Origin of the sequence: Citricoccus sp. NPDC079358 (assembly GCF_040702545.1) — a bacterium.
Taxonomy (GTDB): Bacteria; Actinomycetota; Actinomycetes; order Actinomycetales; family Micrococcaceae; genus Citricoccus.
This window is the reverse complement of the sequence record NZ_JBFBLI010000008.1, coordinates 1-56,805: the sequence shown is the minus strand read 5'-3', so window position 1 is coordinate 56,805 and position 56,805 is coordinate 1. Positions and strand designations below refer to the sequence as shown.

Below are 56,805 nucleotides of genomic sequence, written 5' to 3'. Positions count from 1 at the left end.
GGGCCTGGGCGACCGGGTCCCGGTGGCCCTGGGCCTGCGGACGGTCCGCTTGGTGGAGGGCCGCCATGACGGGATCGATGCGGTCTACGCCCTGTCCTCGGTGCTGGAGCGGCTGGCCCGCATGTCGACCACGGGATCCACCGCCTTCACGCTGCCTCCCGTGCCCGAGAGCGCCCCGTGGACGGCCGTGACCCCGCCGCGGGGCGGTTGGACCCCGGTGGCCACCGTGGAGGACGGCGAACTCCAGCAGATCGCCCGGGACGGGATCCGCGAGCTGGCCGACGCACTGCCCCAGGATCCGGGGGCCTCCATGGTCGCCCAGGCCCGCGCCGCGGTCTGGGGACGACTGTTGGGCGGCACTGCGGAGGAGGCCGGTGACGGCTTCCTGCCGGCCGGGGCGGCCTTCGCGGCCCACGGCCTGGGCTTCCTCAGCCCGCAGGGCACGACGGCGGTCCACACCTCGGGCCCCTGGGTGCGCCTCTCGAACGCGGCCGGGTACGTGCTCTGCCGCCAGCCGATGCTGCTCTAGGCCGAATTCACCATGGAATGGGCGGCCCGTTCCAGGTAGTCCCACAGGGTCTCGTCCAGCAGCGGGGGCAGCTCGAGGGCGTCCACGGCTGCCCGCATGTGCCGTAGCCAGGTGTCCCGGGCCGCGAAGTCCACGGTGTAGGGCGCGTGCCGCATCCGCAGCCGCGGGTGGCCGCGTTGCTCGCTGTACGTCTTCGGCCCGCCCCAGTACTGCTCCAGGAACATGCGTAGCCGTTCCTCCGCCGGGCCGAGGTCCGCCTCCGGGTATATGGCCCGGAACTCGGGGTCCGCCGCCACCTGCTCGTAGAACACCCGGGCCAGCTTCACGAAGGTCTCGTGCCCGCCGACCTGGTCGTAGAAGCTCGCGTTCTCCGGCTGGGCCGCCGGAGCAGCAGCAGCATCGGCACGTGCCCTGGCACCAGCGTCGGCAGGGGCGCCGGACGCGGGCGTCATCACCTGCGGCGGTCGCTGGCCGGTCGACGCGGTGGGCCGGTCCTGCAGGCCGGTCACCTGGCTGGGTGCCTTGCCCTGGCGCGGCTTCAGCACCGCGATGGGCGCGCCCAGGCGGCTGCCGAACTCCGGCAGGTTCTGGTTCTGATGGCGGCGCACCTGCTGCGGCCTGATGGTGACGGGGAAGCTGACGGAGCGGGCGATGAAGCACTGCTCATGGGCCTTCGCGTGCAGTCCGTCAGCGGTGCCCCGCTGCTCTTCGTCGGCGAGCCAGATCTCCGGGACCAGGGTCGCGGAGGTGATCCGGCCGCCGTCGTGGTCATGGGTCAGCACACACTCCGCGCGCACGGAGGCGCCGGTGACGACCACCCCGGCCTGCGTGGCGGCCTGGAGATAGGACAGCAGGTGGCACTCGGCGAGGGCCGCGAGCAGGAGCTGTTCGGGGTTCCACCGGGAGTCGCTCCCGTGGAAGGCCCGCGCGGCGGAGCCGTTGAGTTCGCCGGGGCCCTCGGCGCGGACCACGAGCTCACGGCCGTAGTCCTTGTATCCGGAGGTGCCGGAGCCCCGGTTTCCGGTCCATTCGGCATGCAGGGAGAAGGAGTGTTCCACGTTCTCTACGGTACCGCCCGCGGCGTCGCAGCCGTGCTTCGGCTCCGCCACGCTCCACATGGGTGGTGCCGCTGGGTGGTGACTGGGGTGGCGCCGCTGGCCGGACCGCCCCAGTCACCCTAGACTCGAGTCACGCTGGGAGGTTTGATGCCACACATCCACATCTTGACCGTCTCCGACCGGGCCCATGCGGGTCAGGCTCCGGATACGGCCGGACCGCGCGCCCTCGAACTGGCAGCCCAGTACCTGAGCGAGTGGACGGCGGACGGGGCCATCGTGGCGGACGGGGTCGAGTCCGTCCGGTCCGGGGTCCGTGCGGCACAGGGCAATGGGGCCGACGTGGTGGTCACCCTCGGCGGGACCGGGGTGTCCCCGCGGGACGTGACGCCCGAGGCCATGGACGGGCTCATCGGCAGGGAGTTGCCCGGCATCGCTGAGATGCTGCGCCGGGAGGGTGCCGCGCAGACCCCCACCGCCGCCCTGGGACGCGGACGCGCCGGGATCATCGGCCGGACCGTGGTCGTGAACCTCCCCGGCTCCCTGCGTGCCACGGACCAGGGCATTCCCCTACTGGCGCCCTTGCTGGCGCACCTGGTCGAGCAACTCGGCGGAGGTGGCGACCATGCCCGCCACTGAGGATGCAGCCACCCTGCGGCCCGTCTCGACAACGCCCCGCCCGGCCGCACCGGTCCACACCGGGGTGACCGACGAGCCCCTGGACCCGATGGTCTTGGAGTCCTCGGTCGTGACCTCTGCCTGCGGGGCAGCCCTGACGTTCACTGGCATCGTCCGGAACCATGATCCGGAAGCCACCGGCACGGTGACCTCGCTGGACTATTCGGCGCATCCGGATGCGGGCGCTGTGCTGGCCGGGATCGTGGCGCGTCACGTCCGCGTCCCCGGGGACCCGCGCGGGGAGGTTCGGGTCGCGGCGGCGCACCGGATCGGACACCTCGACGTCGGCGACCTCGCCCTGGTGGTCTCCGTGGCCTCCGCGCACCGGGCCGAAGCCTTCGAGGTGTGCCGGAGCGTGGTGGAGGACATCAAGGCCGAGGTCCCGATCTGGAAGAAGCAACAGACCGCCTCCGGCGAGGCTCACTGGGTGGGACTGCCATGACCTCAGTGCCGATCACCCTGACCACCCGGACCGCGACCGGGCCGGGCGCACGCCCCGCCGGCGCCGCGGACACCGCGCCAGCAGCGGCACCCGGCCCCGAAGCCAGGAGGCTGCTGCCCACCCCGGCCGAGCTGGCCGGCGTCGGGCCCCATGAGGGGACCGACCGGTCCCTGACGGACGGATTCGGGCGCGTCCACCGGGACCTGCGCGTCTCGCTGACGGACAAGTGCTCGCTGCGCTGCACGTATTGCATGCCCGAGGACGCCGGCCCGTTCATGCCGAAGGACCAGTTGCTCTCGGCCGCCGAGATTGAACGCTTGGTACGGATCGCGGTGGACCACGGCATCACCGGGGTGCGGTTGACCGGCGGCGAACCGCTGCTGCGCCAGGACCTCGAGGACATCGTGGCCCGGCTCGCCGGAATCGAGCTGCCCGATGCTGCCGGGGGTGGGCGCCTGCCGGTGGCCATGACCACCAACGGGATCACCCTGGACCGGCGGCTGCCCGCCCTGCACGAGGCCGGACTCTCCCGCGTGAACATCTCCATCGACACCCTTCAGCCGGAGAAGTTTCGCCAGCTGACGCGCCGTGACCGGCACGCCGACGTCCTGGCCGGGATCGCCGCCGCCCGGGACGTCGGGCTGCGCCCGCTCAAGCTCAACGCCGTCGCCATGCGCGGGGTCAACGACGACGAGCTGGCGGACCTCGTGGCCTTCGCCGTATCCCAGGACGCGCAGATGCGGTTCATCGAGCAGATGCCCCTGGACGCCGGGCACACCTGGAAGCGGGACAACCTGGTCTCCGGCGAGGAGATCCTCGCCCGGCTCGCCGAGCGCTTCGACCTCGCGGAGGTCCCCGGCCGCGGTTCCTCCCCGGCTGCGCTCTACACGGTCGACGGCGGCCCCCACACCGTGGGCGTCATCGCCTCGGTGTCGAAGCCCTTCTGCGGCGACTGTGACCGCCTGCGACTCACCGCTGACGGGCAGATGCGCAACTGCCTGTTCGCCCGGGAGGAGACCGATCTGCGGACCCTGCTGTGGGATTCAGCGTCGGACGTGGACCTGGCGGCGGCCATGAAGATCTCGGTCGGGGCCAAGAAGGCCGGTCACGGCATCGACGATCCGGACTTCGTCCAGCCCGGCCGCGGCATGAACGCCATCGGCGGCTGACGACCCGCCCCTTGACGGCCTGTCACTTGACGCCGGCCCGTCTGCTGGAAGCTAGCCGCCGGCGAAGGGCGGCAGGACGTCCACGAGGGAGTCCGCCTGGACCGGGTGGTCGTCCTCGGCCGCGCGCACGCCGTCGACCATCAGGGAGCAACGGGAGACGACCTGCTCGGCGCTGGTCCCGTGGCCGACCACCAGGAGCCGGCGCAGTTCGCCCGCGGTGGCGGCCTCGACGGTGAGTTCTGAGGCGCCCAGGATGTCAGCGGCGCCCGCGAAGAGACGGATCCGGGCCATCAGCCCTCACCCCCTGTCGGATCATAGCCGAGGGCCAGATCCTGGACCCGTGCCGAGAGCCTGTCCACCAGGTCGGCGATCTCCTCCGGTGTTCGCTCCTGACCGGCCAGCTGCAGCCCGGTCGCGACGCCGATCAGGTAGGTCGAGGTTGGGGCCCCGGGTCTCAGGACCCCGTGGGCCACGTCTCGGGCCACGTCCAGCAGGGGACCGGGGAGCACGACGGAGGCCGGCAGGCCCAGTTCTCCGGCGACGGCGTCCAGCCAGTCCGCCAGTCCGGGAATGTCCTGCTGGATGTCGCGGTGGGTGCCGGGGCGTGTGCCGGGCGAGACCTCGCCGGCGTGGGGTTCGGTGGTGCTGTTCTCAGGCACGGGAGCTCCTGGTGGTGTCGTGGCGGATCCTGCCGGGTGGGGCTGGTGGCGTTGCAGATCCTCGGGGGTGTCCATATCGTCCCAGAGACCGGGGCGGCTTGCCGGTTCGGGAACCTCGAGCAGGTCCAGGCCGGCGACCCGCTCCCGCACGCGGGTGACGCGGGTGCCACCGTCCGTGGTGGGACGTGCGGCGTGCTGACGCAGGGCTGGAAGCTGGAAGAGGGCCGTCAGGTGCTGGCGGCGACCGGTGGAGTCCACGGCGACGACGCCGTCGTGGCCGCCGTCGTCCAGGGCCCCATCCACGAGGCCGTCCGGGACCCCAGCCAGGGTGCGGTCGAAGGCCCGGACGAGCTCACGGGCGGCCGCCACCGGATCGGCCAGGTCGCAGGGCAGCACTAGGACGCGATCTGCCTCGAGGGCGGTCAGGGCGGTCAGTGCCGCGTCCAGGGCGGCGACCGGGCCGGACCGCGGTGGGTCCTCCCGCACGAACCGGACGGCCGGCGAGTCCAGGATGGAGCCTTCTGGACCCGTCGAGCCTGTGGGGGAAGACGCCGGCACGGTCTGCACGGCCTGCACCGTGGGCGCAGCACGCACCGGCCGGTCACCGGCCACGACGATGGTGGTGGCGCCGGCCGACAGGGCGGCCTGGACGGTGCGCTCGAGCAGGGTGGCTCCCTCGGCAGGATCCACCACGATCGAGCCCTTGTCCCGGCCCATGCGAGTGGACCCCCCTCCCGCCAGGACGATCGCCGCCAGCGTCTCAGCCACGGGCGACCGGGGCATCCGGGGCACCTGATGCCTCTGAGGCTTCCGGCGCTGCCGGGTGACCCGCGTCGTCACGGCGCCACGTGCCGGAGCGGCCGCCGGTCTTCTCCAGCAGCCGGACTCCGGTCAGCTCGACGGCTCGGTCCAGGCCCTTGACCATGTCCACCATGGCCAGCCCGGCCACGGAGGCGGCGGTCATGGCCTCCATCTCCACCCCGGTCCGGTCGGCGGTCCGGGTGGTGGCGATGATGCGGATGCGATCGGGGCCGACCTCGAAGTCCACCGTGGCGCCGTGGACGCCGATCACATGGGCGAGGGGCAGGAGCTCGGCGCACTTCTTGGCGCCCTGGATGCCGGCGATCCGGGCCACGGCCCAGACATCACCCTTGGGCACGGTGCCCCCGGTCAGGGCCTCGAGGACCTCCGCGGCCACGAGCACGGTGGCCTCGGCGGTGGCGCTGCGGATCGTGGGCGTCTTGGCCGTGACATCGACCATGCGGGCCGAGCCGTCACCGGCGAGGTGGGTGAAGCCCTCGGCTCCGGCGTCGATGGAGCCGGCAGCAGTGGGTGGGACGGCAGGGAATTCGGTCATCAGGCCTCCAGGGCTCGGTAGAGGACGGTGTCTCCGGCGGACACCGCGTCGGTGGTGGCGGGCACGCGGGCCAGTCCGGTGGCGCGGGCCATCCGGCCGGCCAGATGGGATCCGGAGCCCCGTTCGGTGGCCTGGGCGATTCGCAGCGGTTCCCCGGGGCCGGAGACCACCCGTGCCGGCACGAACTGCTCCCGCCCGGGCGGTGATCGCCAGCCCTCCTCCGTGATCACCGGGTACCAGGGGGCCACCGGCGTATCGCGGCCCTGCATGGCCAGCAGCCCCGGCTCCACGAACAGCAGGTAGGACACCCACGCGCTGACCGGGTTGCCCGGCAGCGACCACACGGCCCGCCCGTCCGGCAGCAGGCCGAAGCCCTGGGGCTTGCCCGGCTGGACCGCGACCCGGTCGAAGCGCACGGTGGGATCCTCGGGGGCCGGGGCGCCGCCGTCGTGCGTAAAGGGTTGCATGGAGTGCACGGTGCCGCCCGGTGAGTCCGGCGCCAGGACGAGCCGGGCGACGTCATGGGCCCCCACGCTGGCTCCTCCGGTGAGGATCACGGCGTCAGAGGCGCCCTGGGTGGATCGCAGCACGGCTTGCAGTTCGGCGGGGTCGTCGGAGACCCGGCCCCGGTGGGCCACGTGCCCGCCGCTGGCCGCCGCCAGGGACGCCAGCAGGAGGCTATTGGAGTCGGGGATCTGGCCGCGGCGGACCGATTCGCCGGGGGCCACCAACTCTGAACCGGTGCTGACGACCACGACCCGTGGCCGGCGCCGGACCCGCACCTCGGCGATACCGGCGGCGGCGAGCGCGGACAGCCGGTGCGGTGTCAACGGCCGGCCGGCGGGGGAGACGAGGTCTCCGGCGAGCACGTCCTCCCCACGTCGCCGCAGATGGCGTCCCCCCATCACAGGGTGGTGGAGCTCCACGTGAGCGGGGGTCTCGGTGCCGGCGGTGGGCGCGGCCGGGTCCCAGCCCACGGCATCCTCCAGGGGCACGACGGCGTCCGCGTCCGTGGGCATCGGCGCGCCGGTCATGATGCGGGCCGCCTGGCCGGGGGCCAGCGCCGGGTCGGCCTCCGTGCCGGCGGGAAGTTCCGCGATGAGGTCCAGGCGGACCGGTGCCTGCGCGGAGGCTCGCGTGGTGTCCTCCGACCGGACGGCGTATCCGTCCATGGCGGAGTTGTCCCACGGGGGCAGGTCCAGGGTGGCGGTGGCGTCGGCGGCCAGCGTGAGCCCGGTGGCCTCGGCCAGGGGCAGGGTGTCTGCGGGCAGGAGGGGAGCCAGGGCGAGGATCCGGCGCTGGTGGTCCTCGACGGTGCTGCGGTAGCGGGCCTCAGCCACGGGGGTCTCCTGGGGGCTCGGTGATTGCTGGGGGAAGTCCGCCGTCCAGGTACCCCTGGACGGGCCAGCCGAGGCGCGCCAGGTGACGGGCCGCCGTCGCGCTCCGTGGGCCGGCCGCGCAGAAGGGGAGCAATGTCGGTCCAGCCGGCGAACTGGCGATGGAATCGGGGCGCAGGGCGGCCTGGACGGTTGCCAGCGGATGATCGGGAGGCAAGGGCAACTCAGGGCCGCCCTGCAGACGCAGGAGCCGGTCGAGGGGCAGCTCGACCGTACCGGGCGGGCCGGGGCGCTTGCGGGATTCCTCCGGCCTCCGGACGTCGAGCCAGACGGCAGCCGGATCCACGTCAGAGCGAGCGATCGGGACCACGCGGGCGGTATCTCCGGCTGATGCGGCGGCGGAAGCGGCAAGGCCAGACGGTGCGGACTGGGAGGCCGGCGTGGAAGGCGAAGCCGGCCCGGACGGGTTGGGCGGGGCGGACGGCGCGAGGGGGATGTCCGTGGTGGTGCCGGAGAGCCCGTCGATCAGCATCATCCGTCCCAACAGCGGCGTGCCGGTGCCGAGGACGAGTTTGATCGCCTCCAGGGCCATCAGGGAGCCGGTGATCCCGACGACGGCGCCCAGGACCCCGGCCTCGGCGCAGCCGGGTGCGGCATGGGTGGAGGCATTGTCCGGGAAGACATCGGTGAGGACGACGGCGGGAAGGCCGGAGGCCGCGGGGGGATCGGACCAGAAGACGGTGACCTGGGCGCTCCATTGCATGAGGGCGCCGAAGACCACCGGTGTGCCGAGGGCCGTGGCGGCCCGGTGGACGATGAAGCGGGTGGTGAAGGAGTCGCTGCCGTCCATGATCAGGTCCGCGCCGGCGAGCAGGTCCGCTGCGTTGGCGTCCGTCAGGCGGACGGTGTGCGGGATGACCGTGGTCTCGGGGGAGAGGCGCCGGGCAGCGGACACCGCGCCGTCCGTCTTGAGTCCGCCGAGGGTGTCCACGCCGTGCAGGGTCTGGCGGTTGAGGTTGCTCAGCTCCACATGGTCGTCGTCGATGACGTGCAGGGTGCCGACGCCGGCGGCCGCGAGGTAGCTGATGACGGGCGAGCCGAGCCCTCCGGCGCCGACGACGGCGATGGAGGCCTGTGACAGGAGATCCTGTCCGGAATCGCCGATCTGGGGCAGCGTCCGTTGGCGGAGCGTCCGTTCTGCGGTGTGCGCGTGGCGGTCCTGGGGCATGGAGCCAGCCTAGTCCGCGGCGTCATCACTAGACCGCGGCGCACTCACCTCCGCGTTTTCAGTCGACTTCGTGGGGGTGTCGGGCGTCGAGACCCACCCGAAGTCGACGGAAAGCGGGCCGGGGGCGAAGATGGAGTCATGGCACGAAGTGAATCGCGAGTCCGCGTGGTCAGGGTCAAGGCCGGGGAGCGTGACGCCCGGGCGGACGTGCTGGCGGCCGAGGAGCCTCTGGAGATCCGGGTGAACGGCCGGCGGCTGGCGGTGACCATGCGCACGCCCACGGAGGACTTCTCCCTGGCCGTGGGCTTCCTGCTCAGCGAGGGGCTGATCGGGGCCGCCGACGAGGTGCATTCCGTCCGGTACTGCGGCCGTGACTTCGGCCCCGGTGCGGAGGAGGCCGACAACACCGTGGACGTGGTCCTGCGGCCCGGAGTCCAGGCCCCGGCCCCGGAGATGGAACGCCAGGTGCTCATGTCCAGCGCCTGCGGTCTGTGCGGGCGGACCAGCATCGAGAACGTCCGCACCCAGTCCCGGTTCCCTGTGGACGGTGACCCGATGCAGGTCACCGAGGCCTTCGTCCTGCAGATGCCCGAGGTGCTGCGCGAGCGGCAGAAGGTCTTCGACCGCACCGGCGGGCTGCACGCCGCCGGCTTGTTCAACACCGCCACGGGCGAGCTGGTGACGGTGCGTGAGGACGTAGGCCGCCACAACGCCGTGGACAAGGTCCTCGGCTGGGCCCTGCTGGAGGGAAGGCTGCCCCTGTCCGGGCATGCCCTGATGGTCTCCGGGAGGGCCAGCTTCGAACTCACCCAGAAGGCCATGATGGCCGGGGTGCCGATGCTCGCCTCCGTCTCCGCGCCGTCGTCGCTGGCGGTGGATCTGGCCCGGGAGGCCGGGATGACGTTGGCCGGCTTCGTCCGCGGCGACCGCTTCGTCATCTACGCCGGGGAACAGCGGATCCTCCCCGACTCCACAGGACAACTGGAGGCCGAGAGCGCACCCGAGACGCCGGCGGCACGCCGGTAGCGTGGGGCGCTTCCGACCTCCAGTTGCCAGGGGTGGGTCAGCCGGCGGCGTCTGCCTGTCGAGCGGCCAGGGCGCGGACCATCTCGTCGCGGGACTCGGCCACCGTGCGGGACAGGGCGGCCTGCGTGCCCCGCGAGCGCCCCACCAGGGCGTTCGCGGCATTGATGGTCTCCTGGGAGACCTGGGCACCCGGGAACAGCCCGATCGCTGCTGACTCCGCCATCTCGTGCGAACGCGAGGCCCACAGCTCCTCCACACCCGCGAAGAACTCGGCGGCGAACGGGGCCAACAGGGCCGGATCGTGCACGCGGTTGAAGCCGAGCAGCACGTTGCGTTGGGTCATGTTGGACAGTTCCCCGCTCACCACCTGGTCCCACGCCGTGCGCTTGGCCTCGATGGTGGGCACCGCGGCGCGAGCCTGCGAGGCCGCCAGGGCACCGGTGGCGGTGGCATCGGCGGCCTCGGCGGCAGCGATCTCCGCCTCGCCGGCGCGGCCTCCGGCCACGAGCCCGGTGAGCATCTCCCACTTCAGGTCCGTGTTCAGGTCCAGCCCGTCCAGGGACTCGGTCCCGGCATGCAGGGCGGCCAGCGTGTCCAGCTGCCCCTCCGAGCGGGCCGCGGCCGCGAACGCCTTGGTGAACTGGAGCTGGTTGTCCGAGCCCGCCTCCGCGTTCCGGGCCAGGTCCAGGAGTCGGTCCGCTGTGGAGATGCGCAGCTGCACGGCGTGCTCCTGCGCCGCGTACTGGGACAGCGTGGTGGCCAGCTGACGCAGTAGGGTCTGCACCACGGAGGAATCCCGCTCCTCGCCGATGTTGGACAGCACCAGGTCGGTGAACCATCCGGCTGTGGCCTCGGCATCACGGACGGTGTCCCAGGCGGCACCCCACAGCAGAGTGCGCGGCAGGGACTCGGCCACATCCTTCAGGTGGGTGGCCACGAAGGACCAGGAGGCGTCGTCCAGGCGGATCTTGGCGTAGGCCAGGTCGTCATCGTTCGGCAGGATCAGGTCCGGGCGCGCCAAGCCGGCGGCTTCCATGACCTCGGTGACCTCTCCGGCCACATCGAGTTCGAACCGGTGGGTGCGCACCAGCCGTCCGGAGTCGTCCGCGGAGTAGAAGCCCACGGCCATGCGGTGCGGTCGCAGCACGGCGTCCCCGGGCTGCTGGTCTTCCGGCGCTGACTGGTGCAGGCGCAGGGAGGTGATGGCGCCGGCGTCGGGAGTTCCGCCGTCAGTGGTGCCGGAGCTGGATGCCCCGGCGGTCTCGACCTCCACGGACAGGGTGTTCACCCCCGAGGTCTCCAGCCACAACCGGGTCCATTCGGTCAGGTTGCGGCCGGAGGAGGCCTCAAGCTCACGCATCAGGTCCGGCAGCTCGGTGTTGGACCAGGCGTGCTTGCCGAAGTAGGCGCGGACTCCGGCCATGAAGTTCTCCTGGCCCACCCAGGCCACGAGCTGGCGCAGCACGGACGCGCCCTTGGCGTAGGTGATGCCGTCGAAGTTGACCAGGACGTCGTCCAGGTCCCGGATCTCGGCCTTGATCGGGTGCGTGGTGCTCAGCTGGTCCTGCTTGTAGGCCCAGTTCTTCTCCATGGCGGAGAACGTGGTCCAGGCCCCGGTGTAGCGGGTGTTCTCCGCGGCGGAGAGCGTGGACATGAATTCGGCGAAGGACTCATTGAGCCAGAGGTCGTTCCACCACTTCATGGTCACCAGGTCGCCGAACCACATGTGGGCCAGCTCGTGCAGGATCGTGATGGCGCGGCGCTCCACCATGGCCTCGGTGACGGTGGAGCGGAAGACGTAGTTCTCCAGGAAGGTCACGGCGCCGGCGTTCTCCATGGCCCCGGCATTGAACTCCGGCACGAAGAGCTGGTCGTACTTGGCGAACGGGTACGGGGTGCCGAACTGGGCCTCATAGAACTCGAAGCCCTGGCGGGTCAGCTCGAAGATGTTCTCGGCATCAAGGTACTCGAACAGCGAGGCGCGGCAGTAGGCGCCCAGCGGGATCGTCCGGCCGTCCGAGCTGGTCAGCTCCGAATGGGTGGACCGGTAGGGGCCGGCGATCAGCGCGGTGATGTAGGAGGAGATCCGCAGGGTGGGCTCGAAGGTCCACGTGGAAGCCCCGTCCCGTGCGCCCTCGGCGGGGGCCGGCTGCGGGGTGGGGGAGTTGGAGACCACGGCCCAGTGATCGGGGGCGGTGATGGTGAAGGCGAACGTGGCCTTGAGGTCCGGTTGCTCGAAGACCGAGAACATGCGGCGGGAATCCGGGACCTCGAACTGCGAGTACAGGTAGGTCTCCCCGTCCACCGGGTCCACGAAGCGGTGCAGGCCCTCACCGGTGTTCATGTAGTCGGCCAGCCCGTCCACCACCAGCACGTTCTCGGCCGCCAGCGGTCCGATGGCGATGCGGGTGCCGTCGAAGGCCTCCGCCGGCAGGACATCTCCGTTGAGGGTGACGGTCGGCGCCTGGGTGGAGACGAAGTCGATGAACGTGCTGGTGCCCACGGCCGCCTCCGCCGCGGAGAAGGTGACGGTGGTCGCCGAACGGAAGTGGTCGCCGTCGACCGTGAGGTCCAGGTCGACCTCGTAGGAGGCGACCCTCAGGGCTGCGGCACGCTCGGCGGCCTCGGTGCGGGTGATGTTCAGAGTGGGCACGTGGCCTCCGGTCGATCGGGAACGGACAGAAACGGATAGAGCTGATGGCGCACAGGAGCCATCGGGCGGACAGGACCAGCAGGCACCTTGGTGTGAAGCGAATGCTGGATAACTGGTTCACGGAATATTGTGCCACCGGACACACCCCTGCGGGTAGGGGATGCGCCCCGGTAGGCTGGTCGCTGGTCCCGACCGTATCCCACCCCATCGCCACGGCCGGACGAGAACCCGCCAGATGCCGACAGCAGGAGCAGACCCATGCGCGTGCACATCGCCACCGACCATGCCGGCCTCGAGCTGAGCGCCCACCTCATCGAGCACCTGACGGCCGCCGGCTACGAGATGGTCGACCACGGACCCCAGTCCTATGACCCGCAGGACGACTACCCGGCGTTCTGCATCAACGCGGCCGCCGCCGTGGTGGTGGACCAGCAGTCCGGGGTGGAGGCGCTCGGAATCGTCCTGGGCGGTTCCGGCAACGGTGAGCAGATCGCCGCCAACAAGGTCCGCGGCATCCGCGCAGCCCTGGCCTGGAACCTGGACACCGCCCGGCTCGCCCGTGAGCACAACGACGCCAACGTCATCGCCGTCGGCGGCCGGCAGCACTCCCTCGAGGAGGCCACCGCCCTCATCGAGGCCTTCCTGGCGGAGCCCTTCTCCGGCGACGCCCGCCACGTGCGCCGCATCGGCAAGATCGCGCACTACGAGCAGACCCGCGAGATCGTCAGCTGACGGTGGCCTGACCCATGCCCGAGGGCCATTCGATCCACCGCCTCGCCCGGCAGTTCTCCGACGTCTTCGCCGGTGAGCGCCTGCAGGTGATCTCCCCGCAGGGCCGCTTCGCCGCCGGTGCCCGCCTGATCGACGGAGCCACGCTGACCGCGGCGCGGGCCCACGGCAAACACCTGTTCCTCGACTTCGGCCAGGACACCGGCACCGCACTCGTCCTCCGCGTCCACCTCGGCCTGTACGGCGCCTGGAGCTTCGGCGGCGATGAGACGTTCCGCGGTGCCTCCAGCATCGGCGCACCGCGCAGGATGGGGGAGACGGACACCTTCGACGCGCCGGCGGCGCCTGCAGACACGGCAGCGGACACCCCAGCGCACGACGCCGGCGCCGCACCCGGGTACGCCGGCCCGCCGGCACCGGTGGGCCAGGTCCGCGTCCGGCTGGTCTCCGCCCACGGGTGGGCGGATCTGCGCGGCCCGAGTGCGTGCGAGGTGATTACGCCGCCCGAGGCGGCCGCCGTCGTCGACCGCCTGGGACCGGACCCGCTCGTGCCCGGAACCGGGCCGGAGGAGTTCCTGCGGCGGGTGTCCGGCCGCGGGGTGGCGCTCGGGCAGCTGCTGATGGATCAGAACGTTTTGGCCGGGGTGGGAAACATCTACCGCGCCGAGTCCCTGTTCCGGCAGGGGATCGACCCGTACCTGCCGGGGCGGGCGCTGGGGCGGGAGGCCGGCAGCGCCCTCTGGCAGGATCTCGTGGCGCTGATGAACGACGGCGTCCGGGACGGCAAGATCATCACCACGCGCCCCGAGCACCGTGCCACGAAGGCTGGGCCGGATGGGCTGGATGGGTGCGGTCAGTTGGCACCGGTGTGGCCGGACAACGCGTACTACGTGTATCAGCGGGACGGGATGGACTGCCGGGTCTGTGGGACCACGGTCCGGCTGGCCGAGATGCAGGCCCGGAAGCTCTTCTGGTGCCCGGGCTGTCAGCTCACGGGGTGACCGACGGGGTGAAGCCCCGCGATTCCCGGTGATCATGAGCATTCCCCATGATGATCAACGGGACTCTTCACGATCGTCGGGAGTCCTGGAGCGGTTGCGGGCGACCAGCTCTGCGCCGCGGCGGTACAACGCCTCCCGTACTGCCGGTGGCTCCTGTACCTCGACGCCTGGAACCTGCAGGAGCTGTGCCACGGTGATGTCCTGGTGCTCCATGAGCAGGCCCAGCTCCAGCCGGTCACCTTCATGGCGCGCCGACGCCACGGCCGACTCGGTTCCCCGTCCCGGGACCGCGTTCTGCAGGGCTTCGCGAGAGGTCATGGGGAGGGACAGGCGGACCGGAAGGCTCCGGACGGAGGCCTCGAAGGCCGTCCTGCTGGCCTCCCAGTAGGCCGCCAGGGAGAAGTCCTCCGGCCGCCACTCCAAGCTGGTGCAGTGCCGTCAGGTCCCGTTGGATGGTGCGGGGGGAGACCCCATGGTGGTCGGCGAGCTGCCGGACGGACGTCTGCTGACGGCGTGACAGGTCCATCATGATCTCCAACAGCCGGGTGGTGCGCACGAAACACCCTAACCAATTGATGACATGAGGTGTCATGAATGGGCGCCACCATGGGGAGCACAGACATTGATCGAACACGAGAACCGGAGTGGACGCAGTCATGGCGATGGAACCAACGGAAGAAACCGAATCCGCCGGACCAACGGCAGCAACGAAGCCGGCCGGTCAACGCCCACGGGCCCTGGAGGGAAGGATCGCCCTGGTGGCCGGAGCCACCCGCGGTGCCGGCCGGGCCATTGCCCGGGAACTGGGCCGAGCTGGGGCGGTCGTCTACTGCACGGGCCGCTCCACGGCGGGCCACCCCTCGGACTACGGGCGGCCGGAAACGGTCGAGGAGACCGCCGGCCTGATCCGGGCCGAGGGCGGGACAGCCCATGCCGTGATCGTGGACCACCTCGAGGTGAGCGCCGTCCGTGAACTCGTGGAGCGGATCGACCGGGAACAGGGCCGGCTGGACATCCTCATCAACGACATCGGGGGAGAGGCCTACGTGGAGTTCGGCATCCCGCTGTGGGAGTACGACCTCGACGACGGCATGCGGCTCTTCGACGCCGGCTTCCGCACCCACCTGCTGACCAGCCACGCAGCCTTGGGCCTGCTGATCCGCCACCCCGGGGGCCTGGTGGTGGAGACCACCGACGGGACCCGGGACTACAACCAGGGCCACTTCCGGGAGACCGTGTTCCTGGACCTCGCGAAGACCGCCGTGGACCGTTTGGCCTTCGCCGAGGGACACGAGCTGAAGGCCCACGGGGGCACGGCGGTCTCCGTCTCACCCGGATGGCTGCGCTCGGAGATGATGCTGGATGCCTTCGGCGTCACCGAGCAGACGTGGCGCGAGTCGGCGGCAGCCAACCGCGGGAAGACCGACGTGGTCCCGCCCTACGAGTTCGTGATCTCGGAGACCCCCGCCCTGCTCGCCCGCGGCATCGTGGAGCTGGCGGCCGATCCGCAGCGGGCCCAGTGGAACACCCGGTCCGTCAGTTCCTTCGAACTGGCCCGGCACTACGGCGTGACCGACGTGGATGGCTCCCGGCCGGACGCCTGGGGGTTCATCACTGCGATGGACACGACGCCGTCCGCGGACCTGGCCGTGGAGGACTTCCGGTGAGCTGCGGGTAGGGCCGAGCCACCCCGGGGCTGGACAGCCCCGGGGTGCGGGATCAGGCGTCCGACCCGGTATAGAAGCCATAGGTGGCGTCCGCCGCGCGGGCCGCCACCGTGGGATCCGCGCCGGCGGCCGCGTGGGCGGCCGCCCAACCGTCTGCGGCTCCGCGGTAGAACCGCTTGCCCTCCTCGGTGAAGGCCCAGGCTTCGGCTTCCTGGGGTGAGAGGGAGCCTTCGACGGCGCCGAGGTGCAATCCCAGGCCCAGCAGGCCGCCGTCCCAGCCCACTCCGGTGGCGCCGGGGCCGTAGGTGTCCCACATCCCCTCCGGGAGGTCTGCAGCGCGGGCGACGTGTTCGAGGATGAATCGCGTCGAGTCGCCCTCGGCGGCCAGGCGCACGGTCACCCAGGAGACGCCCCCGCCGAATTCCCAGGTGATCCGGTAGCGTGCCGTGCCGTCCGCGGGAGGGGTGCATTCCAGCACGGTTCCGCCGGCATTGCCCTCGAGCTGGTACTGGCCGTCGAGGCCAAGGTCGCCGCTGACCGGCAGGAACCAGCGGGCGATGCGATCGGCTGTCGTGACCGCCTCCCAGACATCCTCGAGCCCTGCCGGGTAGGTCTGCTCGAGGGTCTGGACGTGTGAGGGTTCGCCGTCCCGGTCCTCGAGTGAGAGGCCGCGTGTGACAGCGGAGAGTTGGTTCTGGATATCGACCATGTCATGACTCCTGTTGGGAAGGATGGTGGTGTTCGGTGTTGTCCACGGTGGGCTCCACTGCTGCACGCTCAGCCGCCAGTCTCCGCTGGCGTTTGCCCCGGGCCAGTTCGGTCCCCAGTGCATCCAGCCTCGGCCGCCAGAACTGCTCGAACGGACTGAGCCAGTCGCTGGCCTCCCGGGGCCCCTGGGGATCAACCGCGTAGAGCCGCCGCGTGCCCTCGGGCCGCACGGTGGCGAAGCCGTGATCGCGAAGGACCTTCAGCTGCTGCGAGACCGCCGGCTGGCTGATCCCGAACTCGGCCTGCACCTGAGTGCCGACTTCTCCGGCGCTGAGTTCGCCCCCGGCCAGCATCTCCAGGATGCGGCGCCGGACGGGGTCACCCAGGACGTCGAGAGCGTGCATGGATCCATGATTGCATCGAGTCTTATATAAGGCAAGAGTTATGCTGTGACGTGTGGGTATTAAACACGTAGGCCCCGGACGGATCCGGGGCCTTCGTGATGCAGCGGAGGGGATGACGGGAATCGAACCCGCGTAGCCAGTTTGGAAGACTGGGGCTCTACCATTGAGCTACATCCCCACGGCGTCGGTTGGGATGTGTGTCCTTTTTGGGGGCATCTACCGAACGCAGCGAAGACGATCGTATCAAGCAGGCCGTGTGAGCAGCAAAACAGCCCCACGTCGGCGCGGCGCAGAGGTGCGGCCCGGGCTTGAACGCCGCAGAAATGCGGAGTATGGGGCCGTCATGCGTACACTGGTCTCTGGCCAGAAATGGCCAGGGCCGTCTGCGGGGTGTAGCTCAGCTTGGTAGAGCGCGCGCTTTGGGAGCGTGAGGCCGCAGGTTCAAATCCTGTCACCCCGACGTCATGGTCGCCCCGCTTGCCGGGGCGGCCTGATTCACCGGATGCCCGACGGCCGGGCCCATCCGCGCCATATAGACGAGACGATCAATCCACACAGGAGTCCCACGTGGTCAAGAGCACCGCAGAAAACCTCAGCCCGACCCGGGTCAAGCTGGACGTCGAGGTCCCCTTCGAGGACCTCAAGCCGCGCCTGGACCAGGCCTACAAGACGGTGGCGAACCAGATCCAGGTCCCCGGCTTCCGCAAGGGCAAGGTTCCTGCGCGCCTCATCGACCAGCGGGTCGGCCGTGGCTACGTGGTGGAGACGGCCGTCAACGAGGGCCTGAACGACTACTACCAGGAAGCCCTGACGCAGACCGAGACCACCCCGATGGCACGTCCCGAGGTCGAGGTCACCTCCATGCCCGGCGTTGACGGCGAAGCCGAGGGCCCGCTGAAGTTCAGCGTCGAGGTGGACATCCGTCCCGAGGTCGAGCTGCCCGACTACAAGGGACTCAAGGTCACCGTCGAGCCGGCCGCCGCGTCCGAGGAGGACGAGCAGAAGGCCCTCGACGAGCTGCGTTCCCGCTTCGGCACCCTCAAGACCGTGGAGCGCCCCGCCGCCAAGGACGACTTCGTCACCATCACCCTGACCGCCACGGTCGGGGACGAGCAGGTCGACCACGCCGAGGATCTGTCCTACCAGGTCGGAGCCGGCACCATGCTCGACGGCATGGATGAGGCCCTCGAAGGCCTGTCCGCCGGTGAAGACGCGGTCTTCGAGACCGTCCTGGCCGGCGGCGACCACTCCGGCGAGAAGGCCACCGTCAAGGTCACCCTCGGTGGCGTCAAGGAGCGCGAGCTGCCCGAGGCTGACGACGACTTCGCCCAGCTGGCCTCCGAATTCGACACCATCGACGAGCTCAAGGCCGACCTGAAGGAGAAGGCTGCCGAGGGCGCCGTCACCGGCCAGGGCGTCGAGGCCCGTGACAAGGTCCTCGAGGAACTCGTGAAGCTCGTCGAGGTGCCGGTCCCGGACTCCGTGGTCAACGAGCAGATCGAACAGCACTTCTCCCAGCAGGGTCACTCCGAGGGTGACGACCACGACACCGCGGAGCACCGCGCCGAGGTCGAGTCGAACGCCCGCGAGGCCTTCCGCAACGAGATCATCCTCGACAAGGTTGCCGACGCCGAAGAGGTCGGCGTGGACCAGGGCGAGCTGATCGAGTACATCATCTCCACCTCCCAGCAGTACGGCATGGACCCGAACCAGTTCGCCCAGATGCTGGACCAGGCCGGCCAGGTGCCGATGATCATGGGTGAGGTCCGCCGCCGCAAGGCCCTCGCCAAGGTCCTCGAGTACGCCGTGGTCACCGACACCGCCGGCAAGGCCGTCGACCTGACCGCCTTCGTCACGCCGGGTGGCGAAGACAGCGCTGCCTCGGCCGATTCCGCGGATTCTGCCGACTCCGCCGATTCTGCTGATTCCGCCCCCTCGGCCGATTCCCCGGCCGAGGCGGAGAAGGCCCCCGCGAAGAAGGCTCCTGCGAAGAAGGCCCCGGCAAAGAAGGCTCCGGCCAAGACGGCCGCTGCCGCGAAGTCTGAGGCAGAGGGCTCGGCGGACGCCGAGGAGGCTACGGCCAAGAAGGCCCCCGCCAAGAAGGCCCCGGCGAAGAAGGCCCCCGCCAAGACGGCCGCTGCGAAGTCGGCCACCACCAAGGCCCCGGCCAAGACCGCCGCCGCCCAGAAGGCCGAAGCTGAGGCCGACGGCGGGGAGAAGGCCCCCGCCAAGAAGGCCCCGGCGAAGAAGGCCCCCGCCAAGGCGGCTGCCGCCAAGAAGGCTCCGGCCACGTCCGCTGACAAGGCCGCAGACACGGCCGAGTGATCGCCGAACCACCGGCCGCCCGCAGACACTGATCCCCGCCGGATCGGTGGCAGCGGGAGGCGAACGCCCGGGCCGACCATGCACCATGCATGGTCGGCCCGGGCGTTTTGGCGTCCGGATCAGGGAGGTGGTCGCCGTCGTCGCCCATCCACGCCAACAGCGAACAGCCGGGTCAGGAGGGCCCGGGTGGCACCGTTGGACAGTAGTCTCGATCCAAGACCAATGCCGGACGTGTACCACCAGGTGCCGTCGTCGCATGTGAAGTCCATCTGAAGGAAGGCAGGGCGCCATGTCCGCATCGTCCACTGCTCCCCGTATGGCGTCGGTTGATCCGGCGGCCCGCGAGGACTACATCTACAACCGTCTGCTCAAGGAACGCATCATCTGGCTGGGTTCCGAGGTGAGGGATGACAATGCCAACGTGATCTGCTCCCAATTGCTCCTGCTCTCCGCCGAGGACCCGGAGAAGGACATCTACCTATACATCAACTCCCCGGGTGGTTCCGTCACGGCCGGCATGGCGATCTACGACACGATGAAGTACATCCCGAACGACGTCGTCACCGTCGCGACCGGCTTGGCCGCTTCCATGGGACAGTTCCTCTTGTCCTCGGGCACGCCGGGCAAGCGCTACGCCACCCCCCACGCCCGCATCCTGATGCACCAGCCCTCCGGCGGCATCGGCGGCACCGAGTCGGACATCCGCATCCAGGCGCAGCTGATCCTGCACATGAAGCAGGTCATGGCCGAGTTGACCGCGGAGCAGACCGGCCAGACCGTGGACACCATCCTGAAGGACAACGAGCGGGACAAGTGGTTCACCGCCACGGAGGGCCTGGAATACGGGTTCTTTGACCGCATCGCCGAACGTGCCGGCTCCGTGTCCGGCGGCGGTGGCGTGGACAGCAACGCCTGATCCGGCCCCGGCCGCCCAGACACGTCCACACGACCGACCAGACCCTTTGCCCAGGAGAAACCAGACATGAACCAGTTCCCCGTCGGAATGCCTTCCGGTGCCGGTCAGCCGGCTCCGAGCAGCCGCTACGTCCTGCCCCAGTTCGAGGAGCGCACGCCCTACGGCTTCAAGCGCAACGATCCCTACGCCAAGCTGTTTGAGGACCGCATCGTGTTCCTCGGCTCGCAGGTGGATGACGTCTCCGCGGATGACATCATGGCCCAGCTGCTTGTGCTCGAGTCCATGGATTCGGAGCGGGACATCACCCTGTACATCAACTCCCCGGGTGGCTCGTTCACCGCGATGACCGCGATCTACGACACCATGCAGTTCGTGCGTCCCGAGATCCAGACCGTGTGCCTCGGCCAGGCTGCCTCGGCGGCGGCGGTGTTGTTGGCCGCCGGGGCGCCGGGCAAGCGCCTGGCCCTGCCGAACGCCCGCGTGCTGATCCACCAGCCGTCCATGGGTGGGGACCAGGGCACCGCCACGGACCTGCAGATCCACGCCGAGGAGCTGCTCCGGATCCGCACCTGGATGGAGGAGACGCTCGCCCTGCACACCAATAAGACGGCCGAGCAGATCCGCCAGGATATCGACCGGGACAAGTTCCTCTCGGCTCAGGGCGCCAAGGACTACGGTCTGGTGGACGAAGTCCTGGAGTCCCGGAAGATCACCCGTCCGCAGCTCTCCAACTGATCCGGTCCGCTGGCGGGCCCGCGGCCGTACGCGCAGCGGCAGGGCCCGCCGGGGGCCAGGGATCGCCCGACGGCGGCCCGCACCGGGACGTGCTTCGTCACGTCCGGTGTGGGCCGCCGTTGCAATCCACCGTCCTAACGTGTCCACCCCCTAAGCTGTAATGGCAGTACCCCGGGCAGCTTCGTCTGGAGGCCCGACCCAATCGAGGAGATTCCCGCATGGCCCGCATCGGTGAAAGCGCCGACCTGCTGAAGTGCTCATTCTGTGGAAAGAGCCAGAAGCAGGTCCGGAAACTGATCGCCGGACCCGGCGTCTACATCTGCGACGAGTGCATCGAGCTGTGCAACGAGATCATCGAGGAGGAGCTCTCCGAGGTCGCGGAGACCGCCGAGGTCGAGCTGCCCAAGCCCCGGGAGATCTACGACTTCCTCGAGGAGTACGTGATCGGCCAGCCCGATGCCAAGCGGTCCCTCGCCGTCGCCGTGTACAACCATTACAAGCGCATCCGCTCCGGCCAGCAGTCCGCGCAGACCAAGAGCGACTCGTTCGCCGACCGCTCGGCCGAGGAAGTCGACGAGCTGGCGGACGTGGAGGTCGGCAAGTCCAACATCCTGCTCGTGGGCCCCACCGGCTCCGGGAAGACCTACCTGGCCCAGACCCTGGCCAAGAAGCTCAACGTGCCGTTCGCCGTGGCGGATGCCACCTCGTTGACGGAGGCGGGCTATGTGGGCGAGGACGTCGAGAACATCCTGCTCAAGCTCATCCAGGCCGCTGACTATGACGTCAAGAAGGCCGAGCAGGGCATCATCTACATCGACGAGATCGACAAGATCTCGCGCAAGTCCGAGAACCCCTCCATCACGCGGGACGTCTCCGGCGAGGGGGTCCAGCAGGCCCTGCTGAAGATCCTGGAGGGCACCACGGCCGCTGTGCCGCCGCAGGGGGGCCGCAAGCACCCGCACCAGGAGTTCCTGCAGATCGACACGTCGAACGTGCTGTTCATTGTGGCCGGGGCCTTCGCCGGTCTGGACGAGATCATCTCCTCGCGGGCCGGGTCCAAGGGCATCGGGTTCGGCGCGCCGATCAACACCATCGGCAAGCGGGACGTGTCCTACTCCGACGTCCGCCCGGAGGACCTGCTGAAGTTCGGCCTGATCCCCGAGTTCATCGGTCGTCTGCCCGTGATCACCACCGTGGACAACCTGGACCACGAGCAACTCGTCAACATCCTGACCAAACCCCGGAACGCCCTGGTGAAGCAGTACCAGAAGATGTTCCTGATGGACGGCGTCGAGCTGCAGTTCGAGGACGAGGCGCTGGACGCGGTGGTCGAGCAGGCCGAGGAGCGGGGGACCGGCGCCCGCGGACTCCGCTCCATCCTGGAGGAGGTCCTCAAGCCGGTCATGTTCGACCTGCCCTCCCGTGATGACATCGCCACCGTGGTCATCACCGGTGACGTGGTCCGCGAGGGCACCGAGCCCACGCTGATCTCCCGTGAGGTGCAGCGCAAGCGTCGCAACAAGTCGGCCTGACGGAATATCCCGGGCCACACCAAGAACCCACTGCGGACCGTTCCAGATCCACCCAGACGTATGCCAGGAGGCACCATGACCGAGACCATTACAGCAACCAACACCGCCACCGAGGCGGGGACGCAGACCGTCGACTTCTGGTTCGACTCCGTCTGCCCGTTCGTCTGGATTACCTCACGCTGGATGCTGGAGGTCGAGAAGGTCCGCCCGATCACGGTGAACTGGCACATCATGTCCCTGTCCGTCCTCAACGAGCATCAGGACCTGGACGAGGGCTACCGGTCCATGCTCGATCGGGCCTGGCTGCCGGCCCGCGCCGCCACCCAGATCCAGGAGCGCCACGGCAACGAGGCCATCGGTGCGTTCTACACCGCCGTCGGCACCCGCATCCACAATGAAGGGCAGAAGGACTTCGAGGCCGCCGTCCGCGGGGCGCTGGAGGATCTCGGTCTGGAGACCGAGGAGATCCTCGAGGCGGCCCGCACCGATGTGCTGGACGAGACGCTGCGGGCCTCCCACGCGGAAGGAATCGAGAAGGTCGGGGACGACGTCGGCACCCCGGTGGTCTCCTTCAACGGCACCGCCTTCTTCGGTCCGGTGATGACCCGCATCCCGCGTGGTGAGGAGGCTGGCAGCATCTTCGATGCCGCCGTCACCCTCGCCGGATTCCCCTACTTCTACGAGATCAAGCGTTCCCGCACGACCAGCCCGCAGTTCGACTGACCCTCGTCCGATTCAACGGGCCTGAATCTGGTCTGATTCTGGCCTCACTCCCGCCCCGCTGCGGTCGCCCCGCTGCGGTGCGCGGCGGGCGTGTTTAGCGCCCGCGGGCAATGCGCCCCGCGGCCCGAATCATCGGGATCTGCAGGGGCAGCCGCGCGAGCGTGATTGCCCTGGTTCTCGGCGAGGCGTTCCGGGCACGCCAGGCGTGGTAGAAATTCCCCGGCCAGACGGCCAGGAAGAGCACCTGAGCGGCCCGGCCCCCCGCGCGTCGGGTAGCCGGTACGGCCAACAGCCCGGCGACCGCCAGTTCCGCCACGCCCGAACCGTAGGTCCAGGCACGGGCCGAGCCCGGCAGGGCGCGGGGGATGAGTCCATCGAAACCCCGAGGTTGCGCGAAGTGCAGAACGCCCATGCCCGCCAGGGCGGCGGCCATGGCTACGGCTCGTCCTGGGCCCTCATCTCGCGTCAGATCAGTCCGTGCCATGGCCTGGCTCCGTCGCGTGCGTCGGGCGGTACAGGCGCCACACGTTCGTGGCACCGTCGCGTTCGAAATCGAGGCTGACGAGGGCACGAATCAAGGCCAGCCCGCGTCCCGACTCCGCCAGGGCATCGGCCATGACACCTCCGCACGGCACGGTGCCCAGCGGAGCGTTCGGCGCCGCCGATGCGGCACCGAACTCGACGATGGTCGCCCGCAGCTCGGCGGGGGAGGCCACGAGTTCCATCCCCAGCTCAACCGGTCCCGGGTCGCCCACACCGTGTCGGATGGTGTTGCCGACCGTTTCGATGACGGCGGTGTCGAAGGCCATCCGGTCCAGGGCCGGAACATGGCCGGCCGCCGCCCACAGATCTTCCAGGTGGTCGTGGACGGTCTCGAGGGTCCCCGGTTCTGCCGGAAGACGGTCGGCGCAGAGCAGGATTGGCTCAGGCACGGGAGAATGCCGAGGCGGAGTCGGGGTAGGGGGTCAGCACGCGGTCCATGCTAGTCAGTTGTAGCACCATCAGCACCTGCGGCGGCACCTGGGAGATGCGCAGGTCTCCGCCGGCCTGGCGAGCCATTTTGAGACAGCCGATGAGGGCTCCCAGGCCGGAGGAGTCCATGAACTCGGTGGCGCTGAGGTCCACCACGATCTGCCGCGAGCCCGCACTGATCTCGCTGGAGATCACGTCCTTGAGCTTGGGAGCGGCGGCCATGTTCAGGCGGCCCTCGCCCCTCACCTCTGTGTAGGTGTCATGTCTTTCTACGGTGACCTGCATTAGCGGTGGTCCTTTCCTGGGACATCGGGATGACGGTGGACGACGACGGCGGTGACGTCATCGTGTTCGGGATCGTCCTGGGCGAGCCGGGCGAGATGGTCCGCCACGTCCTGGACGGTGCGGTGGGCGAGGACGGCCTGTGACATGGCCGTAAAGGTCCCCTCGAGGTCGCCGACGGCATCGAGCACGCCGTCGCTGACGAGGATCAGTGATTCTCCGGGGTTCAGGTCGGCCCGCTGGGCCACCCAGGGGACCTCGACCCAGAGGCCCACCGGCGGTCCGCCCGGCTCCAGGCGCCTCGTGCTGCCGTCGGGGCCCACGATGGCCGCGATTCCATGGCCGGCATCCACGTAGGAGAAGCGGCCGTTGGCGGGATTGAGGCGGACTTTGAAGACCGTGGCATAGGAATCGGAGCTTTCCAGGGCGCCCCCCAGTGACTGGGCGGCGTGGTTGAAGGCCGAGGTCAGTCCCGGCATGTTCCCCACGGTCCGGAAGGCAGACCGCACGGCTGCGGCGATCATCGCCGCGCCCATGCCCTTGCCCATGACATCCGCGAGGATCACGTGCAACTGGCCGGAGGAGACATGCCAGTCGTAGAGGTCGCCCCCGACCGCCTGGGAGGGACGGAAGCTCGCCGCCACCTCGTAGCCCGGCAGATCCGGAGAGGCCTCCGGCAGGAGACCACGCTGAACTTCGACGGCGCGTTCCAGTTCCGTCGAGTCCGTCACCAAGTCGCGGGGCCGCCGGAACAAGGCAGCTACGCGTGCCCTCAGCTCCCGGGTGCTGAACGGCTTGCTGAGGTAGTCATCGGCGCCGGCCTCCAGCCCGGCCAGCTTGTCGATCTCCGTTGAGCGCGCGGAGATCATCACCACATAGGCGTTGGAGTACTCGCGCAATTGGCGGCAGACCTCCAGCCCATCGAGGCCGGGGAGCTGCACGTCCAGGGTGATCAATTCGGGATCAAGGGTTTGGACCAGTTCCACGGCCCGGGTGCCGCTGGGGGCTTCGGATACGGTGAAGCCCTCCCGGTTCAGGGTGTGGACCAGCAGACTGCGAATGTCATCATCGTCCTCGACCACGAGGGCATGACGAGTTGAGGATGGTGGCGCCATGAGAAGACCAACTCCCGTCGGAAGATACGGAGATCGTGCGGGTCAATGACGGGCGTCCTGGGGATAGAACGCGGGTCATCCGGTGATCCATATATCAGCACGGCTGCCAGACTTTTTTACCCTGGCCCGAGATTATTAATCCCCTGGTCCAGCATCATGGAGCAGATCCGTCACGCCTGACGGCCATACCTATCCGGCGGTGGCTTCCGAGACGTCCGGTGTGGCCAGCTCCACCTGGGAGACCTCGATGTCGGCATCCCCGTCCGGACTGCCGGCCACCAGCGTGAGTTCGCGGACGTTGCCCGCGGCCTTGAGATCGGCGAGTCCGCCGCGCAGGGAACCGAAGCGGTTCTCCGGGGCGGTCACGACGGCGGCGAGCACCTCGGTGCGTTGCTTCACCTTCGCCTCGGACTTGGCCCTCCGGATGCCGCCGAGGGCCAGGGCGACCGCGGCGAGCACGTCAGCGGTGGCGCCAGAAGAGGCGGCCTCGATGCCGGCGATCTCCTCAGGCCGGCCCGGCCACGGGGCGCGGTGCACGGAGCCGTTCCGCCACCAGCCCCAGACCTCATCCGTGGCAAAAGGCTGGAAGGGGGCCAGCAAGCGCAGCAGGGCGTCCAGCGTGGTCGCCAGGGTGGCCAGCACGGAGGCCTGCTCGGCCTCGCCGTGGCCGCCGTAGGCGCGGTCCTTGATGAGCTCCACGTAGTCGTCCGTGAACTGCCAGAAGAAGGACTCCGTCAGGTTCAGCGCCCGGGCGTAGTCGTACGTCTCGAAGGCCCGCGAGGACTGCTGCACGGTGTCGTACAGACGGACCATCAGGGCCTTGTCCAGCGGGTTGGTGATGACCGCGGCATCGTCGGCCGGTCGCACGACGTTGTCCACCGAGGCGCCGAGGTTCAGGGCGAACTTCGAGGCGTTGAGGAGCTTGATCGCCAGCCGTCGGCCGATCTTCATCTGCGCCACCTCATAGGCGGTGTCCGCACCGAGCTTGGCGGAGGCCGCCCAGTAGCGGACCGCGTCCGAGCCGTACTCGTCCAGCACGTCGGTCGGGACCACCACGTTGCCCTTGGACTTGGACATCTTCTTCCGATCCGGATCCAGGATCCAACCGGACAGGGCGGTGTGGTTCCACGGCACCGAGTCGTTCAGCGCCTCGGCGCGGACCACGGTGGAGAACAGCCACGTGCGGATGATGTCGTGGCCCTGGGGGCGCAGGTCGAACGGGAAGACCTTGCCGAAGAACTCTTCGTCCCGGCTCCAGCGGCCCACGATCTGCGGGGTCAGCGAGGAGGTGGCCCAGGTGTCCAGGACGTCCGGGTCTCCGGTGAAGCCACCGGGCACGTCGCGCTGGGACTCGTCGTAGCCGGGAGCCGCCTCGGCCACGGGGTCCACCGGCAACTGGTCCTCGGCGGGCACGATCGGGTGCTCGTAGTCCGGTTCGCCGGAGGCGTCCAGCGGGTACCAGACCGGGATCGGCACACCGAAGAACCGCTGACGGGACACCAGCCAGTCGCCATTGAGGCCCTCCACCCAGTTCTCGTAGCGGGAGCGCATGAACTCCGGGTGCCAGGACAGCTGGCGGCCCCGGGCGAGGAGCTTCTCGCGGCGTTCGGCGTCCCGGCCGCCGTTGCGGATGTACCACTGGCGGGAGGAGATCACCTCGAGCGGCTTGTCACCCTTCTCGTAGAAGTTCACCGGGTGGGTGATCTTCTTCGGCTCGCCGTCCACCAGCCCGGCCTCGGTCAACGCGGTCACCACGGTCTCCTTGGCGGAGAACACGGTCTTACCGGCCAGCGTCTCGTACTCGGCGCGGCCCGACTCGCTGGTGATCCATTCGGGGGTCTCGGCGTGGAAGCGGCCGTCGCGGCCCACCACGGTGCGGGTCGGCAGGTTCAGTTCGCGCCACCACGTGACGTCGGTGAGGTCGCCGAAGGTGCAGACCATGGCGATGCCGGAGCCCTTGTCCGGCTTGGCGAGCCCGTGGGCGCGGACCTCGACCTCGACTCCGAACAGCGGAGAGGTCACGGTCTGGCCGAACAGTGGCTGGTACCGCTCGTCATCGGGGTGGGCCACGAGGGCCGAGCAGGCCGGCAGCAGCTCGGGACGGGTGGTCTCGATGACGACCTTCTCCCCGGCAGCGGTGAAGAACGGGATGCGGTGATAGGCGCCGGGCACCTCACGGTCCTCGAGCTCCGCCTGGGCCACGGCGGTGCGGAAGGTGACGTCCCACAGGGTGGGGGCCTCGGCCATGTAGGCGTCACCGGAGGCCAGGTTGCGCAGGAAGCCGCGCTGGGACACGGCGCGGGAGGTGTCATCGATCGTCCGGTAGGTCAGGGACCAGTCCACGGACAGGCCGAGCCGCGTGAACAGGTTCTCGAAGACCTTCTCGTCCTCGACGGCCAGTTCCTCGCACAGCTCGATGAAGTTGCGGCGGGAGACCACGTCCCAGTCCCGCTGGTTCTTCGCGGGCTTCTCCGGCGGCTGGTACCCGGGGAGGTAGGGCTTGGTGGGATCGCAGCGGACGCCGTAGTAGTTCTGGACGCGGCGCTCCGTGGGCAGGCCGTTGTCATCCCAGCCCATGGGGTAGAAGACGTTCTTGCCGTTCATGCGCTGGTAGCGGGCCAACACGTCGGTCTGCGTGTAGGAGAACATGTGCCCCACGTGCAGCGATCCGGAGGCAGTCGGCGGCGGGGTGTCGATCGAGTAGACCTGCTCCCGCGTGGTGTCGGCCTCGAAGGCATAGGTGCCCTCGGCCCTCCACCGGGCGGAGAGCTTGTCCTCCAGCCCCTCGAGGGCGGGGCGGTCCGGAACAGTCACGGCAGGACTGGTGGACGCGGTCGTGGAAACGGGCGTGTCTGTGCCCGGAATCTGTTCAGCCATGATCCCGATTGTCCCACGCCCCCTGAGGCTCTCCGAACCGGGTCACTCGGGACGGTGTGATGGCGGGATGCGGGATCCCGGCCTACCGTGGGGCTATGTCCACCTCGCGCAGCAAAGCCGGAAGCAAGGCCGGCGGCCAACATGGCAGCCAGCGCGGCAACACCCCGCCGCAGATCCGCCTCCGCCGTGTCTACGAGGCCCCGGACGGCGGTTACCGGGTCCTGGTCGACCGGATCTGGCCGCGGGGGATCGCCAAGGCAGACCTCGAGCTGGACGAGTGGTGCAAGTCCGTCGCCCCCTCCAGCCTGGCCCGCAAGGACTTCCACCACGATCCTGACCGCTTCGCGGACTTCACCCGGCGCTATGAAGCCGAGCTGGACGCCTCGGGACGCCCTGGAAACCATGGAGAGCCCGACGACGGCGGCGAGCCGGCCGTCGACGCGCTCCTGGAACGCTGGGAGGACTCCTGCAAGGACGGCACAAAAGATCTCGTGCTCCTGTATGCGGCCAAGGACCCGGAGGTCAACCATGCGGTGGTGCTGCGCCGGTTCCTTCAGAGCAAGAGCGGCGGTCAGGGCAAGAGTGACGGTCAGGACAAGGGCGGCGGCACACACCATCAGCGGCATCAACGCCGTCAGTCCCACGAGAAGGACCCGTCATCATGAATCCCTCCAGCACCAGTACCAGTACCGGCCTCGGTGACAGCATGACCGGCACCGCGCCGGTCGCGGCAGAGCGCACTGACCCGGTGGAGCTGGCGAGCCTGGCGAACCGAGTAGTCAACGAGTTGGGGCCCGAGCTCACCCCGGGCGCCGTCAGCGTCGAGCCGGGCGTCGTGGCGGGCCACGCCGCGGACCAGGCACCCTTCGGCGCGGTGGGCGATGCGCTGGCCCTGGTACGGGCCCGCACCGTCCAGGACGTCCAGGCGACGCTGCGGTTCGCGTCCCGGCTCGGCATCCCGGTGGTGCCCCAGGGCACCCGCACCGGCATCTCCGGTGGTGCGAACGCCGTTGACGGGTGCATCCTGCTCTCCGTCGAGCAGATGGACTCGATCCTGGAGATCAACACCGGCGAGCAGACGGTGACCGTGGAACCCGGGGTCATCAACCAGAACCTCAAGGAGGCCCTCGTGCCCCACGGCCTGGCGTACCCGCCGGATCCCGGCTCGGTGGCGATCTGCTCCATCGGCGGGAACGTGGCCACGAACGCCGGCGGTCTGTGCTGCGTGAAGTACGGGGTGACACGGGACTACGTCCGGGAACTCAAGGTGGTGCTGGCTGATGGCACGCTGACCCGGCTGGGCCATCGGACGGCCAAGGGAGTGGCCGGACTGGACCTCGTCGGCCTGTTCGTCGGCTCGGAGGGGACCCTGGGCGTCGTCGTGGAGGTGACGTTGCGGCTGGTGCCCCTGCTGCCGCCTCCGTTGACGGCCGTGGCGGCCTTCGCCACGGAACGCGCGGCCGCCTCCGCCGTGGCCGCGTTCATGGCCACGGGCGCCCGCCCCTCGATGCTGGAGTCCCTGGACCGCCATGCCATCGCGCTCCTCAACGAGTTCGGGGACTTCGGACTCGACGCGGAGGCCGGAGCCCTGCTGCTGATGCAGTCCAACGGGGACGGCCACCGGGAGGCCGCCGAACAGGAGGTGGCCGCCTTCGCGGCGACGGCCGAACACCACGGCGCCCTGGACGTCGCGTTCAGCACGGATCCGGAGGACAGCGATGCCCTGGTGGCCACGCGGCGGATGGCCCAGCCGGCCTTCGAACGCCATGCGCAGACCCACGGCGGCGGGCAGCTGCTGGACGACGTCTGCCTGCCACGGATGGCATTGCCCGAGTTCTACGACCGTCTGGAGACCATCCGCGCACGGACCGGCCTGATGATCGCCGTGGTCGCCCATGCCGGTGACGGCAACGTCCACCCCTCCGTGTTCTTCGACGCCCAGGACCCGGAATCGACCCGTCAGGCCCATGAGGCGTTCGAGGAGATCATGGACATCGGCCTGCAGCTGGGCGGCACCATCACCGGCGAGCACGGGGTGGGCTCGCTGAAGCGTGCCTGGCTGCCCCGGGAACTGGACGAGGGGAGCCGGCGGCTGCACCGGTCGATCAAGGACGCGGTGGACCCCCGGGGCATCCTCAATCCCGGCAAACAACTCGCCGAACTCTGACCGGGTGTCCGGCTGTGAAGGCCTCTGACCGCGAAGAGTCCTGACCGTGAATAGAGTGGTGCCATGACTGGTGAGAAGAACACCCGACCGAATCGCGCCGCCGTCGTGACCGGGGCCTCCTCCGGCATCGGCCGAGCCACGGCCGCGCAACTCGCGGCCGAGGGCTGGACCGTCTACGCCGTGGCCCGCCGCGCCGAGAGACTCCAGTCCCTCGCCGAGGCGGTGCCCGCCGGCACCGGAACCATCGTCCCGGTGCCCGCCGACGTCACGGACGCCGAGCAGATGGCCAGGGCCCGCCAGGTCGTCGAGGACGCCGGGGGAGTGGACACCGTGCTGTGCATCGCCGGCGGCGCCCAGGGCACCGACCGGGTGGCGGACGGCCGGGCCAGGGACTGGGACTGGATGTACCGCGTCAACGTGCAGGGCACCCTGAACACCACCCAGGCGTTCCTGCCCCTGCTCCGCGCCACCGGGCACGGCACCGTGCTGGTGCTGACCTCGACAGCGGCGCTCGCCAGCTATGAGGGCGGCGGCGGGTACAACGCGGCGAAGATGGCCCAGCACGGACTCGTCGGCGCCTTGCGCCTCGAGGAGGTGGACCACAACATCCGGGTGGTCGAGGTGCTGCCGGGACTGGTGCACACCGAGGAGTTCACGCTGAACCGTCTCGGCGGCGACCAGGAGGCGGCGGACCGCGTCTACGCGGGGGTGGAGAAGCCCCTCACCGCCGAGGACGTCGCGGACGTCTGTACGTATGCCGTCTCGGTGCCCCACCACGTCAACCTGGACCAGATCGTGCTGCGGCCCGTGGCCCAGGCGGCCAACTTCAAGATGATCAGAACAACGTAGGACTGCAGGACTAAGCTTGTTGTTTAACCTGTGACTCGCCGGTTGTCGACTTCCTCGGCGTGTCGATGGGCGCAGTGCAGCCGCCGTCTTTGATGCTTCTGGTTACCAGACCAAGAGGCGATCGAAACGGCGGCTGCGTCATGATTATTGACGACCTGACACTTTCTGCGCTACCCCGGGACGGGGCGGGGTTTCTGGACCGGTTCCGCACCGGCCTGTACTCGTGCCTGTGCCGTCGAGGGGATGCGCTGTTCGAGCTGACCGACGCGGTGTCGTGCGCACCGTCGAAGGTCACCGATCTGGCCCGGCTCTCCCTGGAGGCAGAACACCGGCGGGGCCACGGTGCCCTGTATGACGGGCTCAACGCCGGGATGGTCGATACCGGCCGGCTGCGCTCCCTGGTCTGTGCCGGGCCGCTGCCGAAGGTCATCGGCCCCGATGGGCGGGAGCGGATGGTGCTGGCCGTGGACGTGTCGAACTGGCTGCGGCCCGATGCGGGCACCAGCCCGGCCCGGTCGTTCTGCCACACCTACGCCCGCGGCCGCGGGCAGGCGCAGATGATCCCGGGCTGGCCCTACTCCTTCGTCGCCGCCCTCGAAGCCGGAGCCTCGTCCTGGACGGCCGTGCTGGACGCGGCCCGCCTGCATCCCGACGACGACGCGACAGTCGTGACGGCCGCCCAACTTCGCACCGTCGTCGACGAACTCACGAAGTCCGGGCACTACCGGTTCGGGGACCCGAACATCCTGGTGGTCATGGATGCCGGCTACGACGTGGTCCGCCTGGCCTTCCTCCTCGGGGACCTGCCGGTGACGCTGGTCGGCAGGCTCCGCTCGGACCGGGTGTTCCACGCCCCGGCCGGGGCACGCCAGGGCCCCACGAAGGGCCGGGCGCCCAGGCACGGAGCCAGACTGGTGCTGGCCGATACGGTCACCCACCCCGGTCCCACGGTCGCCACCGATAACAACACTGCCAGGTACGGGCGTGCCGAGACGACTGCGTTCGCCCGGATGCACCCCAGGCTCGAGTCCCGAGGCGGATGGAAAGACCATGTGGGGCCGCTGCCCATCATCGCCGGCACCGTCGTGGGTCTGCGAGTGGAGCGCCTGCCCGGTAATCGTGATCCGAAACCGGTGTGGCTGTGGGTGTCGAAGCCGGTCCCGGACAGCGGTGCCGAAGTTGATCACTGGTGGTCGATGTTCATCCGCCGCTTCGATCTGGAGCACACTTTCCGCTTCCTCAAGCAGTCCCTGGGCTGGGCACGGCCCCATCTCCGTGACCCGGCAGCGGCCGATCGGTGGACCTGGCTCATCGTAGCCGCCCACACCCAGCTGCGGCTCGCCAGGGCACTGGTCGCCGACCACCGGCTGCCCTGGCAGAGACCACTGGCCCCGACGCGGCTCACGCCCGCACGGGTGCGGGCAGGCTATCGCCACATCCACCGGACCCTGGCCCGTCCCGCCACTCCGCCGAAACGCTCACGCCCCGGCCCGGGACGGCCAAAGGACCGCAGAAACCGCAAGAAAGCACCGATCCAGCCGGTCGGAAAGTCACATTAGGGGTTAAACAACAAGCTAAGAGATTGCGCGGATAGGGGCTCATCGCCATTGGTAGGGCTTGACAGGGCGGTCATCCCACCGGAACTGGGTCCAGGATTCTTTGAGGAGTCGGCGGAGCACGATGATGGCGTTGGCCAGGTGGGTCCAGGCCTGCTGTGCCTTCTCGCTGCGGTCCAGGACGACTTGGAGGAGTCCGAATCCGCGGGTGTGCCAGGCGTTGGTGCGCTCGATCATCCAGCGCCGGGTGTGATTGATCTTGATGTAGGTGCCCTTCGGCGAGATCTTCCAGTCGCACCCTAGCTCGGCAAGCAACTCCCGGGTCACGCCGGAGTCGTAGCCGGCATCGAGATCGACCCTGATCCTCTCGGGCAGGTCGAACCCGAACCGGGACAACCGTTCCAGGGTCGGGCGCAGCAAGGGCGAGTCGTGTCGGTTGGCTCCGTCCAGCACGACGCCGATCGGCAGGCCGTGACCTTCGCAGAGCACGGAGCGCTTCTGTCCGGATTTGCCGCGGTCGGTTGGGTTGCGGCCGGTGTTGTCCCCACCGCAGGGTGCCTTCACGCAGCACCCGTCGACGCTCAGGTGCTCGAGGTCCAGGCCGATGAGCCAGTCGAAGGCCTCCAGCACGGCCTGTTCCAGGTTGGCGAACACGTCGGCTGCTGTCCATTCGTCGCGTCGGGTGCGCAGGGTCGTGGCCGAGACCTGTTGGTCGGACTCTTCTATGTCTGTCAAGCCGCGTTCGGGACTGCGGTTGAGGCGTTGAGGGTCCGGTAGACACGGCGGGCGAGGTAGCGTTTGATGCAGCGGCGGATCTCTTTGTCGGTTTTGTGTTCTGCCCGTCGTTTTTCCACGTATTCACGGGTCTCGGCGTCGTGGGTCATCTTGGTGATCGCGACCATGTGCAGGGCGCTGTTCAGCGCCCTGTCTCCGCCTCGGTTCAGTCGGTGCCGGACCGTGTTCCCGGACGAGGCCGGGATGGGATTCACCCCCGCCAGGGAGGCGAAGGCTGCCTCGTTGCGGACCCTTCCCTGGTGGGACCAGGCGGTGAGGCACTTCGCGGCGCTGATCGCCCGGAATCCCTTCTCGGCCAGCAGGGGCGCGGCCTCGCTGGCCTTCACCAGCTCATCCAGCTGCTTCTCGTTGGCCTGGAGCTGCTCATCCAGCTCCAGGACGTGTTTGGCCAGCCGGACGGACTCCGCGCGGGCGATCGACAGGGATAGCTCTTCCTCGCGGGCCCGCCAGCGGGAAACTTCGGCGATCTGGGTGGCGGTGAGTTTCTTGCGGGCATCGATGCCCAGGTCGTTGGCCCGGGCCAGGGCGGTCAGCGCGTTGACCGATCGGGTGCGGTCCTTACTCATGGATTCCCGGGCGGTGATCAGGATCCGCACGCTTTGGCGGACCCCGTCATTCAACCGGGGGCGTCGTAGCTTCTGCACCGGTAGCCCCAGCGTGGCGGCGGCGATCTGGTGGGCATCCATAGCATCGGACTTACCCACGCCGCGACGGTTCTTGGCGTCCATGCGCGGGGCCTCCGCGACCGGGTAGCCGTGGGCGGCCACGGTGCCGGCCAGGATCGCCCCGTAGGAAGCGGCGCCTTCAATCACCCACAAGGTGTCGGCATCGGCGTCGGTGCGGCGGGCAACCCAGGCCATGGCCCTCTTGATCCCTGCCGCGGTGGTGGGAAACTCCCGGGTCTCCAACAGGGCCCCGGTTGCCGGGGCGAGAATTGCGTAGACGTGGTTACGGGCGTGGGTGTCAACACCCACGACAAAGGGGTGAGAATGCGCGACGATAGACATGACGGTCACGACACCTTTCCAACGTGATGGACATGGTTTCAACGGCCGTCACCGGCCGGTACCAGTCCGGGATGAGATCACGTCGGAACAGCACTGTGATGAGTCACACCCGCGGGTGGACAATCTTCTGATCAAGCTACCGAGGTGGGCCGGACGGGTGCCGGCCGACCACCCCTATGAACAGACAAGTCCGACAAAAGACACCCGAAGGTCAGCGTGCTTGTGAGTCACATCCATAGGGTGGAACGGCCAGCAACCATCCTGCCAGCCAGTCCCAGACCAGCCACTATCAATACTCACAGCGTGCTTGGTGTAGGCCCCGCCCAATACGAGCCGGGAGACGAGCTTGTCGAACACGACTCGGTCTGGGACGCGTGGCCGATGGCAGCCCAGTGGATGGACATCGTGTCGTGCCGGTAGGAGTGCTTCGAACTGGATCCAGAGGGGTTCGATGATTGAGGATGGAAGTGCTGGCACGGGCAAGGGTCCTTCGCCTCGAACGGATAGGTCGCACTTCCATCGAAACGAAGGCCCTCCCGTGTCGGCCCGCACCGACACGCCGTCTACGGGTTACGAGTCAGGCCCGCCTATCCGCGCAATCTCTAAGTGAGGAATCCCAGCATGGCAGGACAGCACCGAGACCAGCCGTCCGACGAGGGCCGGGACGGCAGCAAGGGCAGCGGCGCGGACAGCAGCACGGACACCGACCGCCCTGGCGTGGACGTCCAGCGACTCCGGCGGGCTCTCGGCCTGGGCGCCGTCACCGGGATCGCCTCCGCCTTCCCCCTGTGGAAGATCCCCCGCAAGCCCCTGGCCCTGTGGTCCGGCGGCATCGCTGCCGCAGTGGCGACCGGCGCCCTGATCCTGAAGCGGGACCAGTTCAAGCGTGAGGCCGAGGTGCAGGGTGAAGCCCCGGCCGAAGTGTCCCGGGCCCGGCGCCTCGGCGCCCCCGTGGCCACGGGGGCCCTCTTCGGCGGCCTCATGGCCGGCTCCATGTGGCTGACCTCGGTCACCGACGAGTGGTCCGAGAAGCTGATCGCCCGGCTCGGTGCTAAACGGCCCCGTGCCACCTACGCCGTCCTCGCTGGGGTGGGGACCGCGCTGATCGACTACTTCGACGATTCGCCGAGAAAGAGCGGGCAGGACGGGAAAGTCGCCCCGGGCGAGATGAGCGAGAAAAGGGCGTAGAATCAACGCCAGCAACAGCAACAGCACTGACCCGGCCATCACCGGCGAGCTTCCGGAAGAACGGGCACGGCACACGCCGGCCCCAGTAGACCCGGACGGGTAAGCCCGTCACAGCAGTCATGAGCGGCCGATCTCGCCTCACGGGACCACCGGGGAGCGGGACGGCAAGCAGGGTGGTACCGCGCCGCCGTCGCCCTTGATCTCCACGCCGGAGCTCGAGGACAACGTCAGGCGTCCTTGCAGGAAGACCAGACAGCACCACAGTCGACCCCTGCAAGGATGGCAACGCCCGTGTACCCCCTCGCCAGCTCGGATCCGAACGCCCAGTCCGGCACCCCCTCCTCCCCGCGATTCCCGGAGATCGAGGAGCGCATCCTGAAGTACTGGGACGAGGACGGCACCTTCCAGGCCTCCATCGACGCGCGGCCGGCCACCCACGAGGACGGCTCCGGCAACGAGTTCGTCTTCTATGACGGCCCGCCCTTCGCGAACGGCCTGCCCCACTACGGCCACCTGCTGACCGGCTACGTCAAGGACCTCGTGGCCCGCTACCAGACGCAGCAGGGCCGCCGGGTGGAGCGCCGCTTCGGCTGGGACACGCACGGACTGCCCGCCGAACTCGAGGCCATGAAGCAGCTGGGCATGACGGACAAGGCCCAGATCGAGGCCATGGGGATCGACAAGTTCAACGACGCCTGCCGCGCCTCCGTGCTCAAGTACACGGACCAGTGGAAGGACTACGTCAACCGGCAGGCCCGCTGGGTCGACTTCGAGAACGACTACAAGACCCTGAACCCCGAGTTCATGGAGTCCGTGCTCTGGGCGTTCAAGGACCTGCACTCCAAGGACCTCACCTACCGCGGCTTCAGGGTCCTGCCCTACTGCTGGAAGGACGAGACCCCGCTGTCCAACCACGAACTCCGCATGGACGAGGACGTCTACCAGTCCCGCCAGGACCCCTCGGTCACCGTGGCCTTCCCGATCACCGGCCTGGCCGCGGCCGCGGCACGTGGTTCGGACGGTGCAGGCTCGGACGGCGCAGGCTCGGTCGGCGCCGATGCGGCCCTGGCTGCCGAGCTCACCGGGGTGCGCGTGCTCGCCTGGACCACCACCCCCTGGACCCTGCCGACCAACCAGGCACTCGTCGTCGGACCGGAGATCACCTACGCGGTGGTCCCGGCCGGGCCGGAGGCGGCGGAGGACATCGCCGGATCCTCGTATCTGCTGGCCCAGGACCTGCTGGGGGCGCACGCCAAGGAGCTGGGCTATCCCGACGCCGGCGCAGCCACCGAGGCGGTCCAGCGAACCTACCTGGGCTCCCGGCTGGGCGGACTGGCCTATGAGCCGCTGTTCACCTACTTCACGGATGCGGAGGCCTATGGCACCGAGAACGCGTGGCAGATCCTCGTGGACGACTACGTCACCACCGAGGACGGCACCGGCGTGGTCCACCAGGCACCGGCCTACGGTGAGGACGATCAGCGGATCTGTGAGGCCCACGGCATCCCGGTGATCCTCTCCGTGGACGAAGGCGCGCGCTTCCTGTCCCTGTTCGGGGACGTGAATCGGGGCGGTGGAGTGCTCCAGGACATCGCGGGCGTGCAGGCCTTCGAGGCCAACCGGACCATCATCCGGGCGCTGAAGGCGGCCGGGAAGCTGCTCAAGGAGGCCTCCTACGAGCACTCCTACCCGCACTGCTGGCGCTGCCGGACGCCGCTGATCTACCGCGCCATCACCAGCTGGTACGTCTCCGTCACCGCGTTCAAGGACCGCATGGTCGAGCTGAACGAGGACATCAACTGGATCCCGTCCAACGTCAAGCACGGGCAGTTCGGCAAATGGCTCGAGAACGCCCGGGACTGGTCCATCTCCCGTAACCGCTACTGGGGCTCACCCATCCCGGTGTGGGAGTCGGACCATCCGGAGTACCCGCTCCAGGAGGTCTACGGCTCGCTGACCGAGATCGAGGAGGCCTTCGGGCGGTTGCCGCGCAACGATCGGGGCGAGGTGGACCTGCACCGTCCCTGGATCGACGATCTCACCCGGCCGCACCCCGACCCGGAGGCCGCCGCCGCCGGGGCCGTGATGCGCCGCGTGGAGGACGTGCTGGATGTCTGGTTCGACTCCGGCTCCATGCCGTACGCCCAGGTGCACTACCCCTTCGACTCGAAGGAGTGGTTCGAGACCCACAACCCGGCCGACTTCATCGTGGAGTACATCGGTCAGACCCGCGGCTGGTTCTACACCATGCACGTGCTGGCCACCGCCCTGTTCGACCGCCCGGCGTTCTCCAACGTCATCAGCCACGGGATCGTCCTGGGCTCGGACGGGCAGAAGATGTCCAAGTCCCTGAAGAACTATCCGGACGTCTCCGAGGTCCTGGACCGGGACGGCTCGGACGCCATGCGCTGGTTCCTGATGGCCTCGCCCATCCTGCGCGGCGGGAACCTGGTGGTCACCGAGGAGGGCATCCGGGAGGCGACCCGCCAGGTGCTGCTGCCGGCCTGGAACGTGTGGCATTTCTTCAGCCTCTACGCGAACTCGGCGCGCGGCCGGTCCACGGACGGCACAGAACGCCCGGAGGGCTACCGGGCCTCGTTCCGCTACGAGTCCTCGGACCCGCTGGACCAGTACATCCTGGCCGCCACCGGGCGCATGCTTCGCGAGGTCAAGGCAGGCCTCGACTCCTATGAGGTCTCCGACGCCACCGACGCTCTGCGCGCCTACATGGACACCATGACCAACTGGTACGTCCGCCGCTCCCGCCAGCGGTTCTTCGACGAGGACACCCAGGCCCTGGACGTGCTGTACACGTCCCTGGAGGCCTTCTGCCGGGCCGCGGCGCCGTTGATGCCGTTGGTGGCCGAGGAGATCTGGCGCGGACTGACCGGCGGCCGGTCGGTGCACCTGACCGACTACCCGGATGCCGCGCCGTTCTTCGCCGGCTTCGCCTCGGAGACGGAGGCGGAGGCCCTGGTCGAACGCATGGAGACCGTCCGCCGCATCGCCTCGGCCGGCTCCTCGTTGCGCAAGGGGGCCAAGCGCCGCGTGCGGCTGCCCTTGCAGTCCCTGACCGTGGTGGTGCCGGATGCCGCCGGCCTGGCCGGCGCCTACACGGACATCATCATGGACGAGCTGAACCTGAAGTCCGTGGACCTGCAGGACGCCGCCGAGGTGTCCGCCACCGACTTCGGCATCAGCCAGTCCCTGGCCGTCAACGCCCGAGTTGCCGGCCCCCGCCTGGGCAAGCAGGTCCAGGTCGCCATCAAGGGTGCCAAGTCCGGTGACTGGTCCGTGGCGGAGGACGGGACGGTCGTCGCGGGCGGCATCGCGCTCGTCGAGGGGGAGTACTCCCTCGAGACCACCGTCGGTGCGGCCGGTGCCGCGGCTGACGGCAACCAGGACCACGACGCCGGCGCCGCGGCTGCATCGCGCGCGGTCACCGTGGTGCCCGGCGGCTTCCTGGTGCTGGACACCTCGGTTCCGGCGGACATGGCCGCCGAGGGCACGGCGCGCGACGTGATCCGGGCCGTCCAGGCCGCCCGCAAGGACGCCGGGCTGGAGGTCTCGGACCGGGTGCGGACCGTGATCACGGGACCGGCCGCCGTCGTGCAGGCCATTGATGTGCACCGGGACCTCGTCGCCGGGGAGACCCTGACGGTGGAGTTGGTGCTGGAGGACTCCGGGGCCGCGGATCCGCGCCAGGACCCCGCCGACGATGCGACCAAGACCGTGCAGGTGGCCGTGGCCAAGGCCGCCGCCGCATCCGTCTCGACCGGGAGTGACGCGTGAGCAAGAAGAAGAACAAGAACCAGAACGTCAAGAAGAACAAGAACCAGAACGAGAAGAAGAACAAGAACGAGAACCAGCAGTTGCCGGGTGGGTCGTCTGAGACATCCGGGGCGCCCGAGACGGTCGAGGCCGTCTACCGTGACCTGCTCGCGCGGGCCCCGGAGAACAAGATGGAACCACGCATGGAACCGATGTTCCGGGCGATGGAGCTGCTCGGCGAACCGCAGCGGGCGGCGCCGGTCATCCACCTGACGGGGACGAACGGCAAGACCTCCACGGCGCGGATGATCGAGTCGGTGCTGCGGGCCTACGGCCTGCGCACCGGCCGGTACACCTCGCCGCACCTGAGCTCGGTGACCGAGCGCATCAGCATCGACGGGGCTCCCGTGGACCGCGGTACCTTCGTGCGGATCTGGAACGAGATCCTGCCGGTGGTCCAGGTGGTCGACGCCGAGCTGGAGTCGGCCGGGGAGAACCGGCTGACCTACTTCGAGGCCATCACCGTGCTCGGCTTCGCCGTCTTCGCGGATGAGCCGGTGGACGTGGTGGTGCTCGAGGTCGGCCTCGGCGGAATCACGGACGCCACCAATGTGGCCGACGCGGCCGTGTCCGTGGTGAGCCCGATCTCGCTGGACCACAGCGACCTGCTCGGGGACACCGTGGCCGAGATCGCCGCGGAGAAGGCCGGGATCATCAAGCCCGGCGGCTTCCTCGTCTCGGCCGCCCAGGAGCCGGACGCTGCGCAGGTGCTGCTGGACGTGGCCCGTGCGGTGGACGCGGGCTTCCGGTTCGGTGGCGTCGACTTCGGTGTGGAGTCCCGGTCCGTGGCCGTGGGCGGACAGCAGGTGTCCGTGCAGGGGATCGCGGGCCGCTACCCCGAGCTCACGCTGCCGCTGCACGGCGGGCACCAGGCCGAGAACCTGGCCCTGGCCGTGGCCGCCTTGGAGGCGTTCTTCGGGGGCGAGAAGCCGCTGGAGTTCGACCTGCTGCAGCAGGGCATCGCCGAGGTCACCGCCCCCGGGCGGCTCGAGGTGGTGCGCAACGCCCCGACGATCGTGGTGGACGCGGCGCACAACCCGGCAGGCATCAAGGCCACCGCCGGGGCACTGCAGGAGGCGTTCGGGCTCGAGAAGCTCGTGCTGGTGGTCGGTGTCCTCCAGGAGAAAGACGCACTGTCCATGCTCACGGAGCTGTACCGGGAGTTCGGCGACCTGGTGGAGGACCTCTGCCTGACCCAGTCCGATTCGCCGCGCGCCATCCCGGCCGGCGAACTGGCCCAGACGGCCCTGGACGCCGGCTGGCCGGAGGAGGATCTCTTCGCCACGGAGTCCGTTCCGGACGCCATCGAATGGGCGGTGGGACGTGCCGAGGCCACCGCTGCCGGTGAGGCCGGCCTGGGCGGCGGCGTGCTGATCACCGGATCCATCACCCTGGTGGCCGAGGCCCGTGAACTTCTCGGAGCGCCCTCGGCGGGTGCGCCGGGGCCCGGGACCCCGGAGGCGGTGGCCGTGCCCACAGCCGTGGACGTGTTCAACGACTTCGGCCTGGAGCTGGGTGACGGCCTCGACGAGGACGAGGAGGACTTCGACGACATCTTCGACGAGACCGGTCATGATGACGACGGCGGGCCCCAGCGGCCTCAGGGCTCCCGAGAAATCCGGGGATCCCGGGCCGATGGAGGGAAGATCGTATGAGTCCGGACCACTCCGCCGAGACGACCGGGCACGAGTCCTGGCGACCGGCACGGGAGACCAAGTCCCAACGCCAGTGGAAGCCGGGGCAGGCCAAGAAGGTCCGCTCCATCCGGGCGACCTTCACCTCCACCGTCCTGGTCATGGAGGCCTTCGTGCTGGCCTTCTTCGGTATGGCCGTGTACGGGGTCAACCGGGGCGAGCCGATGGCCCCCTGGGCCCTGGGTCTGTCCCTGGGACTGGCGGTGGTGGCGATCCTGACGTGTGCGCTGGTCCGGAAGCCGCTCGGCATGTGGATCGGCTGGTCCATCCAGGTCCTGCTGGTGGCCTCCGCCTTCATTGAGTACACCATGGCCATCGTGGGCGTGGGGTTCGGCCTGGCCTGGTGGTACGCCGTGGTCAAGGGCGGCCAGCTCGACCGCGAGAACGCCTCCCGGGCCGAGGCCGAGGCGAAGTGGCGTGCAGAGCAGGGCCCCGCATCCCAGTAGGGTTGGACGCGGAGTCCGCGTGAGCGGCCTAGAACCATCCATCCCGGGAGCACCCGACCCCCCGGAGATCCAAGGAGCATCTGTGAGCACCACTGTCGAAGAGACCCTCGTCCTCATCAAGCCTGACGGCGTCGCCCGCAACCTGACCGGCCAGATCTTGGCCCGCGTCGAGGCCAAGGGCTACACCATCGCGGACCTGAGGATGCTCGAGCCCTCTCGTGAGATGCTCGTGCAGCACTACGCCGAGCACGAGGGCAAGCCCTTCTTCGAACCGCTCGTCGAGTTCATGGGCTCGGGCCCTGTCGTGGCCGTGCGCCTGCAGGGCCACCGTGTCATCGAGGGTTTCCGCTCACTGGCCGGCGCCACCGAGCCCACCACCGCGGCGCCCGGAACCATCCGCGGAGACCTCGGCCGTGATTGGGGCGAGTCCGTGCAGAAGAACCTGGTCCACGGCTCCGACTCCACCGAGTCGGCCACCCGCGAGCTCGGCATCTGGTTCGCCTGACCTGACCGGGCCGTTTCAACTCAGACCGCCTGGACCCAGCTGAATGCCGCTGAGTCCAGCTGAAGAGTCATCATTCCGGGAACGTCCGGGCGAGGAAAACCCCACCGGATGTTCCCGGAGCGGTGACTTCTTCGGAGACACCGGCTTCTACCGCCGGGGAACTCCATGCTGGTCGAGCAGACCTTCGAAGACCTGAACACTGCGGAGTTCCTTCCAGACCCAACGCATGACACCCGCCCCCGTACGACGGATGGCGCCTTCTCGAGCCTTCTCCCTGACCAAGACCGACTCTGGTGGCTCGCCCGGCCGCATCGTAGAGGTCATGCTGTGGTTCGGGCACCACAAATCCGAGATCGTGAATGGTCGCACGGCTCAGGGATTCACCTGGTGACTCCGCACGTCCGTCGGCGAAGGCCCAGGCGTGGTTCAGCTGACGCCGTCGGACGGCGGGGATCCTCAACGGCTCGACGAGATCGAGGAGCGCGCTGGCTTCAGCCCCCTGTATCCGTTTGAAGGCGTCAGCCGGTGCCACGGACCCCGTGAGTGGTTCGAAGGCCAGGACCTCCGCCTCCCGTGAACACCACGGCGTCCCGCCGTGATCGCCCGTGGGCGACGGCTGCTACCAGGTACCGGTCCCACGGTGCCCAGGAGAACCACGATGAGGTCAGACAATAGACACCATTGGACAGGCGGAGTGCATCACCCCGGTCGGCGGCGCGGCACGCGACAGAGTCACCATCAGCGCACGTATGGAGTGGGACCGTGGAGCCCCGGGATTTAGGGTGATTCTGGAATCCCCTTCCATCCCGAGTTCTTACGACCCCGTGAACCGTGCCGACCCGAGGAGTCATCATGACGCAGAACGCCTCCAGCCCGTACTACCTGGCCGCTCCCTACCTGGAGGTCACCATCCTCGAGGTGCCGCCCGTCGCCACGGTGGTGCAGGCCGTCACCGACTCGCCGATGACCTCCATGTCGGAGGTGTTCGACTCCACCTTCTCCGCGCTCATTCCCGCGCTTGGCACCCAGGGTCTCCAGCCGGTCGGCCCCGCCTTCTCGCTGCACACCCGGATGCCCTCGGACACGGTGGACATGGAGGTGGGCCTGCCAGTGGACCGGCCTCTGGGCGAGCCGGTCACCGCGGGAGCAGGGATCACCCTCACCCCGTCCGAGTTGCCGGGAGGGCGGATCGCGATCGTGTCCCACCTCGGCGCGTATGACGGCCTGGGGGACGCCTGGGGTGCCTTCATGCAGGCCGTGGCCGAGGCGGGGTATCAGCCGGCGCTGCCGTTCTGGGAGATCTACGTGACCGAGCCGAGCCCGGACCAGGACCCGGCCTCCATGCGCACCGACCTGGTCACCCTGCTGGCCTGAGCTTCGCCCTGGTCGCCTGTGCCGCCCCCTGGTCGCCTGTGCCGCCCCTGGTCGCCGGGGTAAGTCGCTTGAACAGCGGCTCATAAGAAGGCGTTGGAGAAGCGCAGCAGGATGGAGGCCAGCACGCCCACGTAGAGCAGGACGATGATCGGCCAGGACCACTCGGCGGCGAACTTCCGGAGGCCGGCCGGGGCGGGGATCACGCCGTGTTGGATGTTCCGGGACGTGAGCAGGACGAACAGGGGGATCATGCCGGCCCAGACGACCATGCAGTACAGACAGAGGATGTTGATCTCGTAGACGGCCTGGCTCCACAGCCAGACGATGAAGACGAAGCCGGCCAGGACTCCAAGGTTCATGCCGATCCAGAACCAGCGGGCGAACCGCGCCCGGGCGAACAGGGCCATGGCGATGGTGATGACGATCGGGAACGCCACCATGCCGATGAACTGGTTGGGGAAGTTGAACAGCTGGGACTGCCACGTCTTCATGACCTCGCCACAGGACACCCAGGGATTGAGATCGCAACTGGTGATGTGGTTCGGATCGTTCCACAGCATCACCCGTTCCATGACCAGCATGAGGGTGCCGTACAGGCCCAGCAGGGCGGTGACCAGCAGCATCCAGGCCGTACCGAGGGGCCGGGCGTACCAGCTGAGGCGGTCGTCGAGCCCACCGCCGGGGGTGGCGATGTCGCTGCCGGCGTCGATCGCGGTGCGGGGGGAGGCGTCTGCGCGGGAGTTCACCGCTCCATCGTAGAACGTGGGGTGCTGCCGTGAACGAGTCCTGGTGCGGAGCACGGCCGTGGCGCCGGGTGGCGAAGGCCCATCGGCTTCATCCCGCCGATCAGGCGCCCCGTGTGAGAGAATGATCATCGACCCGCCGATGGCCACACCATGGGCAGGGTCCATTGGACGGCCACCGGGCCGGCGGTAGAGGACTGAGGCAGTGTAAGGAAACTGCCAGGCTTTCAGAGACGCGGACCACGCGTCCTCGGCCTTGCGACAGCCGCCATTGGCACGCGATAAGACGCGTGAGACCGGGATGGCCGCCGATGGTTCCGGGAGAGGGCGCCGCATCCAGCGGAGACCGAACCTACGGTTCACCTAAGACTTTTTGGAGTCCGTCGACGGCGGCACCCCGAGTACCGCTTGACGGATCGGGGGAAACGCCACCGGGAACGGACCGAGCCGCTCCACGGGCACGAGTGTGGCGTGACCGCGGTGCAGGAGGTGCTGTCCATGGCAGCCAACGAACACCACGACAACGACGCAGCAGCAACGTCCGAACAGGACGCGCAGACCACGGGGGACCGGACGCTGGATCCGCCCTCAGCGGTTCCCGAGGACGCCGGAACAACGGCCGCCCAGGAGGCGTCTTCCGCCGAGGAATCACCGGTCGGCGAGTCTGAGGACCCGGCTGGCCCCTCAGATACGGCCACCGCTGGCGGCACCGCGGCGACGGAACCCGCCGACGAGAAGTCGGCCGTTGATGACCCCTTCGCCATTCCCGATGACCCGTTGGCCCTGATCTTCAAGGCTCCGGATCTGTCCACTCTTCCCGCGGTGCCGCGCAGGTCCCGCGATGAGCGCAGTGAGCGCGAGGACCGCGGCCCGCGTCAGAATCGCAACCGCCGTCAGGACGAGGACGCCAGCGGCGGCTATGACGAGGTCGAGGCCCCGGCCGGCGACTCCCGTCTGTCCCGCGAGGACGGGTATGAGCAGGACGACGAGGGCGGCCAGTCCGGTTCCCGCACCTCCCGCCGGCGCCGCCGCAGCCGTGGCCGGTCGGGCAGCGTCTCGGACTCGGGGCGCACCAGCCCGGAAGACGGCGACGACGGCGACGACCAGTCCCAGCGTGGCTCCGGTGCGCGCGGCGGAGAAGGGCGTGAGAACCGGGAGCACCAGGAACACGTGGACGGCTCGGAGGCCGAGGGCGACGGCAGCGGCACGCGCCGCCGCCGCAAGCGCCGTCGCGGTGACGTGGACATGGAGATGGAGGGTGGCGCCGGGGATGACCCGGAGAACACGGTGACCCGCGTTCGCGCGCCCCGCCAGGCCGCCTCCACCGGTCCGGAGGCCGTCACCTCCCTCAAGGGCTCCACGCGCCTGGAGGCCAAGCGTCAGCGCCGCCGTGATTCTCGTTCGGGTGGCCGTCAGCGCCGCCATGTCATCACGGAGGCGGAGTTCCTGGCCCGCCGCGAGTCGGTGGACCGCAAGATGCTGGTGCGTCAGCGTGATCACCGCATCCAGATCGCCGTGATGGAGGACGGGGTCCTGGCCGAGCACTTCGTGTCCAACACCACCCAGGACTCGATGATCGGCAATGTCTACGTGGGCAAGGTGCAGAACGTGCTGCCGTCCATGGAAGCAGCGTTCGTGGACATCGGCCGCGGCCGCAACGCCGTGCTGTACGCCGGTGAGGTCAATTGGGATGCCGCCAACCTTGAGGGCAAGTCCCGCAAGATCGAGAATGCCCTGAAGTCCGGCGACTCCGTCCTCGTCCAGGTCACCAAGGACCCGGTCGGTCACAAGGGCGCCCGCCTCACCAGCCAGATCTCCCTGCCGGGCCGTTACCTCGTGTACGTGCCGGGTGGTTCCATGACGGGCATCTCCCGGAAGCTGCCGGACGTCGAGCGTTCCCGCCTGAAGAAGATCCTGAAGGACCATCTCCCGGAGAACGCCGGTGTGATCGTTCGCACGGCGGCCGAGGGCACCTCGGAGCAGGAGCTGATGCATGACATCAACCGTCTGCGTGCCCAGTGGGAGGGGATCGAGGAGAAGTCGACCTCCACGAAGACCCTGGCCCCGGAGCTGCTGTACTCGGAGCCGGACCTGACGATCAAGGTGGTCCGGGATGTCTTCAACGAGGACTTCTCCGGCATGATCGTCCAGGGCGAGGACGTCTGGGACAACATCGAGGCCTATGTGACCTACGTGGCTCCGGACCTCCTGCCCCGCCTGGAGCAGTGGAAGCCCGAGGAGCACGACGGTGAGGACCTGTTCGCGTCCAACCGCATCGACGAGCAGCTGCAGAAGGCGCTGGACCGGAAGGTCTTCCTGCCCTCCGGCGGTTCGCTCGTCATCGACCGCACCGAGGCCATGACCGTGGTGGACGTCAACACCGGCAAGTTCACCGGGTCCGGCGGCAACCTCGAGGAGACCGTCACCAAGAACAACCTCGAGGCGGCCGAGGAGATCGTCCGGCAGCTGCGCCTGCGGGACATTGGCGGCATCATCGTCATCGACTTCATCGACATGGTGCTCGAGTCCAACCGTGATCTCGTGTTGCGCCGCATGGTCGAGTGCCTCGGCCGCGACCGCACCAAGCACCAGGTCGCCGAGGTCACGTCGCTCGGCCTGGTCCAGATGACCCGCAAGCGCATGGGCACCGGCCTCGTCGAGATCTTCTCGGAGAACTGTGAGCACTGCAACGGCCGAGGCATCATCGTGCACGACATGCCGGTGGAGCACCGCCGCGCCCATACTGCGCACGGGGAACCGCGGGCCCACAGCGCGTCCCCTAGCCACGGCGGATCGGGCGGATCGGCCCGAACCGGTGGATCTGGTGGTTCCGGCGGGCCCGTGCAGGACGACTCCAACGACGGGGGCCGGAAGTCCTCCCGTAGTGAGCGCCGCCGCCGCAGCCGGGAACGCCAGGCCGAGCGGGAGCGTCATGAGCCGCAGGAGCCGCCGGTCGAGCACAAGCTCACCGCCGAGGAGGAGGCCGAGCGCAAGGCCCGCGCTGAGGCCGCCCGGGCGGCCTTCGCCAACATGGCGGCCGCCGCGGCCAGCGCGCATGAGGAGAAGGTCGAGGAATCCACCCCGGAGAAGTCCTCCGAGCCGGCACCGGAACGGGAGTCCGGCCAGGATCAGCCTGATCCGGCCCCCTCGACCCTGAGCCTCGCGGGCGAGGCGGTCGAGGTGCCGCAGGCCAAGCGCCGCTCCCGGCGGTCGAAGGCCACGGCGGCCCCCCAGGCCGACTTGGCATCACTGGAGAGCGCCCTCGACCAGAAGACCCCCCGCGACCAGCGCGCCTCCGGCGGCCCGGCTCAGGCAGCGCAGACAGGCCAGGCGGCCCAGACAGCTCCAGCGGAACCGGCAGCGCGGCCTCAGCGCCGTCGTCGGGCGGCTTCCTCCGAGGGGGCCGGTGATATCCGGACGGTAGAGGTCGCGGCGGCCGGAGAGCAGGCCGGGGGTGGTCACCGCTTCAGCGCCACCGCCGTCCCGGCCGGGAGTGGCACGGGGCCGGAGGCCCAGCAGCAGCCGGCTGCGGCCTCGGCCGCGCCGATGATGCTCGGTGTCGGGGTCAAGGCGGAAGATATCGCCCGCCCCGAGTGAGCGTGTCATTTGGCCCGAGGGGGCACCGGCGGGTAGGATAGACACTCGGTGCTGCGCCGCCGTCGTTTTCTGTCTGCCCGGGGAATTGGGTATGGGAAAGCCCGCCGGTACGCCGTGAGCCGTTGCCCCCGCTGTCCGGGACCGTCCGCCTTTGCCGGCCGGACACCGCTGGTTTGGGCAGGCCGGGTTGCAGTCGAACAGAGTCGTAATTGTCGAGAGAAGTGAGTCCCAAGTGGTGTACGCGATTGTCCGCGCTGGCGGCCGCCAGGAAAAGGTCTCCGTTGGAGACCTCGTTACCCTTGACCGCGTTGCCGCTGAGGCCGGAAGCTCCCTGGAGCTGTCCGCCGTCATGCTGGTCGACGGGGACAAGGTGACCACCGGTACCGATGACCTGGCCAAGGTCAAGGTCACTGCCGAGGTCGTTGACCATTCCCGTGGCAAGAAGATTGTCATCCAGAAGTACAAGAACAAGACCGGCTACAAGAAGCGCCAGGGTCACCGTTCCGAGCTGACCACCGTCAAGGTCACCTCGATCGCCTGATCCGGACTTCCAGGTCCCCGAGATAAACACCGAAGGATTGCACCATGGCACATAAGAAGGCCGGTAGTTCCTCCAAGAACGGCCGCGATTCGAACGCACAGTTCCTGGGCGTCAAGCGTTTCGGCGGCCAGGCCGTCAACGCCGGCGAGATCCTGGTCCGCCAGCGCGGCACCAAGTTCCACCCGGGCTCCAACGTCGGCATCGGCAAGGACGACACCCTGTTCGCCCTGTCCGCCGGCGCCGTCGAGTTCGGCAACCGTCGTGGCCGCAAGGTCGTGAACATCGTTCCTGCCGCTGCTGAGTGATCACTCAGTTGACGGCACCGGGGGAGTGATCCCCCAGTAGTTCAACGCTCCGGCGGGGGTGGGCCACTGCGGCCCGCCTCCGCCGCAGTGGTTAACGCGCGCAGCGCTCCACCGGCGGAGCGCGACGATCTGCGCACCGCGGGTCACCACCACACGGGTGGTACCGAGAAGTTTTTCAGGAGAGGCGGCCATGGCGGCTTTCGTGGACCGGGTGGTCCTGCACGTTTCCGGCGGGCATGGAGGCCACGGCGTGGCCTCCGTGAAGCGGGAGAAGTTCAAACCCCTGGGTGGTCCCGACGGCGGCAACGGCGGGGACGGCGGAGACGTCACCCTGGTCGTGGACTCGCAGACCACCACGTTGCTCTCCTACCACCACGCGCCCCACCGTCATGGTGGCAACGGTGGACCCGGGATGGGTGACTTCCGCAATGGCGCCAACGGTGAGTCCCTGACGTTGAGCGTGCCGGACGGCACCGTGGTCAAGGACTCCGAGGGCAACATCCTCGCCGACCTCGTGGGCCACGGCGCCAGCTTCGTGGCCGCGGAGGGCGGCATGGGCGGCCTGGGCAACGCGGCCCTGTCCTCGGCCAAGCGCAAGGCCCCCGGGTTCGCGCTGCTCGGCATCCCCGGGGACGAGCGGGACATCGTCCTGGAGCTGAAGTCCGTGGCGGACGTGGCCCTGGTGGGCTTCCCCTCGGCCGGCAAGTCCTCCCTCATCGCCGCCATCTCGGCGGCCCGCCCGAAGATCGCGGACTACCCGTTCACCACCCTGGTGCCGAACCTGGGCGTGGTCCAGGCCGGGGACACCCGATACACGGTGGCGGACGTCCCGGGCCTGATCCCGGGTGCTTCCGAGGGCAAGGGGCTGGGCCTGGAGTTCCTGCGCCACGTGGAGCGCTGCGCGGCCCTGGTGCACGTACTGGACTGCGGCTCCCTGGAATCCGACCGGGATCCGCTGTCCGACTTCGAGGCCATCGAGGCCGAGCTCGCCGCCTACGCCGTGGAGCCGACCTTCGCCCAGGGCGGGCAGGGCGTCATCCCGCTGAACGAGCGCCCCCGGCTGATCGCCCTGAACAAGACCGACCTTCCGGACGGCCAGGACATGGCGGACATGGTCCGCGCCACCCTGGAGGCTCGCGGACTGCGCGTCTTCGAGGTCTCCGCCGTCTCCCACAAGGGATTGGACCCGTTGAAGTTCGCGATGGCCGACCTGGTGCGCCAGGCCCGCGAACGCCTGCCCGAACCGGAGGAGATCGCCGAACCCGAGGTCGTCCGGCCGCGCTCCGTCCGCTCGCGCAAGGGTCGCAGCGGGGAGTTCGAGATCCGGCGCGAGGAGCGCAACCTCGAGCCACTCTTTCGCGTCCGTGGCGTCAAGCCCGAACGGTGGGTGGCCCAGACCGACTTCACCGTGGACGAGGCCGTGGGCTACCTGGCCGACCGCCTCAACCGCCTCGGTGTGGAGGACGAGCTGTTCAAGCAGGGAGCCCGGCCCGGGGACGCCGTGGTCATCGGCTCGGATGACAACGGTGTGGTCTTCGACTGGGAGCCGACCATGGCCGCCGGCGCCGAACTGCTCGGTGGGCCCCGCGGTGCCGACCTCCGCATGGAGGACCGCCAGCGTCCCACCCGTGAGGACAAGCGGCGCGACTACGAGGAGCGTAAGGCCGCCCGTGCCGCGACCCAGGCCGACCTCGAGAGCGAGCGCCGCACCGGCGTGTGGGCGGTGGACCAGGAGATCAACCGCCTGGCGGGCATCAGCGACGAGGACACCGACGGGACCGGCGCGGCCGAGGATGCCCCGGGCCGCAGCGGCGAGGACTCCCATGGCTGAGCAGGTTCCCAATCCGGTGACGGGTCGGGACACCCTGCACCGGGCCCGCCGCCTGGTCATCAAGATCGGCTCCTCGTCCCTGACCACCCCCACGGGCGTGAACCGGGACGCCATCGACGCGCTCGTGGACACGATCGCCGCCGTCCGCGCCCGCGGCACGGAGGTCATCCTGGTGTCCTCGGGGACCATCGCCGCTGGCATCCACCCCCTGGGGCTGGGCAAGCGCCCGCGTGACCTGGCCACCCAGCAGGCCGCGGCCGCCGTCGGACAGGGCAAGCTGCTCGCCGAGTACACCGCCTCCTTTGCGCGCCACGGCACCGAGGTGGCGCAGGTGCTGCTGACGGCGGAGGATCTGATCCGCCGCACCCAGTACACCAATGCGCACCGGGCACTGAATCGGCTGTTGGCGCTGTCGGTGGTCCCGATCGTGAATGAGAACGACACCGTGACGACCGCGGAGATCCGGTTCGGGGACAATGACCGGCTCTCGGCGCTGGTGGCCAATCTGCTGCGCGCGGATGCGCTGCTGCTGCTGACGGACGTCGACGCACTGTACACCGCGCCGCCGTCACGGCCCGGCTCGGAACGCATCGCCCACGTGGTCTCGAAGGCGGACCTGGACACGGTGCTGATCGGGCGCACCGGGCCGGCCGGCGTCGGTACTGGAGGCATGGTCACCAAGGTGGACGCCGCTGGGATCGCCACCGGCTCGGGGATCCATGCGATCGTCACCTCGGCACAGAACGCCGAGGCCGCACTGGCCGGTGCGGACGTGGGCACCTGGTTCCAGGCTTCCGGCAAGCGGCAGTCCGCGCGCGGCATCTGGCTCGGTCTGCTCGCCGAGGTGCAGGGCCGCGTGGTGCTCGACGACGGCGCGGTCGCCGCGGTCGTCAAGAACCGCCGGTCCCTGCTGCCGGCCGGGATCGTCGGGGTGGAAGGGGCCTTCGAGGCCGGCGACCCGGTGGAACTGGCTGACGCCGGCGGCACCGTGGTGGCCCGTGGCTTCGTCAACTACTCCTCCACGGAGCTTCCGGCCATGCTCGGGCGGCACACGGCCCAGCTGCGTGAGGAGTTCGGGCCGGAGTACCAGCGGCCCGTGGTGCACACGGACGATTGTGTCCGACTGCCAGCGAGGGCACGGCCCCGGCGCTAGGCTGGGGACATGTCCACGACTGCCCAGAACCACACCCCTGTCACCGACTCAGCGACCGGGACCGGGCCCTCCGGGGAGCCCGCCGCGGCCACGGTGCCGCAGGAGGTCCGCGAGGCGATCCTCGCGGTGGCCGAGCGGGCCCGCCGGGCGCGCCCGGAGCTGGCCACCGCGCGTCGGGCCCGCAAGGACGACACCCTGCAGGGCATGGCGGACGCGCTGCGTCAGAACGCCTCCGCCATCCTGGTGGCCAACCGCAAGGACGTGGAGAACGGGCGCGGGAAGGGCACCTCGGAGGCCATGCTCGATCGGCTCAGCCTGGACGGGCCGCGGATTGAGGCCTTGGCCGCCGCCCTGGAGGAGCTCGTGGCCCTGCCGGACCCGGTCGGCAACGTGGTGCGCGGACGCGACCTGCCCAACGGCGTGCACATGACCCAGCTACGCGTCCCCCTGGGCGTGGTGGGAGCCATCTATGAAGCCCGGCCCAACGTCACCGTGGACATCGCCGGCCTGGCCCTGAAATCCGGCAACGCCGTGATCCTGCGCGGGGGCTCCGCCGCGAGGCAGACCAACACGGTGCTCATCCAGATCCTGCGGGAGCAGGCGCTGGCCCACGGCTTCGAGCCGGACATCATCCAGGGGATCGATGAGTTCGGCCGGGACGGTGCCACGGCCCTGATGTCCGAGCGGGGCTCCGTGGACGTGCTGGTGCCGCGCGGCGGGCGCGAGCTGATCCAGTCCGTGGTCCGCAACGCCAAGGTGCCCGTCATCGAGACCGGCGAGGGCAACGTGCACCTCTACCTCGACGAGTCGGCTCCGGTGAAGATGGCCGTCGATATCGCCCTGAATGCCAAGACCCACCGCGTCTCCGTGTGCAACACCGCCGAGACCCTGCTGATCCACGCCGGGGCGGAGGCCGCCGGCCGCGAGGTGCTGCGCGCCCTGCACCGGGCCGGTGTACTCCTGCACGTGGACGAGGGCGCCCGCACCTGGTTGCCCGCCGAGGCGGAGGCCACGGCCGTACCGGCCACGGAGGAAGACTGGGGAACCGAGTATCTGGCCCTCGAGCTGGCCGTGAAGACCGTGGGCTCGCTCGACGAGGCCATGGACCACATCCGCCGCTGGTCCACCGGGCACACCGAGGCGATCGTGACCAACGACCTGGCCCATGCGGACCGGTTCGTCGCCGAGATCGACTCCGCCGCAGTCATCGTCAACGCCTCCACCCGCTTCACGGACGGCGGTCAGCTCGGGCTCGGCGCCGAGGTCGGGATCTCCACGCAGAAGATGCACGCCCGCGGGCCGATGGGCCTCGAGGAACTCACCACCACCAAGTGGGTGCTGCGCGGCCAGGGCCAGGTCCGATCCTGACGCGGGCCTGAGCCCTGCGGGGAACGTACTAGGATGGACCGCAGACATCACCGTGATACGAGGCCGGGGCGCCGGCCGTCTTAGTCGTCTTAGCAGTCTTAAGGGAGAACCACCAGATGCAGAACATCACCGCGGCCGTGGCCGTTGCCGCTGAAGAGGCCCCCGTGGTCAACGAGCTCATCGCCCCGGCCTGGGTCTTCGGCGTGGGAGCCTTCGCCATCCTGATGCTGCTGCTGGTGGCCACCATGTCCCTGCGTTCCGTCTCGCAGCGCCACCCCGCGCCGGCCACTGACGTCAACGTCCACGGATCGGCCGGCCACGGCGGCCAGCGTTCCGGCCACTGATCCATCCCTGAACCGCATCTCACTGTGACCCACCGTCGCTTCCGCCTGGGCATCATGGGCGGCACCTTCGACCCGATCCACCACGGTCACCTCGTCGCCGCCTCCGAGGTGGCCTCCGAACTGGGCCTGGACGAGGTCGTCTTCGTGCCCACCGGCCAGCCCTGGCAGAAGGACGCGGGGAGGGTCTCGCCCGCCGAGCACCGGTATCTGATGACCGTGGTCGCGACGGCCTCGAACCCCCGTTTCACGGTGTCCCGCGTGGACATCGACCGGCCCGGTCCCACGTACACGGCGGACACCCTGCGGGACCTGAAGACCCTCCGGCCCGAGGCCGAACTGTTCTTCATCACCGGCGCCGACGCCCTCGAGCAGATCATGACCTGGAAGGACGTCGAGAAGCTCTGGGACATGGCCCAGTTCGTGGGCGTGACCCGCCCGGGACACGACCTGGTGGAGCTGGGGCCGGAGACCGGCGTCAAGCTCATGGAGATCCCCGCCATGTCGATCTCCTCCACCGATTGCCGAGACCGGGTCCAGGACGGCAAACCGGTCTGGTACCTGGTACCGGACGGCGTGGTCCAGTACATCGCCAAGCACAACCTGTACCTCCCGTCCGCCCACATTCCCGGAGGGGGACTGGGCGGCGGCAGCGGTGAGGGCCAGGAGCCGTTCACCGGGGGGAGTCATCCATCCGCGATGCTCCCAGACACACCACGGCAGTCCGGCGACCCGGCTGCCGCACCAGCATCGACGCCGGGAACCACCGTATGAGTCATCAGCAGGACCACAAGCCGCAGGGCGCCCACCCCCGTCTGGGCAAACCTGAGATCAAGCGTGGTGCGCCGGAGACCGAGCCGACGTTGCCGACGCGCCGCTCGCTGCGCCAGCACCGCCGTGCGGACAGTGAAGCGGGTGCCCCGGCCGGCGATCTCTCCAAGGCCACGATCTTGGAGTTGCCGGCCACCTCCATCAGCCCCGCCGACGTCGGCCCGCTCACCGGACAGCTGCCCCGGATCCTCTATGCCCCGGGCGAGTCCGGAGGCGGTGCCTACGCCCTCAAGTCCCCGGACGAGGCGCTGCCCTCGCCCGGCGACGACACCGCACCCGCGGACCGGCCCGCGCTGAAGGCCCGCCGGGCCACCGTCGCAGCGGATCGTGACGCCAGGGGACCGGGGATGCCGTCCACCGCATCGGGGGCTGTCTCCTCGACTGACCTGGTGCCCGAGGAAGTGACACTGGACCGTGACGGCGTCCCGGTGGGCCCGGACGGGCAGCCGCTCTCACGGCGCCAATTGCGCGAATGGCGCCGCCAGCAGGGCGGTGATGCGGAGGCTGCAGGTGCCGTCGACCGCGGCAACCCGGAGCCCGTCCGGCCGACCACCCGCCGCGAGGCCACCCGGGCCCGCCGGGCCGAAGCGCCGGCCGGGGCACCCGCCGGGACCGTGGCCGAGTCCGCTGAGATCACCGACGCCGGCGCCGCCTCCGCTGCGTCCGTCACCTCCGGTGGGCAGCCGTTCACCCGGGAGTCCCTGGCCGCGGAGGGCGCCGCATTGGCGGCGCGGATCGAGGCCGCGGCAGTGGCGGATCCCTCCGCGGTCGACCCAGCCTTGCTCCGGGAGCAGGAGCTGTTGGCCGAGAAGGCGCGGCAGCTCAACACCGGCCTGATCAGCCAGGTCCCGGCGGTGGCCCCGCGGGCCGCGTCGACCCCGGTGGCGAGGCCTCCGGCCGGAGCGAAGCCGGTGGCCGGCCCCGCCGCCCCGAGGCGGGGGGCCATGTCTTCCGCCGACCGGCATGAGCCCGTGGACGCGCAGTCCGCCCATGGACTCGACTCCATCCAGGCCTCCGAATGGTCCTCCCGCGAGCGGACCCTGATCATCGTGGCCGGGCTCGTGGTCCTGCTCCTCGTGATCGCCCTGATCCTCGCCATCGTCTTCTGACGGCCACCGCCTCCACCGCTGACCGCCACTTCAGTTCTTTTCACCGCTTTCACTCATCTGACCCGTTCGCTGACCGATCCACACCGAGGTGCCTATGACCATTCCCGAGACCACCCTGACCGCACTCAAACTGGCCGGACAGGCCGCTGCAGACAAGCAGGCCACGGACATCGTGGCCGTGGACGTGGCGCAGCAGATGGGCCTCACCGACGCCTTCCTGATCGCTTCCGCCGGCTCCGAACGGCAGGTCGTCTCGGTGGTGGATGAGATCGAGGACGTGCTGACCCAGCAGCTCACGCTGGATGTCATCCGCCGTGAGGGCAAGGCCGGCGGCCGCTGGGTCCTGCTGGACTACGGCCACTTCGTGGTGCACGTCCAGCACGAGGAGGAGCGCGTGTTCTACGCGCTGGACCGTCTCTGGAAGGACGCACCGCTGGTGGACCTCGGCTTGGCCGACGGCGTGGCCGCGGAGGAGGGCGGCTCCGCGGTGGATCCGGGCGAGGGCCCGCGGGACTGGACCCCCAGCCGGGATCAGGACTGATCACCGTCCACTGTGTGACCGGGACTGACCGGGACTGAACGGGGGAGTAGGAATGCGACTGGTCCTGTTGCGGCACGGCCGCACGGCGTGGAACGCCGAGGAGCGCTACCAGGGACACACGGACATCCCCCTGGACGACGTCGGCCGGTCCCAGGCCGCGGAGGCCGCGCGCCGGCTGGCGGGCCACTCTTTCGACCTGGCGGCGTCCTCGCCCCTGGTCCGTGCCCGCGCCACCGCGGAATCCGTGGTCGATGGCCGTGGACTGGACCTGGTGCTGCACGAGGAGTTCATGGAGACCGGCGGCGGCACCTGGGAGGGTTTGAGCTTCGCCGAGATCCGGACCCAGTGGCCGGACGACTGGACCACGTGGCGCAGCTCCCACCTGGACCACGGCCCCCTGGGTGGGGAGACCCCGCGGCAGTCGGGCACCCGGGTGATCACGGCCATCACCCGCATGGTGGCCGAGGCGGAGTCCACCCTCGGCTCGCCGGAGACCATGCTGGTCACCGCACACGGCAACTGCCTTCGGGCCGCCGCCACGCTCCTGACCGGGATGGACGCCGCCGGAATGGGGCGGCTGGAGCGGCTGCGCAATGGTGCGGCCATCGTGCTGGAAGGTTCGCCTCTGCGGCCGGGGCAGTGGCGCATCGAGGCCTACAACGCCTGACGGCGGGGCCGTCAACGGGCGCCGGACGGCTCGCAGGCGGCGGGCTCTGTGCCGTCGGCCACAGGAGTCCCGTTCGATTTGCAGGGTCTTTTCAAAGTCCGGTGAGTTTGGTGGCTCGTTGGGGGTCTCGTCCGTAGTGCCGTAGGGCGGCGGTGATGTTGGTGTGTCCGGCCAAACGCAGAATGCTGATGGCGAGGTTGCGTAGGGATGCCATGACGTGGGCGCCGTGGCCGGCGCGGACTTGGGA

Annotated in this window: 50 protein-coding genes, 2 tRNA genes and 5 pseudogenes (1 of these 57 only partly in view); 35 read left to right on the top strand and 22 right to left on the bottom strand. The window is 69.4% G+C overall.

The genetic code is table 11. The features are described 5' to 3' along the window. On the top strand, positions 1-529 hold the 3' portion of the coding sequence (locus tag AB0333_RS11215; RefSeq protein ID WP_366218763.1) for a hypothetical protein. 206 nt of this gene lie to the left of the window's left edge; 529 of the gene's 735 nt are visible here — the last part of the coding sequence; its start codon lies off the left edge, out of view; the stop codon is at positions 527-529. Here the strand turns inward: AB0333_RS11215 and AB0333_RS11210 are convergent. Together AB0333_RS11210 and AB0333_RS11205 are read right to left on the bottom strand one after the other, a co-directional pair. Beyond that, positions 526-981: a globin gene (locus AB0333_RS11210; protein WP_366218850.1), complete on the bottom strand. Its 456-nt coding sequence runs from the start codon at positions 979-981 to the stop codon at positions 526-528. The genes AB0333_RS11215 and AB0333_RS11210 overlap by 4 nt on opposite strands. Positions 982-1,158: 177 nt before the next feature. Further along, positions 1,159-1,647, bottom strand: a pseudogene (locus AB0333_RS11205) (OsmC family protein); the annotation flags it as partial. Positions 1,648-1,734: 87 nt separating this feature from the next. Here AB0333_RS11205 and AB0333_RS11200 point away from each other — a divergent pair. From AB0333_RS11200 to moaA, 3 genes are read left to right on the top strand one after another with little or no spacing between them, the layout of a single operon-like run. Then, entirely contained in the window at positions 1,735-2,223 is a 489-nt protein-coding gene (locus AB0333_RS11200; RefSeq protein ID WP_366218762.1) for a MogA/MoaB family molybdenum cofactor biosynthesis protein, read from the top strand. Then, positions 2,210-2,704: a molybdenum cofactor biosynthesis protein MoaE gene (locus AB0333_RS11195; protein WP_366218761.1), complete on the top strand. Its 495-nt coding sequence runs from the start codon at positions 2,210-2,212 to the stop codon at positions 2,702-2,704. Before AB0333_RS11200 ends, AB0333_RS11195 begins: the two co-directional genes overlap by 14 nt. Further along, a complete protein-coding gene (moaA, locus tag AB0333_RS11190; protein ID WP_366218760.1) occupies positions 2,701-3,873 on the top strand; it encodes a GTP 3',8-cyclase MoaA in 1,173 nt (390 codons plus the stop codon). Before AB0333_RS11195 ends, moaA begins: the two co-directional genes overlap by 4 nt. A gap of 51 nt (positions 3,874-3,924) precedes the next feature. On the opposite strand, the gene AB0333_RS11185 is transcribed toward moaA, so the two are convergent. Genes AB0333_RS11185 through AB0333_RS11165 form a run of 5 tightly spaced genes read right to left on the bottom strand, consistent with a single transcriptional unit; the run spans position 3,925 to position 8,454 of the window. Continuing rightward, positions 3,925-4,164: a MoaD/ThiS family protein gene (locus tag AB0333_RS11185; protein ID WP_366218759.1), complete on the bottom strand. Its 240-nt coding sequence runs from the start codon at positions 4,162-4,164 to the stop codon at positions 3,925-3,927. After that, the gene (locus AB0333_RS11180) at positions 4,164-5,315 is read right to left on the bottom strand and encodes an NTP transferase domain-containing protein (protein WP_366218758.1); all 1,152 of its coding nucleotides are present in this window, start codon (positions 5,313-5,315) and stop codon (positions 4,164-4,166) included. Before AB0333_RS11180 ends, AB0333_RS11185 begins: the two co-directional genes overlap by 1 nt. Next, positions 5,293-5,889 carry a cyclic pyranopterin monophosphate synthase MoaC gene (gene moaC, locus AB0333_RS11175; RefSeq protein WP_366218757.1) on the bottom strand — a complete coding sequence of 199 codons (597 nt, stop codon included), beginning with the start codon at positions 5,887-5,889 and terminating at the stop codon, positions 5,293-5,295. The genes AB0333_RS11180 and moaC overlap by 23 nt, the downstream gene beginning before the upstream one ends. Next, a complete protein-coding gene (gene glp, locus AB0333_RS11170; RefSeq protein WP_366218756.1) occupies positions 5,889-7,229 on the bottom strand; it encodes a gephyrin-like molybdotransferase Glp in 1,341 nt (446 codons plus the stop codon). The genes moaC and glp overlap by 1 nt, the downstream gene beginning before the upstream one ends. Continuing rightward, positions 7,222-8,454: a HesA/MoeB/ThiF family protein gene (locus AB0333_RS11165; RefSeq protein WP_366218755.1), complete on the bottom strand. Its 1,233-nt coding sequence runs from the start codon at positions 8,452-8,454 to the stop codon at positions 7,222-7,224. Before AB0333_RS11165 ends, glp begins: the two co-directional genes overlap by 8 nt. Before the next feature lie 138 nt (positions 8,455-8,592). Between AB0333_RS11165 and fdhD the strand changes: the two genes are divergently transcribed. After that, a complete protein-coding gene (fdhD, locus tag AB0333_RS11160) occupies positions 8,593-9,480 on the top strand; it encodes a formate dehydrogenase accessory sulfurtransferase FdhD (protein ID WP_366218754.1) in 888 nt (295 codons plus the stop codon). 37 nt (positions 9,481-9,517) lie between these two features. Here fdhD and pepN read toward each other — a convergent pair whose 3' ends face one another. Continuing rightward, on the bottom strand, positions 9,518-12,133 hold the full coding sequence (gene pepN / locus AB0333_RS11155; protein ID WP_366218753.1) for an aminopeptidase N: 2,616 nt from the start codon (positions 12,131-12,133) through the stop codon (positions 9,518-9,520). A 258-nt stretch (positions 12,134-12,391) separates the two neighbouring features. On the opposite strand from pepN, the gene AB0333_RS11150 reads away from it, so the two are divergent. Beyond that, positions 12,392-12,865, top strand: a complete 474-nt coding sequence (locus tag AB0333_RS11150; RefSeq protein ID WP_366218752.1) for a ribose-5-phosphate isomerase — start codon at positions 12,392-12,394, stop codon at positions 12,863-12,865. A gap of 14 nt (positions 12,866-12,879) precedes the next feature. After that, positions 12,880-13,863, top strand: a complete 984-nt coding sequence (locus AB0333_RS11145) for a DNA-formamidopyrimidine glycosylase family protein (RefSeq protein ID WP_366218751.1) — start codon at positions 12,880-12,882, stop codon at positions 13,861-13,863. Positions 13,864-13,917: 54 nt separating this feature from the next. On the opposite strand, the gene AB0333_RS11140 is transcribed toward AB0333_RS11145, so the two are convergent. Both AB0333_RS11140 and AB0333_RS11135 read right to left on the bottom strand, forming a co-directional pair. Beyond that, positions 13,918-14,286 (bottom strand): hypothetical protein, encoded by a 369-nt coding sequence (locus tag AB0333_RS11140; protein WP_245952055.1) that lies wholly within the window; start codon positions 14,284-14,286, stop codon positions 13,918-13,920. A 52-nt stretch (positions 14,287-14,338) separates the two neighbouring features. Next, positions 14,339-14,389: pseudogene (locus AB0333_RS11135) on the bottom strand (hypothetical protein); the annotation flags it as partial. A 130-nt stretch (positions 14,390-14,519) separates the two neighbouring features. Here AB0333_RS11135 and AB0333_RS11130 point away from each other — a divergent pair. Beyond that, positions 14,520-15,530, top strand: coding sequence for an SDR family oxidoreductase (locus AB0333_RS11130; RefSeq protein WP_245952056.1), 1,011 nt, complete (start codon positions 14,520-14,522; stop codon positions 15,528-15,530). Positions 15,531-15,582: 52 nt separating this feature from the next. Here the strand turns inward: AB0333_RS11130 and AB0333_RS11125 are convergent, their stop codons facing one another. The 3 genes from AB0333_RS11125 to AB0333_RS11115 form a co-directional block, all read right to left on the bottom strand. Next, positions 15,583-16,239: an SRPBCC domain-containing protein gene (locus AB0333_RS11125; protein WP_366218750.1), complete on the bottom strand. Its 657-nt coding sequence runs from the start codon at positions 16,237-16,239 to the stop codon at positions 15,583-15,585. 1 nt (position 16,240) lies between these two features. After that, complete coding sequence (locus AB0333_RS11120) at positions 16,241-16,642, bottom strand: metalloregulator ArsR/SmtB family transcription factor (protein ID WP_115931075.1); 402 nt, start codon at positions 16,640-16,642, stop codon at positions 16,241-16,243. A 107-nt stretch (positions 16,643-16,749) separates the two neighbouring features. Then, positions 16,750-16,820 (bottom strand) — tRNA-Gly (locus AB0333_RS11115). A gap of 208 nt (positions 16,821-17,028) precedes the next feature. On the opposite strand from AB0333_RS11115, the gene AB0333_RS11110 reads away from it, so the two are divergent. The 6 genes from AB0333_RS11110 (at position 17,029) to AB0333_RS11085 (ending at position 22,873) form a co-directional block, all read left to right on the top strand. After that, positions 17,029-17,102, top strand: a tRNA-Pro gene (locus AB0333_RS11110). A 107-nt stretch (positions 17,103-17,209) separates the two neighbouring features. After that, positions 17,210-18,967: a trigger factor gene (gene tig / locus AB0333_RS11105; protein WP_366218749.1), complete on the top strand. Its 1,758-nt coding sequence runs from the start codon at positions 17,210-17,212 to the stop codon at positions 18,965-18,967. A 316-nt stretch (positions 18,968-19,283) separates the two neighbouring features. After that, complete coding sequence (locus AB0333_RS11100; protein WP_366218849.1) at positions 19,284-19,883, top strand: ATP-dependent Clp protease proteolytic subunit; 600 nt, start codon at positions 19,284-19,286, stop codon at positions 19,881-19,883. Positions 19,884-19,949: 66 nt separating this feature from the next. Next, the gene (locus AB0333_RS11095) at positions 19,950-20,618 is read left to right on the top strand and encodes an ATP-dependent Clp protease proteolytic subunit (protein ID WP_366218748.1); all 669 of its coding nucleotides are present in this window, start codon (positions 19,950-19,952) and stop codon (positions 20,616-20,618) included. A 218-nt stretch (positions 20,619-20,836) separates the two neighbouring features. After that, positions 20,837-22,150 carry an ATP-dependent Clp protease ATP-binding subunit ClpX gene (gene clpX, locus AB0333_RS11090; RefSeq protein ID WP_366218747.1) on the top strand — a complete coding sequence of 438 codons (1,314 nt, stop codon included), beginning with the start codon at positions 20,837-20,839 and terminating at the stop codon, positions 22,148-22,150. 75 nt (positions 22,151-22,225) lie between these two features. After that, positions 22,226-22,873, top strand: a complete 648-nt coding sequence (locus tag AB0333_RS11085; RefSeq protein ID WP_366218746.1) for a DsbA family protein — start codon at positions 22,226-22,228, stop codon at positions 22,871-22,873. 94 nt (positions 22,874-22,967) lie between these two features. Here AB0333_RS11085 and AB0333_RS11080 read toward each other — a convergent pair whose 3' ends face one another. From AB0333_RS11080 to valS, 5 genes are all read right to left on the bottom strand, one after another. Continuing rightward, a complete protein-coding gene (locus AB0333_RS11080; protein ID WP_366218745.1) occupies positions 22,968-23,357 on the bottom strand; it encodes a hypothetical protein in 390 nt (129 codons plus the stop codon). Next, positions 23,344-23,805, bottom strand: a complete 462-nt coding sequence (locus AB0333_RS11075; RefSeq protein ID WP_366218744.1) for an ATP-binding protein — start codon at positions 23,803-23,805, stop codon at positions 23,344-23,346. The genes AB0333_RS11080 and AB0333_RS11075 overlap by 14 nt, the downstream gene beginning before the upstream one ends. Next, positions 23,798-24,130 carry an STAS domain-containing protein gene (locus AB0333_RS11070; RefSeq protein ID WP_366218743.1) on the bottom strand — a complete coding sequence of 111 codons (333 nt, stop codon included), beginning with the start codon at positions 24,128-24,130 and terminating at the stop codon, positions 23,798-23,800. The genes AB0333_RS11075 and AB0333_RS11070 overlap by 8 nt, the downstream gene beginning before the upstream one ends. Then, on the bottom strand, positions 24,130-25,242 hold the full coding sequence (locus AB0333_RS11065; protein ID WP_366218742.1) for a SpoIIE family protein phosphatase: 1,113 nt from the start codon (positions 25,240-25,242) through the stop codon (positions 24,130-24,132). Before AB0333_RS11065 ends, AB0333_RS11070 begins: the two co-directional genes overlap by 1 nt. Positions 25,243-25,431: 189 nt before the next feature. Then, positions 25,432-28,119: a valine--tRNA ligase gene (gene valS / locus AB0333_RS11060; protein ID WP_366218741.1), complete on the bottom strand. Its 2,688-nt coding sequence runs from the start codon at positions 28,117-28,119 to the stop codon at positions 25,432-25,434. Positions 28,120-28,214: 95 nt separating this feature from the next. Between valS and AB0333_RS11055 the strand changes: the two genes are divergently transcribed. The 4 genes from AB0333_RS11055 to AB0333_RS11040 all read left to right on the top strand — a co-directional run bounded on the left by AB0333_RS11055 (position 28,215) and on the right by AB0333_RS11040 (position 32,694). Next, positions 28,215-28,784: a DUF488 family protein gene (locus AB0333_RS11055; RefSeq protein ID WP_366218740.1), complete on the top strand. Its 570-nt coding sequence runs from the start codon at positions 28,215-28,217 to the stop codon at positions 28,782-28,784. Then, the gene (locus AB0333_RS11050) at positions 28,781-30,286 is read left to right on the top strand and encodes an FAD-linked oxidase C-terminal domain-containing protein (protein ID WP_366218739.1); all 1,506 of its coding nucleotides are present in this window, start codon (positions 28,781-28,783) and stop codon (positions 30,284-30,286) included. The genes AB0333_RS11055 and AB0333_RS11050 overlap by 4 nt, the downstream gene beginning before the upstream one ends. Before the next feature lie 63 nt (positions 30,287-30,349). Further along, a complete protein-coding gene (locus AB0333_RS11045) occupies positions 30,350-31,135 on the top strand; it encodes an SDR family oxidoreductase (protein WP_366218738.1) in 786 nt (261 codons plus the stop codon). Positions 31,136-31,275: 140 nt separating this feature from the next. Next, positions 31,276-32,694 carry an NF041680 family putative transposase gene (locus AB0333_RS11040; protein ID WP_366218737.1) on the top strand — a complete coding sequence of 473 codons (1,419 nt, stop codon included), beginning with the start codon at positions 31,276-31,278 and terminating at the stop codon, positions 32,692-32,694. A gap of 39 nt (positions 32,695-32,733) precedes the next feature. Here AB0333_RS11040 and AB0333_RS11035 read toward each other — a convergent pair whose 3' ends face one another. The 3 genes and pseudogenes from AB0333_RS11035 to AB0333_RS11025 all read right to left on the bottom strand — a co-directional run. Next, positions 32,734-33,321, bottom strand: a complete 588-nt coding sequence (locus tag AB0333_RS11035) for a transposase (protein ID WP_366218848.1) — start codon at positions 33,319-33,321, stop codon at positions 32,734-32,736. Positions 33,322-33,422: 101 nt separating this feature from the next. Beyond that, complete coding sequence (locus tag AB0333_RS11030; RefSeq protein ID WP_366218736.1) at positions 33,423-34,502, bottom strand: IS110 family transposase; 1,080 nt, start codon at positions 34,500-34,502, stop codon at positions 33,423-33,425. Between the two features lie 297 nt (positions 34,503-34,799). Continuing rightward, positions 34,800-34,970, bottom strand: a pseudogene (locus tag AB0333_RS11025) (IS5/IS1182 family transposase); the annotation flags it as partial. A 144-nt stretch (positions 34,971-35,114) separates the two neighbouring features. On the opposite strand from AB0333_RS11025, the gene AB0333_RS11020 reads away from it, so the two are divergent. The 6 genes and pseudogenes from AB0333_RS11020 to AB0333_RS10995 all read left to right on the top strand — a co-directional run bounded on the left by AB0333_RS11020 (position 35,115) and on the right by AB0333_RS10995 (position 43,531). After that, on the top strand, positions 35,115-35,681 hold the full coding sequence (locus AB0333_RS11020) for a hypothetical protein (protein WP_366218735.1): 567 nt from the start codon (positions 35,115-35,117) through the stop codon (positions 35,679-35,681). Between the two features lie 279 nt (positions 35,682-35,960). Continuing rightward, complete coding sequence (ileS, locus tag AB0333_RS11015) at positions 35,961-39,473, top strand: isoleucine--tRNA ligase (protein ID WP_366218734.1); 3,513 nt, start codon at positions 35,961-35,963, stop codon at positions 39,471-39,473. Positions 39,474-39,553: 80 nt separating this feature from the next. After that, positions 39,554-40,945: pseudogene (locus AB0333_RS11010) on the top strand (folylpolyglutamate synthase/dihydrofolate synthase family protein); the annotation flags it as partial. A gap of 218 nt (positions 40,946-41,163) precedes the next feature. Then, positions 41,164-41,652, top strand: coding sequence for a DUF4233 domain-containing protein (locus AB0333_RS11005; RefSeq protein WP_366218733.1), 489 nt, complete (start codon positions 41,164-41,166; stop codon positions 41,650-41,652). Positions 41,653-41,734: 82 nt separating this feature from the next. Beyond that, on the top strand, positions 41,735-42,157 hold the full coding sequence (gene ndk, locus AB0333_RS11000; RefSeq protein WP_366218732.1) for a nucleoside-diphosphate kinase: 423 nt from the start codon (positions 41,735-41,737) through the stop codon (positions 42,155-42,157). Between the two features lie 852 nt (positions 42,158-43,009). Beyond that, positions 43,010-43,531 carry a GyrI-like domain-containing protein gene (locus AB0333_RS10995; protein ID WP_366218731.1) on the top strand — a complete coding sequence of 174 codons (522 nt, stop codon included), beginning with the start codon at positions 43,010-43,012 and terminating at the stop codon, positions 43,529-43,531. An 80-nt stretch (positions 43,532-43,611) separates the two neighbouring features. On the opposite strand, the gene AB0333_RS10990 is transcribed toward AB0333_RS10995, so the two are convergent. Further along, the gene (locus AB0333_RS10990) at positions 43,612-44,277 is read right to left on the bottom strand and encodes a vitamin K epoxide reductase family protein (RefSeq protein WP_366218730.1); all 666 of its coding nucleotides are present in this window, start codon (positions 44,275-44,277) and stop codon (positions 43,612-43,614) included. 495 nt (positions 44,278-44,772) lie between these two features. Here AB0333_RS10990 and AB0333_RS10985 point away from each other — a divergent pair, with 495 nt between their 5' ends. The 11 genes and pseudogenes from AB0333_RS10985 to AB0333_RS10935 all read left to right on the top strand — a co-directional run bounded on the left by AB0333_RS10985 (position 44,773) and on the right by AB0333_RS10935 (position 56,558). After that, positions 44,773-47,871, top strand: a complete 3,099-nt coding sequence (locus tag AB0333_RS10985) for an Rne/Rng family ribonuclease (protein WP_366218729.1) — start codon at positions 44,773-44,775, stop codon at positions 47,869-47,871. Positions 47,872-48,103: 232 nt separating this feature from the next. Continuing rightward, a complete protein-coding gene (gene rplU / locus AB0333_RS10980) occupies positions 48,104-48,412 on the top strand; it encodes a 50S ribosomal protein L21 (RefSeq protein ID WP_159550664.1) in 309 nt (102 codons plus the stop codon). Between the two features lie 44 nt (positions 48,413-48,456). After that, the gene (gene rpmA, locus AB0333_RS10975; RefSeq protein ID WP_313817476.1) at positions 48,457-48,717 is read left to right on the top strand and encodes a 50S ribosomal protein L27; all 261 of its coding nucleotides are present in this window, start codon (positions 48,457-48,459) and stop codon (positions 48,715-48,717) included. Between the two features lie 190 nt (positions 48,718-48,907). Beyond that, a pseudogene (gene obgE, locus AB0333_RS10970) lies at positions 48,908-50,437 on the top strand (GTPase ObgE); the annotation flags it as partial. A 103-nt stretch (positions 50,438-50,540) separates the two neighbouring features. Continuing rightward, on the top strand, positions 50,541-51,701 hold the full coding sequence (proB, locus tag AB0333_RS10965) for a glutamate 5-kinase (protein WP_366218728.1): 1,161 nt from the start codon (positions 50,541-50,543) through the stop codon (positions 51,699-51,701). A gap of 9 nt (positions 51,702-51,710) precedes the next feature. Next, positions 51,711-53,069, top strand: a complete 1,359-nt coding sequence (locus AB0333_RS10960; protein WP_366218727.1) for a glutamate-5-semialdehyde dehydrogenase — start codon at positions 51,711-51,713, stop codon at positions 53,067-53,069. Between the two features lie 116 nt (positions 53,070-53,185). Then, a complete protein-coding gene (locus AB0333_RS10955; RefSeq protein WP_366218726.1) occupies positions 53,186-53,413 on the top strand; it encodes a hypothetical protein in 228 nt (75 codons plus the stop codon). 24 nt (positions 53,414-53,437) lie between these two features. Continuing rightward, positions 53,438-54,184, top strand: coding sequence for a nicotinate-nucleotide adenylyltransferase (nadD, locus tag AB0333_RS10950; protein WP_366218725.1), 747 nt, complete (start codon positions 53,438-53,440; stop codon positions 54,182-54,184). Beyond that, positions 54,181-55,350, top strand: coding sequence for a hypothetical protein (locus AB0333_RS10945; protein WP_366218724.1), 1,170 nt, complete (start codon positions 54,181-54,183; stop codon positions 55,348-55,350). Before nadD ends, AB0333_RS10945 begins: the two co-directional genes overlap by 4 nt. A 94-nt stretch (positions 55,351-55,444) precedes the next feature. After that, positions 55,445-55,891: a ribosome silencing factor gene (gene rsfS / locus AB0333_RS10940; protein WP_366218723.1), complete on the top strand. Its 447-nt coding sequence runs from the start codon at positions 55,445-55,447 to the stop codon at positions 55,889-55,891. A 52-nt stretch (positions 55,892-55,943) separates the two neighbouring features. After that, positions 55,944-56,558 carry a histidine phosphatase family protein gene (locus AB0333_RS10935; RefSeq protein WP_366218722.1) on the top strand — a complete coding sequence of 205 codons (615 nt, stop codon included), beginning with the start codon at positions 55,944-55,946 and terminating at the stop codon, positions 56,556-56,558. Positions 56,559-56,805: the final 247 nt, after the last annotated feature.

Coding starts and splice junctions, on each gene's coding strand:
- AB0333_RS11210 (WP_366218850.1), bottom strand. CDS start 981: ATGACGCCCGCGTCCGGCGCCCCTGCCGACGCTGGTGCCAGGGCACGT.
- AB0333_RS11200 (WP_366218762.1), top strand. CDS start 1,735: ATGCCACACATCCACATCTTGACCGTCTCCGACCGGGCCCATGCGGGT.
- AB0333_RS11195 (WP_366218761.1), top strand. CDS start 2,210: ATGCCCGCCACTGAGGATGCAGCCACCCTGCGGCCCGTCTCGACAACG.
- moaA (WP_366218760.1), top strand. CDS start 2,701: ATGACCTCAGTGCCGATCACCCTGACCACCCGGACCGCGACCGGGCCG.
- AB0333_RS11185 (WP_366218759.1), bottom strand. CDS start 4,164: ATGGCCCGGATCCGTCTCTTCGCGGGCGCCGCTGACATCCTGGGCGCC.
- AB0333_RS11180 (WP_366218758.1), bottom strand. CDS start 5,315: ATGCCCCGGTCGCCCGTGGCTGAGACGCTGGCGGCGATCGTCCTGGCG.
- moaC (WP_366218757.1), bottom strand. CDS start 5,889: ATGACCGAATTCCCTGCCGTCCCACCCACTGCTGCCGGCTCCATCGAC.
- AB0333_RS11165 (WP_366218755.1), bottom strand. CDS start 8,454: ATGCCCCAGGACCGCCACGCGCACACCGCAGAACGGACGCTCCGCCAA.
- fdhD (WP_366218754.1), top strand. CDS start 8,593: ATGGCACGAAGTGAATCGCGAGTCCGCGTGGTCAGGGTCAAGGCCGGG.
- AB0333_RS11150 (WP_366218752.1), top strand. CDS start 12,392: ATGCGCGTGCACATCGCCACCGACCATGCCGGCCTCGAGCTGAGCGCC.
- AB0333_RS11145 (WP_366218751.1), top strand. CDS start 12,880: ATGCCCGAGGGCCATTCGATCCACCGCCTCGCCCGGCAGTTCTCCGAC.
- AB0333_RS11130 (WP_245952056.1), top strand. CDS start 14,520: ATGGCGATGGAACCAACGGAAGAAACCGAATCCGCCGGACCAACGGCA.
- AB0333_RS11125 (WP_366218750.1), bottom strand. CDS start 16,239: ATGGTCGATATCCAGAACCAACTCTCCGCTGTCACACGCGGCCTCTCA.
- AB0333_RS11120 (WP_115931075.1), bottom strand. CDS start 16,642: ATGCACGCTCTCGACGTCCTGGGTGACCCCGTCCGGCGCCGCATCCTG.
- AB0333_RS11100 (WP_366218849.1), top strand. CDS start 19,284: ATGGCGTCGGTTGATCCGGCGGCCCGCGAGGACTACATCTACAACCGT.
- AB0333_RS11095 (WP_366218748.1), top strand. CDS start 19,950: ATGAACCAGTTCCCCGTCGGAATGCCTTCCGGTGCCGGTCAGCCGGCT.
- clpX (WP_366218747.1), top strand. CDS start 20,837: ATGGCCCGCATCGGTGAAAGCGCCGACCTGCTGAAGTGCTCATTCTGT.
- AB0333_RS11085 (WP_366218746.1), top strand. CDS start 22,226: ATGACCGAGACCATTACAGCAACCAACACCGCCACCGAGGCGGGGACG.
- AB0333_RS11080 (WP_366218745.1), bottom strand. CDS start 23,357: ATGGCACGGACTGATCTGACGCGAGATGAGGGCCCAGGACGAGCCGTA.
- AB0333_RS11070 (WP_366218743.1), bottom strand. CDS start 24,130: ATGCAGGTCACCGTAGAAAGACATGACACCTACACAGAGGTGAGGGGC.
- AB0333_RS11065 (WP_366218742.1), bottom strand. CDS start 25,242: ATGGCGCCACCATCCTCAACTCGTCATGCCCTCGTGGTCGAGGACGAT.
- valS (WP_366218741.1), bottom strand. CDS start 28,119: ATGGCTGAACAGATTCCGGGCACAGACACGCCCGTTTCCACGACCGCG.
- AB0333_RS11055 (WP_366218740.1), top strand. CDS start 28,215: ATGTCCACCTCGCGCAGCAAAGCCGGAAGCAAGGCCGGCGGCCAACAT.
- AB0333_RS11050 (WP_366218739.1), top strand. CDS start 28,781: ATGAATCCCTCCAGCACCAGTACCAGTACCGGCCTCGGTGACAGCATG.
- AB0333_RS11045 (WP_366218738.1), top strand. CDS start 30,350: ATGACTGGTGAGAAGAACACCCGACCGAATCGCGCCGCCGTCGTGACC.
- AB0333_RS11040 (WP_366218737.1), top strand. CDS start 31,276: ATGATTATTGACGACCTGACACTTTCTGCGCTACCCCGGGACGGGGCG.
- AB0333_RS11020 (WP_366218735.1), top strand. CDS start 35,115: ATGGCAGGACAGCACCGAGACCAGCCGTCCGACGAGGGCCGGGACGGC.
- ileS (WP_366218734.1), top strand. CDS start 35,961: ATGGCAACGCCCGTGTACCCCCTCGCCAGCTCGGATCCGAACGCCCAG.
- AB0333_RS11005 (WP_366218733.1), top strand. CDS start 41,164: ATGAGTCCGGACCACTCCGCCGAGACGACCGGGCACGAGTCCTGGCGA.
- AB0333_RS10995 (WP_366218731.1), top strand. CDS start 43,010: ATGACGCAGAACGCCTCCAGCCCGTACTACCTGGCCGCTCCCTACCTG.
- AB0333_RS10985 (WP_366218729.1), top strand. CDS start 44,773: ATGGCAGCCAACGAACACCACGACAACGACGCAGCAGCAACGTCCGAA.
- rpmA (WP_313817476.1), top strand. CDS start 48,457: ATGGCACATAAGAAGGCCGGTAGTTCCTCCAAGAACGGCCGCGATTCG.
- proB (WP_366218728.1), top strand. CDS start 50,541: ATGGCTGAGCAGGTTCCCAATCCGGTGACGGGTCGGGACACCCTGCAC.
- AB0333_RS10960 (WP_366218727.1), top strand. CDS start 51,711: ATGTCCACGACTGCCCAGAACCACACCCCTGTCACCGACTCAGCGACC.
- AB0333_RS10955 (WP_366218726.1), top strand. CDS start 53,186: ATGCAGAACATCACCGCGGCCGTGGCCGTTGCCGCTGAAGAGGCCCCC.
- AB0333_RS10945 (WP_366218724.1), top strand. CDS start 54,181: ATGAGTCATCAGCAGGACCACAAGCCGCAGGGCGCCCACCCCCGTCTG.
- rsfS (WP_366218723.1), top strand. CDS start 55,445: ATGACCATTCCCGAGACCACCCTGACCGCACTCAAACTGGCCGGACAG.
- AB0333_RS10935 (WP_366218722.1), top strand. CDS start 55,944: ATGCGACTGGTCCTGTTGCGGCACGGCCGCACGGCGTGGAACGCCGAG.